57 protein-coding genes and 2 pseudogenes (2 of these 59 running past the window's edge) are annotated in these 55,397 nt (G+C 60.2%); 25 read left to right on the plus strand and 34 right to left on the minus strand.

All coding sequences use genetic code 11. The features are described from left to right. Positions 1-911: the 5' portion of an alpha/beta hydrolase gene (locus tag OSC50_RS04855; RefSeq protein WP_181080120.1), read on the minus strand. The gene continues 34 nt to the left of window position 1, outside the view; 911 of the gene's 945 nt are visible here — the first part of the coding sequence; the start codon lies at positions 909-911; the stop codon falls past the left edge of the window. A gap of 203 nt (positions 912-1,114) precedes the next feature. Here OSC50_RS04855 and fadD2 point away from each other — a divergent pair, with 203 nt between their 5' ends. Together fadD2 and fadD1 are read left to right on the plus strand one after the other, a co-directional pair. After that, positions 1,115-2,803, plus strand: a complete 1,689-nt coding sequence (gene fadD2 / locus OSC50_RS04860) for a long-chain-fatty-acid--CoA ligase FadD2 (protein ID WP_181080121.1) — start codon at positions 1,115-1,117, stop codon at positions 2,801-2,803. Between the two features lie 390 nt (positions 2,804-3,193). After that, on the plus strand, positions 3,194-4,885 hold the full coding sequence (gene fadD1 / locus OSC50_RS04865) for a long-chain-fatty-acid--CoA ligase FadD1 (protein WP_181080122.1): 1,692 nt from the start codon (positions 3,194-3,196) through the stop codon (positions 4,883-4,885). A 58-nt stretch (positions 4,886-4,943) separates the two neighbouring features. On the opposite strand, the gene OSC50_RS04870 is transcribed toward fadD1, so the two are convergent. Next, on the minus strand, positions 4,944-5,321 hold the full coding sequence (locus OSC50_RS04870) for a hypothetical protein (RefSeq protein WP_181080123.1): 378 nt from the start codon (positions 5,319-5,321) through the stop codon (positions 4,944-4,946). A gap of 199 nt (positions 5,322-5,520) precedes the next feature. Between OSC50_RS04870 and OSC50_RS04875 the strand changes: the two genes are divergently transcribed. The 3 genes from OSC50_RS04875 to def all read left to right on the plus strand — a co-directional run bounded on the left by OSC50_RS04875 (position 5,521) and on the right by def (position 7,382). Beyond that, complete coding sequence (locus tag OSC50_RS04875; protein WP_266246499.1) at positions 5,521-5,706, plus strand: CsbD family protein; 186 nt, start codon at positions 5,521-5,523, stop codon at positions 5,704-5,706. A 182-nt stretch (positions 5,707-5,888) separates the two neighbouring features. Then, positions 5,889-6,839 (plus strand): YihY/virulence factor BrkB family protein, encoded by a 951-nt coding sequence (locus OSC50_RS04880; RefSeq protein WP_253509092.1) that lies wholly within the window; start codon positions 5,889-5,891, stop codon positions 6,837-6,839. Between the two features lie 3 nt (positions 6,840-6,842). Beyond that, positions 6,843-7,382, plus strand: coding sequence for a peptide deformylase (gene def / locus OSC50_RS04885; protein WP_181080126.1), 540 nt, complete (start codon positions 6,843-6,845; stop codon positions 7,380-7,382). Positions 7,383-7,585: 203 nt separating this feature from the next. Here def and OSC50_RS04890 read toward each other — a convergent pair whose 3' ends face one another. The 6 genes from OSC50_RS04890 to gntR all read right to left on the minus strand — a co-directional run bounded on the left by OSC50_RS04890 (position 7,586) and on the right by gntR (position 12,856). After that, positions 7,586-8,023 (minus strand): GNAT family N-acetyltransferase, encoded by a 438-nt coding sequence (locus OSC50_RS04890; RefSeq protein WP_266247511.1) that lies wholly within the window; start codon positions 8,021-8,023, stop codon positions 7,586-7,588. Between the two features lie 337 nt (positions 8,024-8,360). Further along, the gene (locus OSC50_RS04895) at positions 8,361-8,855 is read right to left on the minus strand and encodes a hypothetical protein (protein WP_181080127.1); all 495 of its coding nucleotides are present in this window, start codon (positions 8,853-8,855) and stop codon (positions 8,361-8,363) included. Positions 8,856-8,985: 130 nt separating this feature from the next. Continuing rightward, the gene (locus tag OSC50_RS04900; protein WP_253509089.1) at positions 8,986-10,401 is read right to left on the minus strand and encodes an MFS transporter; all 1,416 of its coding nucleotides are present in this window, start codon (positions 10,399-10,401) and stop codon (positions 8,986-8,988) included. Positions 10,402-10,541: 140 nt separating this feature from the next. Next, positions 10,542-11,174: a glutathione S-transferase family protein gene (locus OSC50_RS04905; protein ID WP_266246498.1), complete on the minus strand. Its 633-nt coding sequence runs from the start codon at positions 11,172-11,174 to the stop codon at positions 10,542-10,544. 102 nt (positions 11,175-11,276) lie between these two features. Beyond that, a complete protein-coding gene (locus tag OSC50_RS04910; RefSeq protein WP_253509085.1) occupies positions 11,277-11,510 on the minus strand; it encodes a DUF6124 family protein in 234 nt (77 codons plus the stop codon). Between the two features lie 314 nt (positions 11,511-11,824). Then, positions 11,825-12,856, minus strand: coding sequence for an HTH-type transcriptional regulator GntR (gntR, locus tag OSC50_RS04915; protein WP_181080171.1), 1,032 nt, complete (start codon positions 12,854-12,856; stop codon positions 11,825-11,827). 213 nt (positions 12,857-13,069) lie between these two features. Between gntR and OSC50_RS04920 the strand changes: the two genes are divergently transcribed. After that, positions 13,070-13,603: a gluconokinase gene (locus OSC50_RS04920; RefSeq protein ID WP_181080131.1), complete on the plus strand. Its 534-nt coding sequence runs from the start codon at positions 13,070-13,072 to the stop codon at positions 13,601-13,603. An 83-nt stretch (positions 13,604-13,686) separates the two neighbouring features. Continuing rightward, on the plus strand, positions 13,687-15,039 hold the full coding sequence (locus OSC50_RS04925) for a GntP family permease (RefSeq protein WP_181080132.1): 1,353 nt from the start codon (positions 13,687-13,689) through the stop codon (positions 15,037-15,039). A 96-nt stretch (positions 15,040-15,135) separates the two neighbouring features. On the opposite strand, the gene alaC is transcribed toward OSC50_RS04925, so the two are convergent. After that, complete coding sequence (gene alaC / locus OSC50_RS04930) at positions 15,136-16,347, minus strand: alanine transaminase (RefSeq protein WP_181080133.1); 1,212 nt, start codon at positions 16,345-16,347, stop codon at positions 15,136-15,138. A 196-nt stretch (positions 16,348-16,543) separates the two neighbouring features. Between alaC and OSC50_RS04935 the strand changes: the two genes are divergently transcribed. Then, on the plus strand, positions 16,544-17,026 hold the full coding sequence (locus tag OSC50_RS04935; RefSeq protein ID WP_266246497.1) for a GyrI-like domain-containing protein: 483 nt from the start codon (positions 16,544-16,546) through the stop codon (positions 17,024-17,026). A gap of 61 nt (positions 17,027-17,087) precedes the next feature. On the opposite strand, the gene OSC50_RS04940 is transcribed toward OSC50_RS04935, so the two are convergent. Together OSC50_RS04940 and OSC50_RS04945 are read right to left on the minus strand one after the other, a co-directional pair. Then, on the minus strand, positions 17,088-17,585 hold the full coding sequence (locus tag OSC50_RS04940) for a GNAT family N-acetyltransferase (RefSeq protein WP_266246496.1): 498 nt from the start codon (positions 17,583-17,585) through the stop codon (positions 17,088-17,090). A gap of 98 nt (positions 17,586-17,683) precedes the next feature. Continuing rightward, the gene (locus OSC50_RS04945) at positions 17,684-18,538 is read right to left on the minus strand and encodes a LysR family transcriptional regulator (protein WP_266246495.1); all 855 of its coding nucleotides are present in this window, start codon (positions 18,536-18,538) and stop codon (positions 17,684-17,686) included. Between the two features lie 87 nt (positions 18,539-18,625). Between OSC50_RS04945 and OSC50_RS04950 the strand changes: the two genes are divergently transcribed. After that, positions 18,626-19,138, plus strand: coding sequence for a multidrug/biocide efflux PACE transporter (locus OSC50_RS04950; protein WP_181080137.1), 513 nt, complete (start codon positions 18,626-18,628; stop codon positions 19,136-19,138). Here the strand turns inward: OSC50_RS04950 and OSC50_RS04955 are convergent. Further along, entirely contained in the window at positions 19,037-19,795 is a 759-nt protein-coding gene (locus OSC50_RS04955) for an SDR family NAD(P)-dependent oxidoreductase (protein ID WP_266246494.1), read from the minus strand. The genes OSC50_RS04950 and OSC50_RS04955 overlap by 102 nt on opposite strands. 108 nt (positions 19,796-19,903) lie before the next feature. Between OSC50_RS04955 and OSC50_RS04960 the strand changes: the two genes are divergently transcribed. Next, the gene (locus OSC50_RS04960; protein ID WP_266246492.1) at positions 19,904-20,806 is read left to right on the plus strand and encodes a LysR family transcriptional regulator; all 903 of its coding nucleotides are present in this window, start codon (positions 19,904-19,906) and stop codon (positions 20,804-20,806) included. 10 nt (positions 20,807-20,816) lie between these two features. On the opposite strand, the gene OSC50_RS04965 is transcribed toward OSC50_RS04960, so the two are convergent. Together OSC50_RS04965 and OSC50_RS04970 are read right to left on the minus strand one after the other, a co-directional pair. After that, positions 20,817-22,433: an inorganic phosphate transporter gene (locus OSC50_RS04965; protein ID WP_266246491.1), complete on the minus strand. Its 1,617-nt coding sequence runs from the start codon at positions 22,431-22,433 to the stop codon at positions 20,817-20,819. 131 nt (positions 22,434-22,564) lie between these two features. After that, positions 22,565-23,587 carry a transporter gene (locus OSC50_RS04970; RefSeq protein ID WP_181080141.1) on the minus strand — a complete coding sequence of 341 codons (1,023 nt, stop codon included), beginning with the start codon at positions 23,585-23,587 and terminating at the stop codon, positions 22,565-22,567. 820 nt (positions 23,588-24,407) lie between these two features. Here OSC50_RS04970 and OSC50_RS26115 point away from each other — a divergent pair. Continuing rightward, positions 24,408-24,518: pseudogene (locus tag OSC50_RS26115) on the plus strand (hypothetical protein); the annotation flags it as partial. Between the two features lie 228 nt (positions 24,519-24,746). After that, entirely contained in the window at positions 24,747-25,451 is a 705-nt protein-coding gene (locus OSC50_RS26120; protein ID WP_414704489.1) for a methyl-accepting chemotaxis protein, read from the plus strand. A gap of 45 nt (positions 25,452-25,496) precedes the next feature. On the opposite strand, the gene OSC50_RS04980 is transcribed toward OSC50_RS26120, so the two are convergent. Next, a complete protein-coding gene (locus OSC50_RS04980; protein ID WP_253509068.1) occupies positions 25,497-25,802 on the minus strand; it encodes a PepSY domain-containing protein in 306 nt (101 codons plus the stop codon). A gap of 79 nt (positions 25,803-25,881) precedes the next feature. Further along, positions 25,882-27,009 (minus strand): glycerophosphodiester phosphodiesterase, encoded by a 1,128-nt coding sequence (locus tag OSC50_RS04985; RefSeq protein WP_181080144.1) that lies wholly within the window; start codon positions 27,007-27,009, stop codon positions 25,882-25,884. Positions 27,010-27,240: 231 nt separating this feature from the next. Here OSC50_RS04985 and OSC50_RS04990 point away from each other — a divergent pair, with 231 nt between their 5' ends. Beyond that, entirely contained in the window at positions 27,241-27,579 is a 339-nt protein-coding gene (locus OSC50_RS04990) for a DUF2025 family protein (protein ID WP_266246486.1), read from the plus strand. Here OSC50_RS04990 and OSC50_RS04995 read toward each other — a convergent pair. Beyond that, complete coding sequence (locus OSC50_RS04995; protein WP_266246484.1) at positions 27,576-27,890, minus strand: antibiotic biosynthesis monooxygenase family protein; 315 nt, start codon at positions 27,888-27,890, stop codon at positions 27,576-27,578. The two genes, OSC50_RS04990 and OSC50_RS04995, sit on opposite strands and share 4 nt — an antisense overlap. Further along, the gene (locus OSC50_RS05000) at positions 27,887-28,594 is read right to left on the minus strand and encodes a CTP synthase C-terminal region-related (seleno)protein (RefSeq protein ID WP_266246483.1); all 708 of its coding nucleotides are present in this window, start codon (positions 28,592-28,594) and stop codon (positions 27,887-27,889) included. Before OSC50_RS05000 ends, OSC50_RS04995 begins: the two co-directional genes overlap by 4 nt. 80 nt (positions 28,595-28,674) lie before the next feature. On the opposite strand from OSC50_RS05000, the gene OSC50_RS05005 reads away from it, so the two are divergent. Then, positions 28,675-29,559: a LysR family transcriptional regulator gene (locus tag OSC50_RS05005; RefSeq protein WP_266246481.1), complete on the plus strand. Its 885-nt coding sequence runs from the start codon at positions 28,675-28,677 to the stop codon at positions 29,557-29,559. Here the strand turns inward: OSC50_RS05005 and OSC50_RS05010 are convergent. The 4 genes from OSC50_RS05010 to OSC50_RS05025 form a co-directional block, all read right to left on the minus strand. Next, entirely contained in the window at positions 29,556-30,074 is a 519-nt protein-coding gene (locus OSC50_RS05010) for a DUF1003 domain-containing protein (protein ID WP_181080148.1), read from the minus strand. The two genes, OSC50_RS05005 and OSC50_RS05010, sit on opposite strands and share 4 nt — an antisense overlap. Before the next feature lie 85 nt (positions 30,075-30,159). After that, entirely contained in the window at positions 30,160-31,479 is a 1,320-nt protein-coding gene (locus tag OSC50_RS05015) for a methyl-accepting chemotaxis protein (RefSeq protein WP_266246479.1), read from the minus strand. A 263-nt stretch (positions 31,480-31,742) separates the two neighbouring features. Beyond that, positions 31,743-32,801, minus strand: coding sequence for a diguanylate cyclase (locus OSC50_RS05020; protein WP_181080150.1), 1,059 nt, complete (start codon positions 32,799-32,801; stop codon positions 31,743-31,745). A gap of 189 nt (positions 32,802-32,990) precedes the next feature. Then, positions 32,991-33,617: a TetR/AcrR family transcriptional regulator gene (locus tag OSC50_RS05025; protein ID WP_266246477.1), complete on the minus strand. Its 627-nt coding sequence runs from the start codon at positions 33,615-33,617 to the stop codon at positions 32,991-32,993. Between the two features lie 124 nt (positions 33,618-33,741). Between OSC50_RS05025 and OSC50_RS05030 the strand changes: the two genes are divergently transcribed. From OSC50_RS05030 to OSC50_RS05040, 3 genes are all read left to right on the plus strand, one after another. Further along, complete coding sequence (locus tag OSC50_RS05030) at positions 33,742-34,791, plus strand: MBL fold metallo-hydrolase (protein ID WP_181080152.1); 1,050 nt, start codon at positions 33,742-33,744, stop codon at positions 34,789-34,791. A 131-nt stretch (positions 34,792-34,922) separates the two neighbouring features. Next, entirely contained in the window at positions 34,923-35,639 is a 717-nt protein-coding gene (locus OSC50_RS05035) for an amidase family protein (protein WP_266246475.1), read from the plus strand. 118 nt (positions 35,640-35,757) lie between these two features. Next, positions 35,758-37,263, plus strand: a complete 1,506-nt coding sequence (locus OSC50_RS05040; RefSeq protein WP_266246473.1) for an amidase family protein — start codon at positions 35,758-35,760, stop codon at positions 37,261-37,263. A 30-nt stretch (positions 37,264-37,293) separates the two neighbouring features. Here the strand turns inward: OSC50_RS05040 and OSC50_RS05045 are convergent, their stop codons facing one another. From OSC50_RS05045 to argH, 7 genes are all read right to left on the minus strand, one after another. Continuing rightward, positions 37,294-37,674 carry a helix-turn-helix domain-containing protein gene (locus OSC50_RS05045; RefSeq protein WP_181080155.1) on the minus strand — a complete coding sequence of 127 codons (381 nt, stop codon included), beginning with the start codon at positions 37,672-37,674 and terminating at the stop codon, positions 37,294-37,296. Between the two features lie 147 nt (positions 37,675-37,821). After that, complete coding sequence (locus OSC50_RS05050) at positions 37,822-38,775, minus strand: hypothetical protein (RefSeq protein WP_253509050.1); 954 nt, start codon at positions 38,773-38,775, stop codon at positions 37,822-37,824. 54 nt (positions 38,776-38,829) lie between these two features. Further along, positions 38,830-39,999 carry an MFS transporter gene (locus OSC50_RS05055; protein WP_181080157.1) on the minus strand — a complete coding sequence of 390 codons (1,170 nt, stop codon included), beginning with the start codon at positions 39,997-39,999 and terminating at the stop codon, positions 38,830-38,832. Positions 40,000-40,088: 89 nt separating this feature from the next. Further along, positions 40,089-40,910 carry an ABC transporter substrate-binding protein gene (locus OSC50_RS05060; protein WP_181080158.1) on the minus strand — a complete coding sequence of 274 codons (822 nt, stop codon included), beginning with the start codon at positions 40,908-40,910 and terminating at the stop codon, positions 40,089-40,091. A 25-nt stretch (positions 40,911-40,935) separates the two neighbouring features. Further along, positions 40,936-41,700, minus strand: a complete 765-nt coding sequence (locus tag OSC50_RS05065; RefSeq protein WP_181080159.1) for an amino acid ABC transporter ATP-binding protein — start codon at positions 41,698-41,700, stop codon at positions 40,936-40,938. A 24-nt stretch (positions 41,701-41,724) separates the two neighbouring features. Beyond that, positions 41,725-42,603, minus strand: a complete 879-nt coding sequence (locus tag OSC50_RS05070; protein ID WP_181080160.1) for an amino acid ABC transporter permease — start codon at positions 42,601-42,603, stop codon at positions 41,725-41,727. 138 nt (positions 42,604-42,741) lie between these two features. Further along, positions 42,742-44,169 carry an argininosuccinate lyase gene (gene argH, locus OSC50_RS05075; protein WP_253509048.1) on the minus strand — a complete coding sequence of 476 codons (1,428 nt, stop codon included), beginning with the start codon at positions 44,167-44,169 and terminating at the stop codon, positions 42,742-42,744. Positions 44,170-44,362: 193 nt separating this feature from the next. Here argH and OSC50_RS05080 point away from each other — a divergent pair, with 193 nt between their 5' ends. Genes OSC50_RS05080 through vapC form a run of 3 tightly spaced genes read left to right on the plus strand, consistent with a single transcriptional unit; the run spans position 44,363 to position 46,333 of the window. Beyond that, the gene (locus tag OSC50_RS05080; protein WP_253509046.1) at positions 44,363-45,322 is read left to right on the plus strand and encodes a LysR family transcriptional regulator; all 960 of its coding nucleotides are present in this window, start codon (positions 44,363-44,365) and stop codon (positions 45,320-45,322) included. Positions 45,323-45,363: 41 nt separating this feature from the next. Then, the gene (vapB, locus tag OSC50_RS26020) at positions 45,364-45,936 is read left to right on the plus strand and encodes a type II toxin-antitoxin system VapB family antitoxin (protein WP_286670856.1); all 573 of its coding nucleotides are present in this window, start codon (positions 45,364-45,366) and stop codon (positions 45,934-45,936) included. After that, positions 45,929-46,333 (plus strand): type II toxin-antitoxin system tRNA(fMet)-specific endonuclease VapC, encoded by a 405-nt coding sequence (gene vapC / locus OSC50_RS05090; protein WP_181080163.1) that lies wholly within the window; start codon positions 45,929-45,931, stop codon positions 46,331-46,333. Before vapB ends, vapC begins: the two co-directional genes overlap by 8 nt. Before the next feature lie 27 nt (positions 46,334-46,360). Here the strand turns inward: vapC and OSC50_RS05095 are convergent, their stop codons facing one another. The 5 genes and pseudogenes from OSC50_RS05095 to OSC50_RS05115 all read right to left on the minus strand — a co-directional run bounded on the left by OSC50_RS05095 (position 46,361) and on the right by OSC50_RS05115 (position 49,977). Then, positions 46,361-47,008: an HAD-IB family hydrolase gene (locus OSC50_RS05095; RefSeq protein ID WP_253509042.1), complete on the minus strand. Its 648-nt coding sequence runs from the start codon at positions 47,006-47,008 to the stop codon at positions 46,361-46,363. Positions 47,009-47,080: 72 nt separating this feature from the next. Beyond that, positions 47,081-47,252 (minus strand): annotated as a pseudogene (locus OSC50_RS05100) (HNH endonuclease); the annotation flags it as partial. A gap of 39 nt (positions 47,253-47,291) precedes the next feature. Then, a complete protein-coding gene (locus OSC50_RS05105; RefSeq protein ID WP_253509040.1) occupies positions 47,292-47,801 on the minus strand; it encodes a hypothetical protein in 510 nt (169 codons plus the stop codon). A gap of 74 nt (positions 47,802-47,875) precedes the next feature. Further along, positions 47,876-49,126 (minus strand): ribonucleotide-diphosphate reductase subunit beta, encoded by a 1,251-nt coding sequence (locus tag OSC50_RS05110; protein WP_253509038.1) that lies wholly within the window; start codon positions 49,124-49,126, stop codon positions 47,876-47,878. Between the two features lie 581 nt (positions 49,127-49,707). Continuing rightward, positions 49,708-49,977, minus strand: a complete 270-nt coding sequence (locus OSC50_RS05115) for a DUF2790 domain-containing protein (RefSeq protein WP_181081214.1) — start codon at positions 49,975-49,977, stop codon at positions 49,708-49,710. A 400-nt stretch (positions 49,978-50,377) separates the two neighbouring features. Here OSC50_RS05115 and acs point away from each other — a divergent pair, with 400 nt between their 5' ends. From acs to OSC50_RS05140, 5 genes are all read left to right on the plus strand, one after another. Then, positions 50,378-52,333, plus strand: coding sequence for an acetate--CoA ligase (gene acs, locus OSC50_RS05120; RefSeq protein ID WP_181081213.1), 1,956 nt, complete (start codon positions 50,378-50,380; stop codon positions 52,331-52,333). A 613-nt stretch (positions 52,334-52,946) separates the two neighbouring features. Next, positions 52,947-53,732 carry an ABC transporter substrate-binding protein gene (locus tag OSC50_RS05125; protein ID WP_181081212.1) on the plus strand — a complete coding sequence of 262 codons (786 nt, stop codon included), beginning with the start codon at positions 52,947-52,949 and terminating at the stop codon, positions 53,730-53,732. A gap of 91 nt (positions 53,733-53,823) precedes the next feature. Further along, entirely contained in the window at positions 53,824-54,513 is a 690-nt protein-coding gene (locus tag OSC50_RS05130) for an ABC transporter permease (protein ID WP_003193627.1), read from the plus strand. Beyond that, on the plus strand, positions 54,510-55,208 hold the full coding sequence (locus OSC50_RS05135) for an ABC transporter permease (protein ID WP_181081211.1): 699 nt from the start codon (positions 54,510-54,512) through the stop codon (positions 55,206-55,208). The genes OSC50_RS05130 and OSC50_RS05135 overlap by 4 nt, the downstream gene beginning before the upstream one ends. A gap of 1 nt (position 55,209) precedes the next feature. Beyond that, a protein-coding gene (locus OSC50_RS05140) for a succinylglutamate desuccinylase/aspartoacylase family protein (RefSeq protein WP_253509036.1) crosses the window boundary here: on the plus strand, positions 55,210-55,397 show its 5' portion. Its footprint extends 925 nt past the window's final position; only the first 188 of its 1,113 coding nucleotides appear in the window; it begins with the start codon at positions 55,210-55,212; its stop codon lies beyond the right edge, outside the window.

Raw genomic sequence — 55,397 nt, forward strand, 5'->3', positions numbered from 1 at the left:
GCGTGGTCCAGCCATGTCAGTACATCCGCCGTGACTTGCGAACGATTGGTTTCGTTGAACACTTCATGACGCGCCTGCGGGTAAATAGTCAGCTGCAGGTGCTGGCAGCCGGCCGCTTGCAGGGCCTGGGCCAGGTGGGTGAGACGCTTGCCCTCACTGACCGGATCACATTCGCCGCCCATTACCAGAATCGGCAGGCCCGGATCGATCTGCCGCAGGTTGGACGCTTTGCTGATCTGCTGCAAGCCGCCGAGCAGGTCCACCCACAATTGGTTGGTGCAGCGAAAGCCACAGAGTGGATCGTTGATGTACTTATCCACCTCGTCCGGGTCGCGGCTGAGCCAGTCGAAAGCTGTGCGATTGGGTTTGAATGCTTTGTTGAATGAGCCGAACGACAGAAAGTCAATCAGCGCGCTGCGACCGCGCACGCCTTGGCGCAGGCGTTCGGCGCGAGCGATCAGGCGGGCGGCGCGGTACAGCGCCACCGGCTGGAAATTCGACCCGCTGAGAATCGCCCCATGCAGGCTGGCGCTGTGGTGCAGCAGGTACGCCTGGGCGATGTAGCTGCCCATGCTATGCCCCAGCAGCACGATCGGCAGCCCCGGATGCTGTTGGCCGATGTGCTGGTTGAGGCTGGCCAGATCGCCCACCACTTTGCTCCAACCGTCGCGCTCGGCGAACAACCCCAGAGTACCTTCATCGGCGGTCCGGCCATGACCGCGCTGGTCCGGCGCGTACACGCCGTAGCCCGCGTCGCACAGCGCCTGGGCCAGCCGCGCATAGCGCCCGCTGTGCTCAGCCATGCCATGGGACACCATCACCACGGCCTTGATCGGAGCCTGCGGCATCCATTGATTCACGTAGAGACGAGTGTGATCGTTGGCGGTCAGCCAGAAGGTGGACGGGTTCATGGCGATTCCTTTGCTCCGGGTCGTTGCAGTGTATCGCTGATCGGGTGAGGGGCGGGGTATCTGCCTGCGCATCAGCGGCAAGATTCATACAATCAATGACACAGTTCAGTGTATTTGCCTGTTTGGCCATAGCTGCTAACGTCCCCAAAGCTCCGCTTTCTATAAAGGCGGCCGGACACATGCGGGCAAGGGGAATAAGAATAATGCAACCTGATTTCTGGAATGACAAACGTGCGGCGGGCGTTCCCAATGACATCGACCTCACCACCTACAAGTCGGTGATCGAAGTGTTCGAGCGGTCCTGCAAGGCGTTCGCCGACCGTCCGGCATTCAGCAACATGGGCATCACCCTCACGTACGCCGAGCTTGAACGCCAGAGCGCGGCGTTCGCCGGCTACCTGCAGCATCACACCGACCTCAAGCCCGGCGAGCGCATCGCGGTGCAGATGCCCAACGTGCTGCATTACCCGATTGCCGTGTTCGGCGCGCTGCGCGCCGGGCTGATCGTGGTCAACACCAACCCGCTGTACACCCCGCGTGAGATGCGCCACCAGTTCAAGGATGCCGGCGTGCGCGCGCTGGTCTACCTCAACCTGTTCGGTTCACGGGTGCAGGAGGTGTGCGCGGACACCGAGATCGACTACCTGATCGAAGCGAAAATGGGCGACTTCCTGCCCGCGGTCAAAGGCTGGCTGGTCAACACCGTCGTCGACAAGGTCAAGAAGATGGTCCCGGCCTACCACCTGCCGCGCGCCGTGTCGTTCAAGCGCGCGCTGCGCATGGGGGCGGGCCTGGGCGTGACCCGCCACCCGGTGACCCTGGATGACATCGCCGTGTTGCAATACACAGGCGGCACCACCGGCCTGGCCAAGGGCGCGATGCTGACCCACGGCAATCTGGTCGCCAATATGCAGCAGGCGCGGGCGTGCATGTCCCAGGTCAGCGACAACGGTCAGCCGCTGGTGCGCGAAGGGCAGGAGGTGATGATTGCGCCGCTGCCGCTGTACCACATCTATGCCTTCACCGCGAACTGCATGTGCATGATGGTGACCGGCAACCACAACGTGCTGATCACCAACCCCCGCGACATCGGTGGGTTTATCAAGGAGTTGAAAAAATGGCGGTTCTCCTGCCTGCTGGGGTTGAACACCCTGTTTGTGGCGCTGATGGACCACCCGGACTTCAAGACCCTGGATTTCTCCCACCTCAAGATCACCAATTCCGGCGGTACTGCCCTGGTCAAGGCCACCGCCGAGCGCTGGAAGGCCCTGACCGGCTGCACCATCGGCGAAGGCTACGGCCTGACCGAAACCTCGCCGGTGGCCAGCACCAATCCTTACGGCAGCCAGTCGCGGCTGGGCACCGTGGGCATGCCGGTGCCGGGTACGGCGATGAAAGTGATCGATGACGAAGGCCACGAATTGCCCCTGGGGGAGCGCGGCGAATTGTGCATCAAGGGCCCGCAGGTGATGAAAGGCTACTGGCAACAGCCGGCGGCAACCGCCGAAACCCTGGATGCCGAGGGCTGGCTGAAAACCGGGGATATCGCGGTGATCGACAGCGACGGTTTTGTGAGCATCGTCGACCGCAAGAAAGACCTGATCATCGTGTCCGGTTTCAACGTATACCCCAACGAAATCGAAGACGTGGTAATGGCCCACCCGGCGGTGGCCAGTTGTGCGGTGATCGGCGTGCCGGACGAGCGCACCGGGGAAGCGGTAAAGCTGTTCGTGGTAGCGCGTTCTCAGGGCGTTAGCCTTGAAGAACTGAAGGCCTACTGCAAGGCCAACTTCACCGGCTACAAAGTGCCCAAGCACATCGTCTTGCGTGAGTCGTTGCCGATGACGCCGGTGGGCAAGATCCTGCGCAGGGAGCTGCGCGAGATCGCCTGACCGCGAAGTGAAATGCAATCAAAATGTGCAAGGGGGCTTGCCCCCGATGGCGGTGGAACAGTCAGCATTTGTATCGACTGATCCACTGCCATCGGGAGCAGGCCCCCTCTCACATTCGTCTGTGTTTAACCTGTCAAGCCCTGTTCTAGAGCCTTTTCAGGTCGTATAGAATTTTTGCTCTAAAAATGACTATTGGATATTCTTGAGTCATGTTTATGACTGTAGGGGCCTCTTTTGGCTCTAGTCGGCCCTCGGCAAAGCTGCTACTCTCGGCGCGCTTTGTGACCTCTCGGCCTGCTTGAACGCGCCGGACTCACCTAAAAAAACATACACCAATAATAATCGCATCAAATGCGATGATGAATTCGCGTCGCTGAGGAGTGGGCTTCCATGAACGAAGACTTTTGGAAGGATAAGTACCCCGCCGGGATTGCTGCAGACATCAATCCAGACGAGTATCCAAATATTCAGGCGGTACTGAAACAGTCCTGCCAGCGCTTCGCCAACAAACCGGCTTTCAGCAACCTGGGCAAGACAATCACCTACGGTGAATTGTACGAACTGTCCGGCGCCTTTGCCGCTTACCTGCAACAGCATACCGACTTGAAGCCAGGCGATCGAATCGCCGTGCAACTGCCCAACGTCCTGCAATACCCGGTCGCTGTGTTCGGTGCCATCCGCGCCGGCCTGATCGTGGTCAACACCAACCCGCTGTACACCGCGCGGGAAATGGAACACCAGTTCAACGATTCCGGCGCCAAAGCGCTGGTGTGCCTGGCCAACATGGCTCACCTGGCGGAAAAGGTCGTGCCCAAGACCGCCGTCAAGCATGTGATCGTCACCGAAGTCGCCGACCTGCTACCGCCGCTCAAGCGCCTGCTGATCAACAGCGTCATCAAGTACGTGAAAAAGATGGTCCCGGCGTATCACTTGCCCCAGGCCGTCAAGTTCAACGACGTGCTCGCCAAAGGCCGTGGCCAACCGGTCAGCGACGCCAGTCCGCTCAGCAGCGATGTGGCCGTGCTGCAATACACCGGCGGCACCACCGGCGTGGCCAAGGGCGCGATGCTGACCCACCGCAACCTGGTGGCCAACATGCTGCAGTGCAAGGCGCTGATGGGCTCAAACCTCAATGAAGGTTGCGAGATCCTGATCACGCCGCTGCCGCTGTACCACATCTACGCGTTCACCTTTCACTGCATGGCGATGATGCTGATCGGCAACCACAACATCCTTATCAGCAACCCGCGCGACCTGCCGGCGATGGTCAAGGAACTGTCGAAGTGGAAGTTCAGTGGCTTTGTCGGCCTGAACACGTTGTTCGTGGCGCTGTGCAACAACGAGGCTTTCCGCAAGCTGGACTTCTCCGCACTGAAAGTCACCCTGTCGGGCGGCATGGCCCTGCAATTGGCGGCGGCCGAGCGCTGGAAAGCCGTGACCGGTTGCGGCATCTGTGAGGGTTACGGCATGACCGAGACCAGCCCGGTGGCCACAGTCAACCCGATCCAGCATATCCAGATCGGCACCATCGGCATTCCGGTGCCCTCGACGGTGTGCAAGGTCATTGCCGACGACGGCACCGAGCTGGCGCTGGGCGAAACCGGCGAATTGTGCGTCAAGGGCCCGCAAGTGATGAAGGGCTACTGGCAGCGCCAGGACGCCACCGACGAGATGCTCGACAGCGAAGGCTGGCTCAAGACCGGCGACATCGCGATCATCCAGCCCGATGGCTATATGCGCATTGTCGACCGCAAGAAGGACATGATCCTGGTCTCCGGCTTCAATGTGTACCCCAACGAGCTGGAAGACGTGCTGGCCGGCCTGCCGGGCGTGTTGCAATGCGCGGCCATCGGTGTGCCGGACGAGAAATCCGGTGAGCACATCAAGCTGTTTATCGTGGTCAAGCCGGGCGCGACCCTGACCAAAGAGCAGGTCATGGAGCACATGCGCGCTAACGTTACCGGCTATAAGGTGCCCAAGGCCGTGGAATTCCGCGATGCCTTGCCGACTACCAACGTAGGCAAGATCCTGCGTCGCGAGTTGCGCGACGAAGAGCTGAAGAAGCTCGGGCTTAAAAAGTAATGCAATTCAAATGTGGGAGGGGGCCAAGCCACCTCCCACATTTTTTTGACTGCGGCTCTTACAGAGCGAACTGCGCGAAGCTCACACCTGCACCCGCCGGACGCACGTCCTTCAAGAACGAGTCCTTGTCCGCGCTCAGCTCCAAGGTGATCTCCGGCTTGCGCTTGCCCGCATTACGCACCACCAACCCTTCGAGTTTTTCACGCAGAAACGCCGTCGGCACCTTCAGGTGCAGCAACTGGTCGGATTCGGCGTTATGCATCAACAAGTGAATCCACTCGTACTGACCCACCGCAATCCGCGCCACCGGCAGATCGAACCACCAGATATTGCGTTTACGGTCCAGGTCGGTGAAATGGCAATTGTTGACGCCGAGTACGGCACCGCCCAATTCCTGGTTTCTGCGGGCAATGGCCTGTGCTTTATTGAGTTTCATAACCTTCCTACGGGATCTGTTATTCAGCGTAATAGCCTGAATGTGCCGCGCATTCTCGTGGGTTGGCCGCAAAACATAAAGCCCAACCTGTGCGCGACGATCAAATGCACGTTGAAATAATTGAAACTCTGCCGAACGGCCCCCGGTCAATCTTTAGGTAATGACCAAAAACCCTTGATTGTTCTTTCGGAGAAATACCATGGGCAGCACAGCGGATAAGGCAAAAGGTTTGGCCAACGAAGTGGTTGGTAACGTCAAGCAAGGTGTCGGCAAAGCGACCGATAACGACAAACTGCGTGCTGAAGGTGTGGTTCAAGAGAAGAAAGGCGAAGCCCAGCAGGCTGTCGGCAAGACCAAGGATGCCGTCAAAAAAGCCACTAAGTAATGCTGGCTTGGGCGGGTGCAAACCCGTCGTCCTGCGGCCATCCACGGATGGCCGTTTTTATGTCCTGCGCTGCAACTAAACTTTGGAAATTGTTTCAAAGTCGCCAGATGGGCTACTTTGAGGTAGAAAACGGCTCTTGAGTCGCCCACGATCTTTTCCTCTTTGCGGCGAAAGGAGACGCTATGATTTTTCCCGTACTTGATGGCCTCAAGCTGCACACCGTGCTGTTTCGCACCATCAAGGAATTCGTCGATGACGAAATGCCCACCTACGCGTCGGCGCTGGCTTACCAGATGCTGTTCTCGCTGTTTCCATTCCTGCTGTTTTTGATCGCCCTGATCGGTTTCCTGCACCTGCCGGACTTCTTCAGCTGGCTGCGCCTGCAATCGGAGCTGGTGCTGCCGCCCCAGGCGCTGGAGCAGGTCAACCCGGTGATCGACCAGCTGCAGCAATCCAAAGGTGGCCTGCTCTCGGTAGGTATCGTGATTGCACTGTGGACGGCCTCGGCCGGTGTTCGCCTGATGATGAGCGCGATGAACGCGGCCTACGACGTGGTCGAAGGTCGGCCGATCTGGAAGCGTTTTCCGCTGTCGATTTTTTATACCATCGGTATCGCCGGCATGCTGCTGGCCGCTGCCGCGCTGATGGTGCTCGGCCCTCAAGTGATGGAGTGGCTGGCGGGGCAGATCGGTATGCAGGAGTTCGTGGTGACCCTGTGGACCATCCTGCGCTGGCCGCTGATCGTGATCCTGCTGATGTTTGCCGTGGCGTTGATGTACTACGTGATGCCCGATGTCGAGCAGAAGTTTCGCTTTATCACGCCGGGCTCGGTGCTGGCGGTGGTGGTGTGGATCGTCGCCTCCCTGGGTTTTGGCTATTACGTCAAGACCTTCGCCGACTACAACGCCATGTATGGCAGCATCGGTGCGATCATTGTGTTGCTGCTGTACTTTTATATTTCCGCCGCGGTGCTGCTGCTGGGCGCGGAGATGAACGCCGTGATCGAACACATGTCAGCCGAAGGCAAGGAACCCGGGGCGAAGGATTTCGACGAGCCGCCGGCCTTGGAAAAACAGCACGTGTCCGGCCTTGGCCGTGACCACTCCATCAAGCCCACTACTGACGAAGTCTGATCGATGATCCGTGAAATCCTGAAAATGGGCGACGAACGCCTGCTGCGCATCGCCCCTCCGGTTCCGCCGGAGATGTTCGACAGCCCCGAGCTGTGGCAATTGATCGATGACATGTTCCAGACCATGGAACACGTAGGAGGTGTGGGCCTGGCCGCCCCGCAGATCGGCGTCGACCTGCAACTGGTGATCTTTGGCTTCGAGAGCAGCGAACGCTACCCGGACGCGCCACCCGTGCCCCAGACCATCCTGATCAACCCGTTGATCACGCCGCTCAGCCCGGTGCTCGAAGAGGGGTTTGAAGGCTGCCTGTCGGTGCCTGGCCTGCGTGGCGCGGTGAACCGCTACCAGCAGATCCGCTATGAAGGTTTCGACCCCAAGGGCGAGCCTATCGTGCGCTTTGCCGATGGTTTCCATGCGCGGGTGGTGCAACACGAATGCGACCATCTGATCGGCCGCTTATACCCGTCGCGCATCACCGACTTCAGCAAGTTCGGTTTCATCGACGTGATGTTCCCGGAGCTGGATCCCACTACGGCCGATTAAACAAAGAAATGCCGATCAGAATGTGGGAAGGAGCTTGCCCAGTAGCCTTAGTTAGCTGCACATAATCCAAGCCTGCTCACCACAGGGGATCGGCGCACAAAGTGGTTGTGGTGAGCGGGCTTGCCCCGCGCCGGGCCGCGAAGCGGCCCTCTCTCCAGACACAGCGGTGTGCCAGACAAAAAACATGGGCCATTCCCTGCCTGTCACCGGCTATCCGAGGGCGACCTCACTCCCGATTCCAAGCCCATCGCGATCATCGGTTTGTTGCGCTTGTAACGCACCAGCCGCTCGCTGAGGGACTGCGGCAATCGCGTGTCCTGGGTAAAGCCCATCCGCTGATACAACCGCTCCAAGTCAGGATGGCACAACAACCATACCGTGCCCTCGGCTGACGCGACTGCCTCACGGATCAACCGCGCCGCCAAACCCTGGCCGCGATAATCCGGCGCCACAAATACGCCCGTCAGCCACTGCCCGCCCACTACGGGGGTCAGGCACAACCCGGCGACAATGTCGCCATCGCGCGCCACCCATAAACGCCCGCCCTTGAGCGCCTTCATCGATGAGTCGTGGCGGCGGTAAAATTTGTTCAGCAGCGGCCACAGGGGCGCTGGCAGTGGCTCAATGGACAACTCGGGCATGGTATTCAAGCAGGCGTCGTGAGGGGGCCAGGATTATAAGCGCCTTCTGCCGGGCAATAGGTGGTATACCCAATGCTGCATCCCTTCACAGCGGAGTACGCAACATGGCCAAAGGTATGGATTCAAAGAAAGCCGCGAAGAAAAAACCGGCAAAGACCGCCGATGAAAAACGCGCAGACAAGAAAGCCAAGAAATCCGAAACAGGTCTGTTCGGGCACTGATCCGCAAACGCCTGTTCGCTCAAGGGCGAGCAGGCTTGCGAAGTCGTTCGATGGCACGATCATCCGGGAATGGCCGCAGCGTTCGTGAGTGCTTAAAAACCTCGCGGCCAGTGACGTCAGATGGCCGCCAAGGTCTCTTTCAGCGCTTGCGCCTGAGGCGCAGCCGTCTTCGCCGCTACTTGCTGTTCCTGCTGCTGCTTCAAGCGTTCAGCCACCTGCTTGGAAATCGCGTCCTGCTTTTCCTGCGACATGTTCTGCACATCCGCCTCGGTCAGCCCCTGTTCCTTGAGCAATTGCTCACGGATACGTTCGGCCGGAGATTTGCTCATGTACTCAGTGAACTCCGCGCGTGCGCCGGACGTAGCGTTGGTGGCCGGCACATCGCTGGTGGTACTGGTCTGCAATTGCACACGGGTTTTGGCGAAGGCTTCATCGATACGATCGGTGGCCTTGTCCAGTTCCTTTTGCGCGGCCGGTACGGTCACGGCTTGTTGCGCCGCTTGCAAAGCGCCGCTGTACAGTGCGCTGGCGGCGGCGTTGGCGGGGTCCATGTCGGGGCGCTTGATCTGTTGAACGGTCGACACGGCTTGGGTGTTGTTGTTTACCAGCATGATCGTCACCTGTGAAATGTTCGTTGCCACAGCTGGAGCAAATAGCATGCCGAGTGCCGGCACCCCGGTTTTGTTGGGGCGGCGCGCCGTCGGCGGCAAAACTTATCCCACCGACGGCCAACCGTTGCCGTCAATGGGCGATATGTTCCAGGGCCAGGTTGCGCGTGCGTGGCCCGAACCAACTGATGGTGATCATCACGATCAACATGCTGCTGGCGATAAACGCCAGTACACCGGGCGTGCCCAAGTGCTCGAGAATGAACCCGATCAACAGACTGCTGAACACTGTCGACAAGCGGCTGAACGAATAACAGAACCCCACCGCGCGCGCGCGAATATTGGTTGGGAACAGTTCGCTCTGGTACGAGTGATAACTGAAGCTCAGCCAGGCATTGCAGAACGTGATCATCACCCCGCAGAACACCAGCCCCACCGCCGTGGTCTGTAGCGCGAACAGGCTGCCGAAGATTACCGCGCCCATGGCCGAGCCGACGATCTGCCACTTGTTCTCAAAGCGGTTGGCCACCTTCACGAACAGCAACGGCCCCAGCGGATAGGCGAGGGTGATGATAAACGCGTACAGCAAACTGTGGGTCACACTCACGCCCTGGCCCGACAGCAACGCCGGCAACCAATTGCCAAAGCCGAAAAAACCGATGGCCTGGAACACATGGAACACGATCAGCATCAACGCCCGGCGTCGGTACGGCGGCTGCCAGATATCGGCAAAACGCCCGCTGCCCTGCACGCTGACGGCCTCTGGCTCGGGCTCGTCCAGCGGTTTGCCGTGATCCTGGCGGCAGTGCTTCTCCAGGTTGTCCATGATCTGCCCGGCCTCGTCGAAGCGGCCTTGTTGCGCGAGCCAACGCGGTGATTCCGGCAAACGCTTGCGCAGTTGCCAGATAAACAGTGCAAACACCGCACTGGTCAGCACCACCCAACGCCAACCGGCGATCCCGAATGGCGCCTGGGGCACCAGCCACCACGACATCAGCGCCACGGCGGGCACCGACAGAAACTGGATAAAAAACGCGAAGGCAAACGCTGAGCTGCGCATGCGCTTGGGCACCAGTTCCGAGAGGTAGGCGTCGATCGTCACCAGCTCGATGCCCAGGCCGATGCCCACCAGAAAACGCATGCCGATAATGCCCAGGGCGGAGGTCTGGATGCCCATCAACACCGTGGCCACCGTGTACCAGATCAGCGCAAAGGTGAAGATCGCCCGGCGCCCGAAGCGGTCGGCAATCGGACTGAGCAGGCTGGCGCCGAGGAACAGGCCCAGAAAGGTCGCGGAGGCGAACGCGGCCTGGTCGGAGAAACCGAACACACCCTCGCTGCCGGTGTGGAAAATTCCATCGCTGATCAGACCTGGGCTGATGTAGGCAGTCTGGAACAGGTCATACAACTCAAAAAAACCACCGATCGACAGCAGCGCCACCAGGCGCCAGACGGTGGCGACGGCGGGCAGGCGGTCGATGCGCGCGCTGATATGGGCAGCGCGCAACGGGTCGATGCCGTCGGTGGCTGAGGCGGTGAGGGTCGACATGGTTGAGATTCCAGGGGCAGTGACCTGGAATCTTAGCCGGCTAACGGAAACTGCTGCTTGTTAAGTTGCAGGTGGCGCCGAGCACATTTGGCGATTAATTGCGCATAAGGCGCATGGCTTAAGGTTTTATGGCGTGACGATCAATTATGACCATCAAGGGCGAATGCCTTGAAGCCCGCATGCTGGCTGAGCCTGTCGTAATAGGCCGCCACCGCGGGAAAGGGCGGATGCTCCATCGGCGTCATGCGCCAGCGGTGCACCGACAGGCCGATAAGGATGTCGGCCAGGGTAAATTCATCACCGGCGACGTAGGCCTGCGTCTTGGTCAACTGTTGTTCGAGGATGGCCATCTTGTCGTTCCAGCCTTGCACACCGGCCTGGATGCGTTGCGGGTCCTGATAGTCCGGGTTTTTGCGCACCAAGGCATGGAACGCGTAGCCCCAGGACGGGTTCAGCTCGGTAGCCTGCCAATCCATCCACTGCTCCACCCGAGCCCTTGGCGCGGGCTCGGCGGGCAGCAGGTCATGCCGTTGGTATAGGCCGACCAGATAGCGGCAAATGGTATTGGATTCCCACAGCACGCCGTGGTCATCGATCAGCACCGGCACCTGGGCGTTGGGGTTCAGGGCCAGGAACTCGGCGGATTGAGTGGGTGTGTAGCCGATGCCCCAATCTTCACGCACGTAGTCGATGCCCAGTTCCTGGCAGGTCCAGAGCACTTTGCGCACGTTGATGGACGACGCGCGGCCCAAGATTTTCAGTGAGTGTCCCATGGTGCTTCCCTGGCGATGGAGAGAGGGACAATCTAGCAGGGGCGACAAGCGACGGCGATATCTCTAAGTGTGCACGGAAAAAAATGTGCGAAGGGGAGGGGCTCAACAGCGTGGGGCGTGCAGGTCCGCGGCCTTGCCGACCAGCAGTACGCTCAGCTCACTTAATTGATGAATGGCCAAGGCGACATCACGGTGTTTACCGGATAGGTCATTGGACAAATCAAGCAGCAAGGTGCTGACGGAACAGACGGTTTCGTAACTGTTGATCAACAGGGTTTCGATGGAGACATCGGGGATGACGGTGAAAAGCGTATGCGTGGGATGTGGGCTTTGCATGTTTAAGTACCTGATTTGGGCTGATACCTCATCGCTACTAAACGAGGGTGGCAGCTGTACGCAGGTTAGTAGACCGGTATCCCACACAAACCCGGCGCACCCGAAGGCGCCCTGCGCACAGCCACCATCAAGCATCGATAGGCTCATGCATCTTGTGTTGGGAGGCTCGGGCTACTAAACCCGATCACCGAGAATTCAGCGACCGGCAAACCTTAAAGATCGCCTCCCAGGCACACAAGCCGGCGGATTCTGACGTAAGCGTAGGCAAGCGGGCAAGGCGCTTACCGTAATGTCAGCCGCTTCCTACACCGGTCCTACGTGCTCTCCCGCACCCGCAACTCAAACCCCATATCCACCACCGGCTTGGCGATCTTGTTACCCGCCATGATCGTCAACAAATGCTCCGCCGCACGCCGGCCAATCGCTTCGCGCGGAGTGCTGATGCTGCTCAGGCGCGGCACCATGAAGGAGGAGGACGGCAAGTCGTTGAAACCCAGCACCGCCACTTGTTCGGGCACCTTGATGTTATGGCGCAGAGCTTCCAGCAATGCGCCCTGGGCCAAGTCGTCATTGCCGAAGAAAATCGCATCCACATCCGGATGGCTGGCCAGCAACTGCAGAAACAACTCGCCGCCCAGGCCCACGGAAGAGGGGCGCGGCGTCAGCAGTTCCAAGGCGGGGTCGTAGAGGCCGGCCTGTTGCAGCGCCCGGCGAAAGCCTTCGCCGCGCAGTAGGGTGCGTTGGTCCAGTTGCGCGCCGATGTACGCCAGGCGCTTGCGCCCACGGGCGATCAAGTGCGCCGCCGCCGTTTCACCGGCGACCAGTTGCGAGAAACCCACGCAGTTCACGCCGGCGTTGGGGTCCAGGTCCATCATGTAGACGCAGGGTACGTTGCTGGTCTCGACCATCCGTCGGGCGCTTTCGGTGCGGTCGAAGCCGGTCAGCAGCAGGCCTCGCGGCTGGTAGGCCATGTAATTGCGCAGCAGGTTTTCTTCTTCATCGCGCGAGTAGTGGGAGTTGCCGATCAACACTTCGAAGCCCTTGGGCCGCAGTACCTGATGAATGGCTTCGAGGGTTTCGATGAACAGCAGGTTGGACAGCGAAGGCACCAGCACCACCACCGAATGGCTCTGGGCCGAGGCCAATGCGCGGGCGGCAGGGTTGACCACGTAATTGAGTTCGGCGGCGGCGTGCCGGACTTTTTCCGCCAACTCCGTGGCCACGGTGCTGATGCCGCGCAGGGCGCGTGAGGCGGTGATAGGGCTGACGCCGGCCAGGCGGGCGACTTCGTTCAGGGTGGGGCGTCCCGTCGTGCGGGTATTTTTATCGTTCTTGGAGGTCATCAGGCGGCTTGCCAAACAAAAATCGAGGCACTAAGGTAGCGCTGTCTCCAAAAGGCTGCAAATACTTGAACGTTGGGTTGCCTGATCCTGTTCAAACCATTGGAGCGGATGCACGCGTCACTCCATAAAAAAAGACAAGACGGCGCGGGAAAAGCCTGTTTTTGCACTAGCCTTACAGCGTGCAAGGGTAGCGCTATCTGCGTCCTGAGGTGTTTCATGAGTCAACCAGTTACCGCCTTGGTCATCATGGGTGTTGCCGGCTGCGGCAAGACCAGTGTCAGCGAGGCCCTGTGCCGCCTTAACGGCGCCACCGCCATTGAAGGCGACAGCTTTCACCCCGCCGCCAACATCGAAAAGATGAGCGCAGGCCACCCCCTCAACGACGACGACCGCGCCGGCTGGCTCGACATCCTCTGCGATGAGCTGCGCCGCTCGCTCAAGGCCGGCCAACACCCGGTGCTCACCTGCTCGGCCCTCAAGAAAAAATACCGCGACCACCTGCGCGAAGCCGCGCCGGGCCTGGGGTTCGTGTTTCTGGAACTGACCCGTGAAGTGGCCGCCGACCGCGTGTCCCACCGCCCTGGGCACTTTATGCCGGCCAGCCTCATCGACAGCCAGTTCGCCACCCTCGAATCGCCCAAAGGCGAGCCGCTGACCCTGGCCCTCAACGCCAGCCGCGACAACGTCGAGCAACTCGCCGAGCAGACCAACGCCTGGTGGCTGGAACACGGTTTTGAACCATCCAAATAATTGTTTGCCGGACAAGATAGCGCTATCCCCGGCAACTCATTCAATACCCGCTTTAATAACAACAACAAACAGGAGAGACCCCCATGTTTGGCATGTCCCACGAGTCGTATCTGCTGCTTGATGCAGTGGTCACTATTATCGGGCTGATCGTCTTGATCACCCGTTTCAAGGTTCACCCGTTTATCGCGTTGATCATTGCGGCAGGTTTTCTCGGCCTGACCTCGGGCATGCCCGTGGACAAGATCATCAAGGCGTTCCAGGACGGTTTCGGCGGCGTGCTCGGCTTTGTCGGCATCATCCTCGCCCTGGGCACGATGCTCGGCAAGATGATGGCCGAATCCGGCGGCGCCGATCAGATCGCCCAGACCCTGATCCGCGCCTTCGGCAAGGAAAAGGTCCAGTGGGCCATGATGTTCGCCGCGTTTCTGGTGGGTATCCCACTGTTCTTCGAAATCGGCTTTGTGCTGCTGATCCCGCTGGTGTTTATCGTCGCGCGCCGCACCGGTGTGTCGCTGATCAAAATCGGCATTCCGTTGCTCGCCGGCCTGTCGGCGGTGCACGGCCTGGTGCCGCCGCACCCGGGCCCGCTGCTGGCCATCGGTGTGTTTGGCGCGGACATCGGCAAGACCATCCTGTACGGCCTGATCGTCGCACTGCCGACCGCCATCATCGCCGGCCCTATCTTCGGTACGTTCATCGCCAAGTACATTCCGGGCAACCCGTCCCAGGAACTGGTGGATCAACTGGCCCGCGAGCCGGAAAGCAAAGACCTGCCGAGCTTCAGCATTACCCTGATCACCGTGCTGTTGCCGGTGTTCCTGATGCTGCTCAAAACCTTCGCTGACATCGGCCTGCCGGACGGCCACATCGTGCGCAACTGGATGGATATGATCGGTCATCCGATCTCCGCCCTGCTGCTGGCGTTGCTGCTGTCGTTGTACACCTTTGGCAGCCGCCAGGGCATTCACTCCAAGCAGATCCTCAAACTGCTCGACGCCAGCCTTGCGCCGACCGCCGCGATCATCCTGATCATCGGTGCCGGTGGTGGCTTCAAGCAGATGCTGGTCACCAGCGGTGTAGGTGACGTGATCGGCCATATGGCCGTGACCGCGCAGATCAACCCGATTCTGCTGGCGTGGCTGGTGGCGGCGGTGATTCGCGTGGCCACCGGTTCGGCCACTGTGGCGACCATTACCGGCGCGGGCATCGTGGTGCCGGTGGTGGGCATGATTCCGGGGGTGAACCGCGAGCTGCTGGTGCTGGCGACGGGGGCGGGGTCGTTGATCCTGTCTCACGTCAACGATGCGGGGTTCTGGCTGGTCAAGCAGTACTTCAACATGACCGTGGCCGAGACCTTCAAGACCTGGACGGCGATGGAAACCATCCTGTCCGTGGTGGCGTTGATCTTCATCATGTTGCTGTCGTTGGTGGTCTAACAGGCACACCACAAGGCAAGGGTGAAAACCCAATCAAATGTGGGAGGGGGCAAGCCCCCTTCCACATTTTTAACTGCATTTTTGCAACACAAATGGCTAGGCTTTCTGGACCAGCCCATCCGCGCGGAACATCCCGCGAATCCCACGCACCGCCTGGCGAATGCGGTCCTGGTTCTCGATCAGCGCAAAGCGCACATGATCATCCCCATACTCGCCAAAGCCGATTCCCGGTGACACGCACACCTTGGCTTCCAGCAGCAGCTTCTTGGCAAACTCCAGCGAACCCATGGCGGCATACGCCTGCGGGATCTTCGCCCAGACGTACATCGACGCCTTCGGATTCTCGACCATCCAACCCAACTCATGCAGGCCCTTGACCAGCACATTGCGGCGTTGGCGGTATTGCTCGGCGATGTCTTTTACGCATTGCTGGTCGCCCTCCAATGCTGCAATCGCCGCCACCTGCAACGGTGTGAACGTGCCGTAGTCGTGGTAGCTCTTGATCCGTGCCAGGGCGTTGACCAGTTCCGGGTTGCCCACCATAAAGCCGATACGCCAGCCGGCCATGTTGTAGCTCTTGGACAGGGTGAAAAATTCCACCGCAATGTCCTTGGCGCCGGGCACCTGCATGATCGACGGGGCTTTCCAGCCGTCGTAGACGATATCGGCGTAGGCCAGGTCGTGGATCACCAGCACGTCATATTGCTTGGCCAGCGCAATCACACGTTCGAAGAAATCCAGCTCCACGCACTGCGCGGTGGGGTTGGACGGGAAACCGAGAATCATCATTTTCGGCTTGGGGATCGAACCGCGGATCGCCCGTTCCAGCTCGGCGAAGAAGTCCACGCCAGGCACCAGCGGCACCGAGCGCACCTGGGCGCCGGCAATCACGGCACCGTAGATGTGAATCGGGTAGCTGGGGTTGGGCACCAGCACGGTGTCGCCCTGGTCCAGGGTGGCCAGCATCAAGTGCGCCAGGCCTTCCTTGGAACCGATGGTCACGATGGCTTCGGTCTCGGGGTCGATATCCACTGCATAACGGTCCTTGTACCAGCGCGAGATCGCCCGGCGCAGGCGCGGTATGCCTTTGGAGGTGGAGTAACCGTGGGTGTCTTCACGCTGGGCCACTTGCACAAGTTTTTCAACGATGTGCGGCGGCGTGGCGCCGTCGGGGTTGCCCATGCTCAAGTCGATGATATCTTCGCCGCGCCGACGCGCAGCCATCTTCAGCTCGGCAGTGATATTGAACACGTAAGGGGGGAGTCGATCGATGCGCGCAAAGCGGCGCGGCGAACCTTGTTCGGCCATTGTTGCCTCGAGAGTACGTAAGCGCCCGGAACCGTCCGAGCGACGTCGGCCACTGCGGTGGCCTGCGGGGCAGACAATACGGTCGGTGATGGCCAGCTGTCCATATGCGTGGGAAAATTTTCTGCTTGGAGCAACGCATGGATATGCCCCTATACTCGACGCGGGTTTGTTCCCTCATAAGAAGGAGACTGTTCGTATGGATCAGCACAGAAAACAACCGTTGGCGCCGCGCATGGAAGCAGGCAAGGCCTTGGTGATCGCCGGTGTAAAAGGGCGTTATTCGAAGGCCACCATCGGCGATATCCCGCGGCTGTGGGAGTTGTTCGACAGTTGCATCAAGGACATCAAAAAACGTGTCGGCGGGTTCACCTACGGGGTGTGCCATAACCCCCACGACGGCGAATTCGATTACATGGCCGGCGTGGAAGTCCCGACCAAAAGCGAGGTGCCACGCAACTTTGACGTGATCGAAATTCCACCGCTCAACTATGCCGTGTTCCCGCATCACGGCCCGGTTCAGGCGTTGGAACAGACCTATGAACGCATCATGTTCGAATGGTTGCCGCACTCGGGCTACAAGGTGATGGGGGCGGATTTCGAGCGCTACAGCGCGGATTTTGATGCGCGCAAAGGCACGGGAACGGTGGAAATCTGGTTACCGATCGGAGAGCGGGGCTGAACCGGCAACCAATGTCGCGTAAACATGACATGGACCTCTGAACGTCATGTTTACGTGACTGTTATTGCTTCGGATGAAGTGCCCGGCTCAACCTGCGCTCGTAGCCAACCCGCCCCTTATAGGCCTCGCCGCTGTCCACCCACCCAAGCCCCAGATACAAGCCCATCGCCGCCACATTGTCCGTGTCCACCGACAACTCCAAGCCCTTGATCTGCGGCCATGCCTCCAGCGCCACCGCCGGCAACGCCTGCAGACACGCCTTGCCGAACCCGCGACCCTGTTGCCGGCGATCCACCTGCAAGGCATGCAGCGTAGCGCTGTGTTCATCGGCCCAATGGGGCAGGCACGGTGGGCGTTTGAGCAGGAGGAAGGCGACGGGGAAATCGTCGGCCAGCAGCGCAAAGCCTTTGACGCCGGGGCTGGGTTTAGCCAACAGGCTATTGAGCGCGCAATACATATCGCCGCAAAACGGCAACTGCTCAGGGTGAACTTCGATGGCGCTGACGTGCTGTTGTTGCATGGCAGTCAGCGCCGCGTAGTCGACGAGGCGGGTGTGCATCGAGGGTGTCCGAACGGCTGCAAGTAGGGGCGCAGTCTATCGGGTTTGGTGCAGCGACATTATTTTTCAACCGCGCCGTCCCACTTTAGTCGTCCCGATCATTCCAGCATTTTGCCCAACAACCAGCTCCCCGCCGGCCCCGGTGGATGATGCCGCGACCACAACGCATCCACCGCCACCGAGCGCGGCCAGCCGCGTGCTTTCAGCTCCACCAATTGGCCGCCGCCAAACCGTTCCACCAGCCAGCGCGGAATTGGCGCCCAGCCGAAACCCAATTGGGCCATCTCCAGCAGCATCAGGTAACTGGGGGCCGACCAGACGCGGCCGTTGGCGCGGGTTTCATTCGGGTTGATGATGCTGGCCAGACGCAGTTCGCGATGCTGTTGCAGGGCGTGCGCGGTGAGAGTGCCGAGGCGCGCCAGGGGATGTTTGGGGGACACGAACAGGGCAATTTCCGTGCGTTCTTCCACGGGCGCGCGCGTCAGGTCCGGTGGGTACACGTCCTGCTGTTCAATAAACGCGATCTGCGCGCGACCACTTTGCACCAGCGCGATCAGGTCCTCGCACTCGGCGATCAGGCATTCCAGCTCAAGGTCCGGGTAGCGTTGTTCGAATGCACTGAGGGCGACCTCGAAACGGTCGGACTGGTAGGTGTCCGACATCGCGATGCTCAGCTTAGGCTCCAGCCCCTGGGCCAGCTGGCTCGCCGCCAACTCAAGCCGGCTGCTGGCCTCCAGCACCTGCTCGGCGCGTTGCAGCAGCACATGGCCGGCGGGGGTGAGGGTCGGCTTGCGACTGCTGCGGTCAAACAGCACCACATCCAGGTCGATCTCCAGGCTCGCCACCGCCGCGCTGACGGTGGACTGGCTCTTGCCGAGCTTGCGCGCCGCCGCTGAAAACGAGCCTTGGGTAGCCGCCTGCACAAACGCCTGCAGCACTTCATGTGAGGCCATGACTATCGCCTTGATCGATGGTTATTGGTTATGAAGTATCGATTCAAAGGGTAATGATGGCAACCTTCCTCACTGTGGAGCCGGGTCATGAGCCCTAGCAAATCCCTTACCGAACGCGTGTGCCAGGCCATCGGTTTCGAAGCCCTGGCGTTGTTGATCTGTACGCCGTTGCTGGCCTGGATCATGGACAAGCCCGCCCTGGAAATGGGCATGGTCACCCTGGCGATCAGCGTGATGGCGCTGACATGGAACGTGATCTTCAACGGCCTGTTCGACCGCCTCAAAGTGCGCCTGCAGTTAGCCAACAACCCATGGACCCGCGTGCTCCATGCGTTGCTGTTCGAAGGCGGGCTGATCCTGGTATGCGTGCCGTTGATCGCGGCGTGGCTCAAGATCAGCCTGTTGCAGGCGTTCATCCTCGACATCGGTGTACTGCTGTTTTTTCTGCCGTACACCTACGTGTATCACTGGGGGTATGACGTGCTGCGCGAAAAACTCCTACAAAAACATACCGCCCGACGCCTCGATACGCTGCCCGGTGATCCAGTGGCTGCCGTCGGCGAGCAGGCTGGCGATCGCGCCACCGATATCGTCCGGTAAACCGGCGCGGCCCAGGGCGGTATTGCTGGCGACCATCGCGTTGAGGTCGGCGTTGTCGCGCACGGCGCCGCCACCGAAGTCGGTCTCAATCGCACCGGGGGCGAGGATGTTGACGCTGATGCCACGCCCGCCCAGCTCCTTGGCCTGGTAGCGGGTCAGCACTTCCATCGCGCCTTTCATCGCCGCGTAGGCTGCGTAGCCTGGCAAGCTGAAGCGCGCCAGGCCGCTGGAGACGTTGAGGATGCGACCACCGTCGCGGATCACCGGCAGCAGTTTCTGGGTCAGGAAAAACGGGCCCTTGAATTGGATCGCCAGCAGTTGGTCGAACTGCGCTTCGGTGGTCTCGGCGAAGCTGGCGTGAATGCCGATACCGGCATTGTTGATCAGAAAGTCGAAGCGATCCTGTGCGAAAACATCCTTGAGCACGCCAGCCACATCGCCGACGAAATCACCGAACGTCGCGCTCTGGCTCACATCCAGCTTCAGCATTGCGGCACGACCGCCCAATTGTTCGATCTGCATCAGCAGTGCCTGGGCTTCGTCGGCCTTGCTGTGGTAAGTGCCGATGATATCGACGCCCTGTGCGGCAAGGTGCAGCGCGGCGCTCTTGCCCAGGCCACGGCTGGCACCGGTGATAAGTGCGATTTTACGGGTCATGGTGCAGTCCTCTTCGGATGTGAATGTGGGACGGAGTGTATTTGTCCGTCTGTAACGTGATAAACAGAACGAAACCGGAATCACTGGCCGGATAAGGCGAACAATCCCATGAATAAACTTGAGTTGCTGCGCACCTTCGTACGCGTCACCGAGCTGTCGAGTTTTACCCAGGCCGGCGAGAGCCTGGGCCTGCCGCGTTCTACCGTGTCCGAGCATGTGCAGGCGCTGGAGGAACTGCTCGGCGCACGCTTGCTGCAACGCACTACGCGCAAGGTGCAAGCCACCCAGGACGGTCGCGTGTTGTACGAGCGCAGCAAGGATTTGCTGGCCCATATGGAGGAACTCGAGGGGCTGTTTCGCCAGGACGAAGCTCAGTTGGCCGGGCGGATACGCGTGGACATGCCCAACGCCCTGGCGCGGGAGTTGATTCTGCCGCGCCTGCCATCGTTCATGGACGCACACCCGCTGATCGAGCTGGAGATCAGCGCCACCGACCGCCAGGTCGACCTGCTCGCCGAAGGGTTCGACTGCGTGTTGCGCATCGGCGCGCAGCCGGATCAGACGGTGGTAGCCCGCTCGCTGTGCAGCCTGCCGATGATCAATTGTGTCAGCGCCAGCTACCTGCAGCGTTTTGGCGTGCCACACACCTTGGCCGACCTCGCCGACCATCACTTGGTGCATTACGTACGCCCGCTGGGATCACGTTCGGCGGGGTTCGAGTATCTGCAGGGCAATAAGGTGCAACGGCTTCCCATGAAGGGGCGGGTGACGGTCAACAGCACCGATGCGTACAAATCGGCTTGCCTGGGCGGCTTCGGGATTATCCAGGTGCCGACCCTGGGCATGGCCGACGAATTGGCTCGCGGTGAACTGGTGGCGATCCTGCCGGACTACCCGCCACCGCCGTTGGATGTGGCCCTGCTCTACGCCGGGCAACGGCATTTGCCCATGCGGGTGCGGGTGTTCATGGACTGGTTGGCCGCCATGGTGCAACCCCACCCGGATGTTTGATCAAGGTGCGTCAGAACAGGTTGGTGAACAGCCAGTACAGGCTGCCCGACAGAAGAATCGCCGCCGGCAACGTCAGCACCCAGGCCATCAGCAAATTGCGGATGGTCTTCATCTGCAAGCCACCGCCGTTGGCCACCATGGTGCCCGCCACGCCGGATGACAACACATGGGTAGTCGAGACCGGCAACCCATACATATCCGCCGCGCCGATGGTCAGCATCGCCACGGTTTCCGCCGCGGCGCCCTGGGCGTAGGTCATGTGGGTCTTGCCGATTTTCTCGCCTACCGTCACCACAATGCGCTTCCAGCCGACCATGGTGCCGAGGCCCAGGGCAATGGCCACGGCGATTTTCACCCACAGCGGGATAAAGCGCGTGGCATCGTCGATCTGCTGTTTGAACAGTTGCAGTTTGCCTTGGGTGTCAGCGTCGAAGTTGCCGACCTTGCCCTTGTCCATCAGGCGAATGGTTTCGCTGGTCAGGTACATATCATTGCGCACGTTGCCGACCGCTTCGGCGGGAACCCTGGCCAGGGAGCCGTAGCCTTTGACTTCATCGCCAATGTGGCCGGCGAGGGCGGCAAGGGCCGGCACCAGTTCCGGAGTGGCTTCCTTGGTGCGCACATACACCGACAGAATCGCGCGCGGGTCGCCTGGCGCGGCCTGCGGCGCGCTTTTGACCAGCGCGGCCTGGGTCACTTCGGCCACCGCCGCAAATTGCAACGATTGTTCGGCGGGCATGGTGCGGTTCAGGGCATAAGCCATCGGCAGGGTGCCGACCAGAATTAGCATGATCAGGCCCATGCCTTTCTGGCCGTCGTTGGAACCGTGGGCGAACGACACGCCGGTGCAGGTAGCGATCAGCATGCCGCGAATCCACCACGGCGGCGGGGTGTCGCCCTTGGGGGCTTTATACAGCGCGCGGTTTTTCACGAAGGCGCGCAGGGCCAGCAACAGCAAAGCGGCAAACACAAAGCCGATCAGGGGCGACAACAGCAACGCATAACCGATCTTGGTCGCCTGGCTCCAATCCACCCCGCTGGTGCCGTCGCGCCCATGCATCAAGGCGTTCGCCACGCCCACGCCGATAATCGAACCGATCAGGGTGTGGGATGACGACGCAGGCAACCCCAGCCACCAGGTGCCGAGGTTCCACAGAATCGCGGCGATCAGCAGCGCGAAAATCATGGCAAAGCCGGCCTTGGAGCCGACCTGCAGAATCAACTCCACCGGCAACAGGGCGATGATGCCGAACGCCACCGCGCCGCTGGAAAGCAGCACGCCGATAAAATTGAAAAAGCCCGACCATACCACCGCGAAGTGCGGCGGCAGCGAATTGGTGTAAATCACCGTGGCCACAGCGTTGGCGGTGTCATGGAACCCGTTGACGAACTCGAAGCCCAGGGCGATCAACAGTGCCACGCCCAGCAACAGGAATGGCGTCCAGGTGGTGACCTGTGCGCCCATCTCGTGCATGTCGTGCATCAGGCTGTAGGCGGTGAATAACAGGCCCATGGCAAGCACGGCGAAGAAAATGATCACCGTGACCAGGCCGGGTTTCTTGTCGAGCCGGGGTTTGGGGCCTGCCAGGGGGGCGGACGTGGAAGCAGTCAGGGAAGGGGTGGCCATGCCGGAGCATCCAGAGTGAGGAGGATGTCGCCCATGATCATTGCAGAATGTTACAGAGATGCTGCGGCACGTCAGTGTTTAGGTGATTGAAGGCGCCGTCGGTCCGCTCGTGCAGCCAGGGCAGGGCGCACTCAGTAGTCCTTGCGCTTGCGGAATGCCCAGCGTCCGGCAATCAAGGTAAACGTCGCCACCAGCGCCACCAGAATCCAGAACCCCTCCGGATCCTGGGAAAGCGGCACGCCGCCGACGTTCATGCCGAAGAAACCGGCGATGATGTTGATCGGCAGCGCCAGCACCGTCACTACGGTGAGGGTGAACAACGTGCGGTTGCTCTGCTCGTTGAGGTTGGCGGCGATCTCTTCCTGCAACAGCTTGATGCGTTCGCCCAGGGCCGTCAGGTCGTTGATGATCAGCGCGAACTCCTCGGTGGACTTGCGCAGCTCTTTGACGTCTTCCTTCTGCAACCACTGCGGCGGACGGTTGAGCAGCCGCAGCAGCGAGCCCGGTTCCAGCGCCAGCAAGCGTTGCAGGCGCACCAGCACCCGGCGCATGGCGCCCAGTTCGGCGCGGTTGGTGGACACGCGCGAGGAAAGCAACTGGTCTTCGATATGGTCCACGCTGATGCTGGTCTTGCGCACGATCTGCGTCAGCACCTCGCCCTGATCGCGCAGCAAATGCACGAGCAATTCCAGCGGCGAACGAAAGCGCTCACCGCCTTTGACCGACGAACGCAATTTATCCACCGAGTGCAGCGGTTGCAGGCGCGCACTGATCAACAGCCGGCTACGCGCACACACCCACAGCGTGGAAATATCCGAGGAGACCATGCTGCTGAAGTTGAATACCACATCGTTGACCACCGCCAGCAAGGCTGCGTCGACGTGTTCGATGCGCGTGGAGCGCGAGCCTTCATGCAGCGCTTCGAAGAACTCTTCGGGCAGCTGCAGGTGAGCCTTCATCCAACGCTCGCAGGCCGCGTGGGCCAGGTTCAGGTGCAGCCATAGGAATTCTTCCGAGTCGGCCGGTTGCTGCAGTGCTTGCAAGGCCGTGGCTGAGTCGATCTGCTCGCCTTTTTCACCTGGGCGAAAACGAAAACCGTAGAGCAAGCCAAACAGGTCAGAGTCCTGGTGGCTGTGGTCGATGCTGTGGTTCATGGAGGCTCGCAGAGAAAGCGTCTGTAGGACTTTTCACAGGTTCGCGTGGGCGAATCATTGCAGGGAGATTTGACAGTTTTGTGACGGCTCGGAGGGGCTGACCACCGGTCAGCTACGCTCAAGAAGCGTCTGGAACGGTCGATCCAACGTGTAAGCACCACTGTCGAAAGGGTTGGCGGGATGACAGGGATGTGGCTGTGCGTGCGCCTTTCTTCCTGTATCGAGGCTTTCCCCGATGAACGTTTTACGAGCTTCACTGAGAGCGCAGATTCTGTCGCTGCTCGGCGGGAGTCTGTTGGCGATGCTGTTGATCGCCCTGGCTTGTTTCAACTTCTTGTCCAATGGTGTGCAGAGCTATCGCAGCTTGATCGATGGCCCGTTGCACACCTCCCAACTGATCGATGAAGCCAACCTGCAATTCAAAGTGCAGGTGCAGGAATGGAAAAACGTTCTGCTGCGCGGCAAACAGCCTCAGGACCTGGAAAAATACTGGGGCCAGTTCGAGGCACGACAACACGATGTGCAAGGCATTCTGGCGCGGCTGGTCACCCAGACCGACAGCGATCCGGCGTTGAGCCGACGCATTGAAACCCTGCGCCAGGAACATCAGCAACTCGGCGTGGCCTACCAGAAAGGCCGCGACGCCTACGTGGCTTCCGGTGGCGACCCGGTGGCCGGCGACACGGCTGTCAAAGGCGTGGACCGCGCCGCCAGTGAGCAGATGAGCGCCTTGGTCAACGACCTGCGAGAGCAAGGCAACCAGAAATCCCTGGCCATCAGTGCCTATGCCGAGCGCACCGTAGTGGTGGGCCTGGGCATCATGCTGCTGTCCGGTGTGCTGATCGGTTTGTTCAGTCTGTGGTTGATCAACCGTAACCTGATCCAGCCAATACGTGGCCTGATCGACTACGTGACGCAATTGAGCCGTGGGCGTTTTGCCGAGCGAGTCGCCAGCCGGCGCCAGGATGAACTGGGTCATCTGGCCGCCGCCGCCAATACGTTGCGCGACTTCCTGGCCGAGACGTTCAGCCGCTTGCAACGCAGTGCCACCGACCTGGTCAGTGCCAGTGGCGAGCTGAATTCGATTGCCGGTCAGATGGCCTCGGGCACCCACGATCAATTTACCCGCACCGATCAGGTGGCCACGGCCATGACTGAAATGTCGGCCACCGCCCAGGAAGTTGCACGTCATGCCGCCGACGCATCCCGCGCCGCCGATGAGGCCGACCGCTCTGCGCGTGAAGGCGGCGACGTGATGCAAGTCACCATTGCCACCATCGGCCAGATGCGCACTGAAATCCTCAACACCGGCACCATCATTCGTCGCTTGGAAAACGACAGCGTGCGCATCGGCAAAGTACTGGAAGTGATTCGTGGGATTGCCGAGCAGACCAACCTGCTGGCGCTCAACGCCGCCATCGAGGCGGCACGTGCAGGGGAGGCGGGACGCGGTTTTGCGGTGGTCGCCGACGAAGTACGCAGCCTGGCGCAACGCACCGCGGCGTCGATCATCGAGATCAACGGGATCATCCAGGCGGTACAAACCGGCGCGGTGGATGCGGCCGAGGCGATTGTGAGCGGGCAGTCATGCAGCGACGACAGTGTGGAAAAAGTCACTCAGGCCGGTGCCATGCTCGCGCACATCACGCAGGCGGTGGAGGCGATTCGTGACATGAACCGTCAGATCGCCACCGCAGCCGAAGAGCAGACCTCGGTGGCCGAGGACATCTCGCGCAATATCACGCAGATCACAACGGTCGCTACCGCCAACCTGGACAACGTGCGACGCACCGAAGCGGCGAGCCAGAACCTGCGAGGGCTATCCGGGGAGCTCAATGAAGTGACGGCGCGACTGGGCGGTTGATCGCGCATAAAAAAGCGCCACCCTCGCGGGTGGCGCAATCGTTGATCAGGAGTCCTGCTTGTCTTCGAGTACGGCGCCGGTCTTGGCGTCGAGGGTCACATCCCACTTTTTGCCGGCGGTGTCGGTCATTTCGACCTCGTAAGCCAGTACGCCGTTTTTGTGGTCCAGCTCGGTGTCGGTGATGCTGGCGCCGGCATGCTTGGCCACGGCGGCGGCGTTGAGTTTTTCGAATGGCATTACCGCGCCGGACTTGAGCAGGCCTTCAATGTGGTCCGGGCGAACATCCGCCTGGGCCAGGCCGGCAGTCAGGGTCAGAGCGGTGGCGGCGAACAGGGCAGTCAAAGTTTTCATGGGGTGTGTCCTTCTCGGTTGAGCTGTTTAAGTGGCGCCAGATTAACCGGCGCAACTTAACTCACCCTTAAAGGCGGGCTCAGAACTTATTGTCCCTGAGCAAGTCCTGCACACTCGACGACGGCCAGCGTTTGTAGAACTTGAGCAGTTCGGCGGCGCGGTTGGTGAAGATGCCGTCGACGCCGGCCTTCATCACTTTCTCGAAGTCCACCGGCTCATCCACGGTGTACACGTGCACCAGCAGGCCTTTGTCGTGGGTCAGCTTGTTCATCTCAGGTTTCACCAGGTCCGAATAGCTCTGGTCGCCGAGGTTGGTCAACTGGGCCGACGGGCCGGTGCCGATGGCGCCAAGGCGCTTGGCCTCGTCCACCCACTTTTCGAATTCGGCGGCGTCCTTGGGTTCTTGCTTGGCGTAGTACGCGGCCTTGGTCGGCTCGCCGGATTCGGCGAAGGTCTGCTTGGATTTAGGCTCGATGCTGCCTTCGCCCACCCACAGCAGCAGAATCTTCGGCGTGTTCGGCATTTCCTTCTGCAGCTCTTTGAGGCTCGCGGTTTCGAAGGTTTGCAGCACCACGCGGCCCTTGCCCTGGCCAACCCCGGTGTTGCTTTTGCCCAGCTTGGAGCCGGCGGAACTCAACCAGCCTTTATCCAGCAGTTTGTTTTTCAGGTCGGCTTCGATGCCGGGGAATTGCTTGGGTTCTTTGGTTTCGATGTACAGGCCGGGTTTGTGCTGCGGGTTGCCTTCAGCAATCTTGATGATGTCGTCCAGGCTGAGGATTTTCAGGCCGACGAAACCGGGGCGCGCGCGGTCCGGGTAGGCGGCGTTGAACCAGCTGCCGGCGTCGAGGGTTTGCAGTTCCTTCCAAGTGAATTCGTTGGCCGGCGCGTCCTTGCGCTCGGGAAACTTGGTGGCCACATCGGTGGTGCGTTGCAGATTGTTGTCGTGCAGGGCGAACAGCACGCCGTCCTTGCTGCGCTGCAGGTCCAGTTCCAAGTAGTCGGCGCCCAGGTCACGCGCAACCTTGTAAGCGGCGGCGGTGGACTCGGGGGCATCGTAGGAGGCGCCACGGTGAGCGATCACAGCGGGGTAGGGAATGCCTTCGTTGGTTGCCAATTCAGCCGGGCTGATCGGTTCGGCGGCCTGTGCATGGCCCAGGCCGAGCATCAGGGCGAGCAGCAAGGCGCTCTTAGTGAACGTGGCAGGCATAGGCGAAGTCCTTTCTTGGAGGTAGCTTTGAGAAGGGCTCCTTTTTAACAATTGATTGCGAAAGGCGCTATCACCAAACCGACATTAACGTGTGCACCCATCGATTTTCTGCCTTTTTCAGCAGGCATTGCAGTACTCTTGCCCGCAGCTGCCCCGTCAGAGGACAGCAATTTCTGCCACGCGTGTAAACCATCTTTCCAGTCCCTGTGGGACTTTTCAGTGAGGTTTAGCATGCGCATCACTTCCGAGCTTATCTGCCAGGCCGCCGACCAACTCAACGGTTTCGTCGGCCTCAACCGCAAGACCGACCAATACATCGTGCGTTTCAGCGAAGACTCGTTCGGCATGGACGTGGCCGATGACGGCATCATTCCCTGCGCCGAATTTGTCTGGCTGCCGGCCCCGGGGCAAACCATGACCCTGTCCCGCGAGCGCATCCAGTTGCTGCTTGATCAGAATATCGACGATCGCATCCACATCACCGAACCGCTGCGGGTGTACATGCGCCGGGTGGAAATCCCGCAGATCAGTGCCTTGCGCAGTCTGGTGCAGGCACACGCTCGCGCCTAAAAGGCATAGTCGCGCTCCACCTTGCACACTCGTGTGTGAAACGCCGAATACCAGGTGGAGCGCCCTCGCTCACGCACCTCCCGGTGTTCGGCGTGGTGTTTCCAGGCCAGGATTGCCGCTTCGCTGGCCCAATACGACACGGTGATCCCCAGGCCGTGCTCCCGCGCCGACTCTACCCCGAGAAACCCCGGCTGTTCGCGCGCCAGTTCGAGCATGCGCGCGGCGGCCTGGCCGTAGCCTTGATCGTCTGCGGCGAGCAGCGAGGTGAAAATCACTGCGTAGTAAGGCGTCGCCGGGGTGCTGGCGATCATGCCGACACCGCCTGGCAGGCCTTGAGCAACGCCAGTACCAACGGCGCGGGGGTGCCTTTGAGCGCGGCGCGCTCCGGTTGGAAGAGGGTGGCGACGAAGAACGGGTGGTCGAGCAACTCCACCGCGCGCAGATCCCCGGTCGAATCATGCCCGGAGGCGATCAGTGCCCCTGCGAGCAATGCATCGGCGAAGGTCGGGTTTACCCCGTAGCGGCAGCGATAGCCTTCTTCGATCTGCAACTGGCCGTAGGCTTCGGCGATCCGCGTGTAGGGCGCTAAACCCACGGGATCGGTGGCTTCCACCAGCGAGCACGTTAACGGCGCGATCACTGCGCGGGCGGCATTGGGCGCCAGCTCGCCGTGCTCGGCATCGGCCCAGCCCAGCACGTTGCGGGCATACTCAAGCACCGCATGTTGAAAACCGCCGCAGGTGCCGAGGAAAGGGCGCCGTTGTTCGCGGGCAAACCGAATGGCGCACAACGCGCCTGCGGTGTCGCGGTAGGGGCTGGCGGGCACGCACCAGAAACCATCGAAGCCGTGCAGTTCGGTGGCGGGCGTCACGGTGTCGGTGGCCAGCCATTGCGCGTGAACCTGCACGCCAAGGGTGTCCGCGGCCTGTTGCAACGCGATGGGAATCGCCTGGTGCGCAAGCACATCGGGGTTGTAGTCGCCGATCAGGGCAAGGTGCAGGTGAGGGTGTTTCATTGGGTGCATCCCATGGCTTGTGGTGTCCTGGCGTGCACTATAGATTGGCGCTCACGCAATCAATATTGGCGTTTACGCATATGCTCAATGCAGCCACGCACTATCAGCTCGACTATGCCGACCTCTCTCTGATCCTCGCCTTGGTGCGCGGCGGCACCCTGGCGCGGGCGGCGGCATTGCTGCGGGTGGATGTTTCCACGGTATTTCGCGCGGTGCGTCGGCTGGAGGCGGCATTGGGCCAGACCCTGTTTGAAAAGAGCCGCGCCGGCTACCTGCCCAGCGGCCTGGCCGCTACCCTGGCGCAACAGGCCGAACGCGCGGAGCAGGCGCTGGAAGCGGCGCGGATTGGCGTGGAGCAAGGTGGCGAAGTGATCAGCGGCACGGTGCGCCTGACGTGTACCGACTTGGTATTACAGGGCCTGCTGCTGCCGGCGCTGGCGCAGTTCATGCCGGACTATCCGGCGCTGGCCCTGGAACTGAGCACTTCCAATGACTTCGCCAACCTCAGTCGACGCGATGCCGATGTTGCCCTGCGGTTAACGCGCACGCCGCCGGAGCATCTCGTCGGACGTTGCCTGGGCAGCGTGTCGTATCAAGTCTGCGCCAGTAGCGATTATGCCGCCCGCCACGCAGGCCGAGTGTTGGCGGAACTGGCCTGGATCGCGCCGGATGATTTTCTGCCCGATCACCCCACCGTCGTCTGGCGTCGCGAGCACTTGCCGGGTGTGCGTCCCGGTTATCGCTGCAACAGCATGTTGTCGGTCACCGAACTGGTGCGGGCGGGGCTGGGCGTCGCGGCGCTGCCGAGTTTTCTGCTCGATCACACCCTGCAAGCCCTGGGCCCGCCACTGGCTGCGCATGACACGGCACTATGGTTGCTCACGCGCCCCGATTGCAGGGCCTTGCGCTCGGTGGTGACGCTGTTCGATGAACTGGGTCGACATGTGCGCTTGCCGCAGGGTTAAGTCTTGCGCACAAAGTGTTGATGCATTTCGCACGTCAGGCTGTCGATGTGCTCCGACAGCTGCTTGGTGATTTCCGTCAGCCGGGTGTTCTGTTCCAACAATTCCAGCAACTGCCTGTTGGTCTGCGCGGCTTGGGCCTGGCGCTCGCTGTTGGCGACGGCCAAGGCTTCGCGGTGTTGGGCATCGGCGTCGGACTGCGCTTTGTCGCGCGCAGCCTGACGGGTCTGGGCCAGCAATATCAGTGGAGCGGCATAGGCTGATTGCAGGCTGAAAGCCAGGTTGAGCAGGATGAAAGGGTACACGTCGAAATGCGTGACACCGCTGACGTTGAGCGCCACCCAGAGGATCACGATCAGGGTTTGCGCGCCAAGAAAGGCGGGCGTGCCGAAGAAGCGCGCGAACGCTTCGGCCTTCAGCGCAAACGTGTCGTTACCGAAGGTGGGGGCCAGGTGGGCATGGCGCCGGTGGAAACGCAGGTGGTCGACGGCGGCGGTTTCGGGTTTGTCTGGGGTCATGGCGGGCTCGGGTCATCAACGTTAAGACAGTGACTCACTATAGGCCTGGCCGGCTGTCTGATGCATGAATAACCCGAGCCTGCGCTCAGCGTGCGCCCCGCTCGTTGGCGAACGCGCTCACCGCCTGCACCGCCTCGCCGGTGCCTTCGCGGATCTGCACAATCACCGCGCCGGCGCGGTTGGCCAGTTCCACGCCCAGGGCGGCGCGGTCGCGCGTGCCGTCCATGCTGGTGATGGCCTGGCGGGTTTCGGCCTGGATGAGTGCGATCATGCTGGAAATTTCCGACGTCGAGCCGCTGGTGCGCGCGGCCAATTGCCGAACTTCATCGGCCACCACGGCGAATCCGCGTCCTTGCTCACCGGCGCGCGCGGCCTCGATGGCAGCGTTAAGCGCCAGCAGGTTGGTCTGATCGGCGATCGCGCGGATGGTGTTGACGATGGTGGTGATCTGCTCCGAACGCTCGCCCAGTTTGGCAATCAAGTGCGATGAACTGTCGATGTCGGCGGCAATGTCGCGCATGCCGCTGGCACTTTGCTGAATCACCTCGGCGCCTTTCTCGGCGATGTCCCGGGTGGTCATGGAGATGTGATAGGCCTGCGCGGCGCTGGCGGCGTCGGCCGCGTGCTGCTGTACCCTGGCGGTCACGTCGGAGGCGAACTTGACGATTTTGCACAGGCGCCCGCCGGCGTCGTACACCGGGTTGTAGCTGGCTTCCAGCCACACCGGGTTGCCGTGTTTGTCCACCCGTTCAAATTGACCGTTGAACAATTCGCCTTGGTTAAGGCGTCTCCAGAACTCGCTGTAGGCCTGGCTGCCGGCCGTGGCTGGGGTGCAGAACAGGCGGTGATGCTGGCCCTGGACCTGCGCCAGGCTGTAACCCATGCGTTGCAGGAAGTTGGCGTTGGCGGTGATCACGGTGCCGTCCAGGTTGAACTCGATCACCGCCATGGCCCGGCCGATGGCTTCCAGTTTGCCGTGGGTTTCGCTTTCGCTTTGCAGGCGTGCGGTGACATCCATGGCGTACTTCACCACTTTGATTACACGCCCGCTGTCATCGCATATCGGGTTGTAACTGGCTTGCAGCCACACCGAATGGCCGTCGCCGGCCACCCGTTCGAACGTGCCCGACTGGAAGCGTCCGCTGCGCAGGTCCGTCCAGAACTGCGCGTAATCGGCGCTGCGCGCGAACGCGGGCGTGCAAAACATCCGGTGGGACTGGCCGATCACTTGGTCGGCGCGGTAGCGCAATGTCTTGAGAAAGTTGTCATTGGCCCGCAGCACCTGACCTTGGGGGTCGAACTCAATCACTGCCATCGAACGCTCGATGGCGTTCAGCAGGTGGGTTTGCTGGGCAAGGGTGTGCTGCAGGGCGTCGATGGTTTTCTTATGGGCGTTGAATAGCATGGTCGTGTGCTCAGGCAAGCAAGCGTCTGGGGGGTTCCATGGATATGCGCCTGCCGCCGTAGGGCCTGTGCCGTACGGTTGACGTGCTCATTGCCAGCCTCCGTGTGCTGGCAGGGTGGGTGTAACAAAGGGTTCAGAGTGATCAGCCTGCCCGGAAGTTCGCCCGTGGGCGGGACCATTTTTGGGTTGACGACCAGTGAAGGCATTATGCTATCGACGGGGCGGTGCACGAAGATTTCAGACGAGATGTCATTGCGCCACTTTCAGGCGGTACACGCGAGCCGGTGGTCACTGACGCCGACCCGGTTGCGCCCGGTGTGTTTGGCGGCGTACAACGCGCGGTCCGCCGCATTCAGCCAGGCAGCCGCATCGGCGAACTCGGGCTGGAAGTCCGCCACGCCGATGCTCAGGCTCACCCGTAGCTCGGGAATATGCGCGTTACGATAGTCGCTGAACGTTTCGCGCAAGTGCTCCATCAGGTGCACGGCTTTATTCAGCGACATCTGCGGCAAAATCACACAAAACTCATCGCCGCCGTACCGGCCGGCCAGGTCGTTGTCGCGCAGGTTGCGCCGCAGTTCCAGGCTCAGTTGACGCAGCACAGCGTCGCCCACGATGTGGCCATGGGTGTCATTGATCTGTTTGAAATGATCGATATCGATCAGCGCGATGGTGGCGTGGCTTTGCTGCTGCTGGCATTTATGGAACTTGAGGTTCAGCAGGTCTTTCCACGAACCGTGGTTGAGCAGCCCGGTGAGGCTGTCGATACGGCTCAGCGCACTGAGGGTACGCTTGTGTTCCGAGAGTTTGATCGCCAGTTGATAGCAGACCATGCCGATGGCCATGGGGTAGAGCGTCAACATCGGCAGGCTGGCGTAGACCTCCACCAGCCTGACATCGGGGTTAAACCGCAGCCCGAAAATCAATCCGGCCACCCCTGCACCGAGCAGTTGGGCAAGCAACCCGCGCAGCAGCAAGTGCGTGCCACCTGCGGCCACGCTGTTCATGGCGATCATCGATAGCAACGTTACGCTGATCAACGGCGTGAACTGGAGCGTCGTGGCCCAGAACCCGCCCAGCACCGCGTCGTACATCAGGTTGCGTCGTTCGGCGTTGTAGGGGAATTTGGCGCGGGTCGCCAGTTGAAACGCTAGATGTGGCCAGGCAAATCCACTGGCCAGCAATAGCGCCCATACCCATCCGGGCATGCCCAGCGGGTAGAGCGCGGCGGTCACGCTGATGCAGCACATGGCCGCGCCGATGATCCTTGGCTTGTAGAGACGCCTGGCAAATGACAGCCCTTTGCCTTGTCGGTTTTCCATAAATACCTGGGTGAGTTCTTTTTTTGCGGAGGTGACGGCACTTGATCGGGCATGACCGTTGATCGGGGAAACCCTGTGAATATTGTCAGGGATTCCCGTAGGAATAATCAGTGTCCTTCCAGGCCATTTGCGCAAAAAAGACGGCGAATGCGTCAAAAGCGACCAGGAATGTCGCTCCGGCAACAGGCATTACTGCGGGCGGGGCGGGTTGATTTCATAGCCGGCCAGGAACAGGTCAATGGCCGACTCGATAACGCTGGCCTGGGTGGCCGTGTCGAGGGTGGGTTGGCCCAGCGTAATCTGCGGCCAGAACGCAAACGCCTTGAGCAGGCTCTGGATCTGGTGGGCCGCGAAGGCCGGGTCGGTGCAGGACAGACGCCCGTCCTGCTGCGCCGCGCGCACCCATTGCGTGAAGCCTTCTTCGCGTTGGCTCAGGCGCGTGACCATATCTTGAGCCCGTTCCGGTGAATGAATGGTGGCGGCGATGGCGACGCGGGCCAGGTCGAGGAAGTTGGCGTCCGACATCATCTTCATCTTGGCTTCCAGCAAACCGCGCAGTTGTTCGCGCAGCGGGCGGTCGCTGGCGTAGATCACGTCGAGCTGCGCCACGGTGCTGGCCCAGAGTTGATGGAGTATCTCGGCGAACAACTCTTCCTTGCTGGGAAAGTGGTTGTACACCGTGCGTTTGGACACCCCGGCCGTGGCGGCGATCTTATCCATGCTGGTAACTTCGAAGCCGTTAGCCCGAAATTCGCTGATGGCCGCGCTCACGATGGCTTCGCGTTTGCGGTCGGTAAGGCGTTTAGGGGCAGTCATGGATAACGTTCGGCTCTTCGAGGGGAAATTACACTCGGTAGTTTACTTGCTCTCGCTTTTGTTGCAATCTTGAAACTACACTGTGCAGTGTAATTTATGAGCGGACCGCAGGAGTCACTCTGTCATGCCCACGATTTCATCCCGTGTCGACCCTTCCACCCCGCGCGCCAAGCAGGGCAAACGACATTTCAATAATGAGGCGCCGGTGCAGCACGCCGGGTTTGGCAAAACGTTGCGCATTTTCTGGAACATGCTGTTCAACAAACCCCGCACCACGCGCCCCGTAGGAGCCATTCCGGTCGAGCCTTTAACGCGCCAGCAGTTACTGGACGCACCCGACCACAGTGTGTTTCGCCTCGGCCATTCCACCGTCCTGCTCAAGCTGCGTGGCAAGTTCTGGGTGACCGACCCGGTCTTCGCAGAGCGCGCCTCGCCATTCGGTTGGGCCGGCCCCAAGCGTTTCCACCAGCCGCCGATCAGCCTTGAAGACCTGCCCGACCTGGAGGCGGTGATTCTTTCCCACAACCACTACGACCATCTGGACCGCAATGCGGTGGTCCGGTTGGCCGCCAAGACCCGCTGTTTTCTGGCGCCGCTGGGCGTGGGCGACCTGCTGATCAAATGGGGCGTGGATGCCGACAAGGTTCGTCAATTGGAGTGGTGGGAGGGGACCGAGGTGGGCGGCATTCGTTTTGTCGCGACGCCCGCCCAGCATTTTTCCGGGCGAGGCCTGTTCGACGCCAACCAGACGCTGTGGTGTTCCTGGGTGATGATCGACGGCGCGCGACGGATTTTTTTCAGCGGCGACACCGGGTACTTCGACGGCTTCAAACGCATTGGCGATCACTACGGTCCGTTTGACCTGACCCTCATGGAAACCGGCGCCTACAACGTTGACTGGCCGCATGTGCACATGCAGCCGGAGCAGACCCTGCAGGCGCATATCGATCTCAAAGGGCGTTGGCTGTTGCCGATCCACAACGGTACTTTCGACCTGGCGTTTCATGCCTGGCACGAACCGTTTGACCGCATCATGGCGCTGGCGTGGGAACGCAACGTGGCGATTACCACGCCGCCAATGGGCCGGGCGTTCAGCTTGAACCAGCCGGAACGCGGGCATGCATGGTGGCTGGACGTGGAGCCCCAGGGCCTTGAGGAGCGGCTGGTGAGCTGATGCGCCAGGTGCCTGGAAAAGGAGTTTTCAAAGTGTTTCACCCCTGCGACACGTAAGCGTGAGAGGTGCGATGATCCCGGCAAATTCACAGTCCGGGGCAGGTTTTGATGGAAGAAGATTGTAGGAAAATTTTGCGACCTTGCGCGCCTGGCGCCCTGGAACCTTACCCGTCGTCCTGTCCGGCCAGCCTGTCGTCGGCGCCCGTGGGCAATCGCCCTGAGAAGCAGGCCACTCAAGGCAGCATTGCCTTCGCGACCGCGCCCCAGCCAGGCATTCCTGCCCCCAGGCAAGATGTGCCGGGGCCGATGATGAAGACCGTGCGAGACCCGGCGTTATCGCTTATTGCGTTGAGTGGCATCGAGCCTTCGGGTCCCGTGATGGTGGAAGTACCGCTGGTGCAAAACGACAGTACGTTTGCACCCTGCCAGGCATTGGCGCGCAGGCGCATAGGCGTTGCCGACCGCTATACCCATGGCGATGCGCACGAACCGATCGAACATCGAGCGACGTTCACCCATGCGCTGGACAGGCTGAGCCGCGCCGGTGCGCAACTTGTGCCTGTGCCTGCCCGGCAGGCCGATGCCAGTCTGCGATTCGATCTGCATACCCACAATGAAATCGATGCGTTGGTGAGTGAATACCGACTCGATGCCCTGGTGTCGGACAGCCGCAGCAGTGCGTTCCATGACGCGTGCTGGGGCGGTTACGCCAGGCTGGGCGAGCCGCTTGAGGACGGCGCGACGCTGTGGTTCTACGTGGCGCGGTGGTCCAGGGATTCGCTGCCCGCGCTGGTACAGGCTTATCGCAGTGCTGGTCAGGGCCAGCCGCACGCCTACTCGCCGCGTTGAACAATCGCACGCAGTGAAGTGCTTGCATCACGCAGCCTGGGAAGAGGGGAGTTTTTAGACTGGCGCACGGATCAACGGTGATCCTTCGTCGTTTCTTACCCTTCCTGGGAGGTGGTTTATGTTTGGCATGGGTTACGGTGTGAGTGCGGTGGTTAAACACGCTGTGCAACTGATGGGATTGAACGCGCCTGCGCCGGTATCAAGGCCCGTTCCGCCGGGAACCGAATACGCGAGTGTTCGTGAACTTGGAGAGCAGATGGCCCGGCCGGGCGGGCTGACGTCGGTCGAGCTGGTCAGTTACCTGCAGCAGCGAATTCGAACACTCGACCCCGCCTTGAGCGCCGTCATCGAACTCAACCCGCAAGCATTGGACATCGCCCGCGAGCTTGATTGCGAGCGCGCCAACGGCAGAGTGCGCGGGCCACTGCATGGCATCCCCGTGTTGCTCAAAGACAACATCGAGACCGCGGACACCCAGCAAACCAGCGCCGGCGCCTTTGCCCTGGTGGGCGCCCCGGCCGCCCAAGATGCATTTATCGTCGAACGCCTGCGCCAGCAGGGCGCGGTGATCCTGGGGAAAACCAACCTGACTGAGCTGGCAGGCTTTCGCGGTGGCCCCGACGGCATGAGCCGCCGGGGCGGCCAAACTCGCAACCCTCACGATGCCGACGCGCCCGTAGGCGGCTCGAGTTCAGGCTCGGCGGTGGCGGTCGCGGCCGGCCTGGCACCATTGGCGGTCGGCACCGAAACCAATGGTTCGATCGTCGTACCGGCCGCGTTCAACGGTGTGGTGGGGCTCAAGCCCAGCGTGGGCGTATTGAGCCGCAGCGGTATCATCCCGGCCAGCCACCGACAGGACACGCCAGGGCCCATGGCCCGCACGGTATTTGACAGCGCACTATTGCTCAACGCCTTGTCGGGCAGTGACCCCCACGACGCAGCGACTACTCAGGCACCCACAGGGATCGACTACACCGCATTGCTCACGCCCGGCGCGTTGCAGGGTAAACGTATCGGGTATCCCGCAACGTTTTCCGCCGACGGCGAAAGCCTGCCGGTGGACAACAGCCCGCAGTTTGCGCAAACGCTTGAAGTGCTCCGCACCCAGGGGGCACAGCTTGTGCCGGTCAACATTCGCCTGGCGGATGCCTCGCGTTATGACGAGTTACTGCTTGCCGATGTAAAGGACGAACTCAATGGCTATCTGGCCAAGCGCGACGGGTTGCCGGTGAAGTCTGTGTCTGAGTTGATCCGTTTCAACGAGCAGCGCGACGGCACCGACACGGACCACCAGCCGGTACTCAAGGACGTCGAAGCCTCCACCCTGAGCGCCGAAGAACGCGCGCCGTTATGGGATGCGCTCATCCAGGCCTTTCGCGGCACGGTGGACGAGTTGATCGATCAGCAATCCCTGGACGCCCTGGTCTCGGATTTCGAAACCAACAGTTACTTCGCAGTCGCCGCGTCCGGCTACCCTGGCATCAGCGTACCGTCGGGCAAGGATGCAAATGGTGCACCCACCAGTGCCTACTTCTTCGGTGCACGCTGGTCGGAGCCGACGCTGCTGGCCGTGGCGCATGGGTATGAGCAGGCGGCAAAAGTGCCTGCCAGGCCTGGGTTGTGACTACGCACTGTTCCAACCCCTGGCCTGCTGTCAGGCCCCATTGGGTTGCGGCGCCGACCCGTCGAGGGCCGCCGTCGTCGAGCCCATCAGGCGCGAAATGACGCTTTGCGCCGCGGGCTCGGTGGGTGAGGTGCCAAACCGGCGCGTACGCATTCCCCACCCCGGCGCAAACCCCGGAAAAAACACCAGCCCTTCAGCCTCCAGCCGAAACGCCAGGGCCAGGCGGGTGTCATCGTCCACCTCTCCCAGGCTTTCGAATTGTTGAAGCGCACTCACCGGCACCCCGGCCTGGCGGGCCAGCTCTTCGCGGCTCCAGCCGAGCATGGCGCGCGCCTGCACGCTGTGTTTAGCGGTGAATTGGTGAAGCACGATCTGCTGGTCTACAGAAGAGCTCATTGCCAGAGAGGACATGGGATTTCTCCAGGGTTCGACGAGTGAGGGGTTACTATACTGTGTTTTTGTACAGTTGTTTTGACCGCTCATCCCCTCGAAGTTTTCCCCTTGCCGCGTCGATGCCGATAACCGGGTGCACGACACAGATCGCTCGCCAGCAGTGGGTTACAGCTCTTCGGCCCCCGGCACCTCGCGAACGATCAAGTGGTCCAGGTTTTCGATATTCGCGCTGAACACCCCGAACGTCTGTTCGGGGTTTTTCTTGCTGGGCACCTGCTTGAGTTCCGGCGTCACTCCATAGAAAAAACAATACAACGCCCGCTCGCTGGCGACCGCCGCCTTGATCTGCTCCAGAAATGCCTTGCGCTTGCGGTAGTTGTCGATGAGCTTTTTGCTCAGGTAGACATTCACCGAATAGGGCTTCTTGTCGAGCCACACCTTCTTTTCGAAATCGATGCGAAAGCTGTTGGTGTAGTCCTTGATCTCTTTGATTTTGCCCCAGTAGATCAGGCCCTTGTTGTCCTGCAGGTATTCGATCTTTTTGAAAAAGGTCCAGTAGGTCGCGGTGTGCTCGCCGATCTTCAACGGCATGCTCTTCAGCTTGTCCTTGTCGTCGATATTCGACACGTAGCACTCCACCGGGTGGGCGAATACGCTGGTTTTATCCGGCGTAGCGTCGCTGCCGCTGACGGACGTACCGATGCGTGTCGGGGGTGTTTTCGTCGGATCTTGTGGGGGCTGTCCCTCAGTATTCACGGTCGAGGCTTTACGCGGGTAAGTGCGCCGCGTCAGTACGAATTCCGATGGGAAATTATCCTCGCGGTCGTCCTCGTTTTCGCCGTCCGTACCTTTGTGCGTACTCGCGTAGCGGCAGCCGTCGATGTGCTGGGTGCCGGTCTTGTTCTTGAAATGCGGCGTGCGCTGGTAGTTGACGTTTTTCGCATTGAAGGTGCTCAGTGTGTTGCTCGCCTTGAAGGCGGCACGGCACGCGTCGTTGGGGCAGAGGAAGCTGTCGGTGTCGGAGTCGAAATCGGCGGTTTCGTCGAAATTCAGCTCTCGTACATCATAGATCGACAGCTTCTCGTCGAGACTCAGGCAGTAGGCCGTGTCGAATTTCATGGGGCTCGGGTCCGTGAGAAAGTTCGCTATTAATAGCCGTATCCCGAGTAAATATCAGCAAGAACCTGCAACGCGACGCCCACTCAGGAAGCACAAGGTACCCCCCAGTGCGGTCAGCGCACCCAGCGCATAGAACATGCTGGTCGGTGCCGCATTGATCAACAGATAGCCACAGATCACCGGGCTCATCGCCCCGCCGAAGGCCGCCAGGTTCTGCGCTCCGTAGTAACTGCCGCGCAAGGCGTCGGGGGCGATGGTGTCGATAAACAGGAACTCGGACGGGTAGATGATCATCTCGCCCAGGGTGAACACGAACATCGCCACGCACCAGCCCAGCAGGCCGTCGGCCAGGCTGAAGCCGATCAGCCCGGCGATGAACAGCGCGGTGCCCAGCATGATCCAGTAACGCAATTGTTCGCGCTTGAGAAAGCGGCCGATCTGGTACTGCATCAGGATTACCGTGATGGCGTTGCACGCCAGCACGGCGGACAGAATCTTCAGCGCCTGCTCGGGCTTGTAGGCCACCAGCAGAAACTGCGACAGATAAAGCGTGTAGCGCCCGTGGACAATGGTGCTCAACAGGCTGCCGCTGGTGAACAGGATCAGCGTGCGGTCATTGCGCAAGGTACGCAGGGTGCTGAAAAAACTCAGCGGCCTGACGCTGTCGTCGCGCTGGGTGGGTGCAATGCCGATCATCAGGAACACACTGCCCAAAGCAATTGCACTGGCAATCAGGAACGGCGCCAGTTGCATATGCCCGGCAATCACCACGCCCACCATCGGGCCGGTGGCGTAGCCGACGTTGGTCAGGGTGTAGCGCAGGGAAAACACCTTGGCGCGCTCGCCCACCGGCAGGTTCTCGCTGATGATCGCCTTGGAACCGATCAAAAACAGCGCCGACGCAGCTTCGGTGATCACCAGGGTCAAGGTGGTGAGGTAGAGGTTGCTGGCAAAGGTCAGCAATAGAAACCCGATGGAGCTGGAGAGCATCGCCAGGATCAACAGCTTGCGCTTTTCCAGACGGTCGATGATGTAGCCGCCGTAGAGGCCCAGCAGGGTGGCGATAAACACCGCAACCCCCATCAGCAGGCCGATGTCCTGCTGATTCAAGCCCAGGCGCGTGCTCAACAGCAGCGCCAGCAACGGGCTGGTCATGGCGCGGCTGACCACAATGGTCACCGAGCAGATCATCAGGCGGCGGATTACCAGGGAGTAGGTGGCCACGGTGGGGGCGAGCGTCCTAGTGAGTACTTGATGACAACACAGGGCAAATGTAGGAGGAGGCAAGCCCCTCCTACATTTTTTAGACCGAGTTATTGGCCGGCATTAATGGTGATCTTCTCGACCGCCCCTTGCTCCAGGTCCCACTTTTTCAGGATCTTGCCGTAGGTGCCATCATCGATCATGCCCTGCAACGTCTCACTGATCGCCGTCACCAGCTCAGTGTTGCTCTTCTCGATGCCCAGCCCGGTGAACTGCTTGGAAATCGCCTGACCCACCGGCTTGTACTTACCCTTGTCCAACGACATCAGATAAGGAAGGGTCTCGCTGCCCTGCATCGCCGCATCCAGGCGGTTCTGCTGCAACTGCGCCCGCGCGTCCGCCGAGCCTTCGGTGCCGATCACCACAATGGCCGGCTTACCCGCCGCTTCGCAGTGTTCCTTGCTCCACGCGGTAATTTCCGACGGCCAGGTGGTACGGCGGCTGGTGCCGACTTTTTTACCGCACAGGTCAGTCAATTCCTTGATCTCTTCACGCTTGGCCAGGGTGTACAGCTGTGGGCCGCTGGTGAAGTAATCGATGAACGTCACCGATTTCTGACGCTCGGCGGTGTCGCTCATACCCGACAGCACGATATCCACGCGTTTGGTGGTCAGGCCGCTGAGCATTTGCTCGAAGCCGGTTTCCTGCCACTTGATCTTCACGCCCAGGCGCTCGGCCAGGGCGTTGCCCAGGTCGAAGTCAAAACCGGTGAGCTGGTTGGTGGCCGGGTCCTTGAAGTCCATCGGCGGGTAGTTCGGCACGATGGCCGCGCTGATTTCGCCTTTATCCTTGATGGCCGCCGGCAACGCTGCGAACACTGCGGAGGAGGCCATCAGGCCGGCGAGCAGGGTGGGGAGGAACATGTTTTTCATGGGGGCGTTCTCGTTAGTTTTTTAGTTAAGTGCGAACGGCAGAAATAAAGCTTTGGGTACGCGGGTTTTGTGGGCTTATTAGAATGTCTTCGGGGCTGCCGGCTTCCACAATCTGGCCTGCGTCCATAAACACCATGCGGTTGGACACTTCACGGGCAAAGCCCAATTCATGGGTGACCACGATCATGGTCATGCCGGTGGTGGCCAAATCGCGCATCACCGACAGCACTTCGCCGACCAGCTCCGGGTCGAGGGCTGACGTAGGTTCGTCAAACAGCATCAGCTTGGGGCGCATTGCCAACGCGCGGGCAATCGCCACACGCTGTTGCTGGCCGCCGGACAATTCCACCGGATAGGCATTGCGCTTGTCCGCCAGGCCGACGCGGGCCAGCAATTCCAAGGCATCCTCGGTGGCTTCCTTGGGCGAGCGCTTGAGCACCTGGCACGGGCCTTCGATGATGTTCTGCAACACCGTCATGTGCGGGAACAGGTTGAAGCGCTGGAACACCATGCCAGTGGCCAGGCGCTGGCGGGCGATCTGCACTTCGTTCATCTCATGCAGCTTGTTGCCGACGACCCGATAACCCACCAGTTCGCCGTCGACCCACAGGCCGCCCTTGTCGATTTTTTCCAGCTGGTTGACGCAGCGCAGCAGCGTGCTTTTACCCGAGCCGGACGGGCCGATGATGCACATGACTTCGCCTTGCTCGACCTCGATATTGATGTCGCGCAGCGCGTGAAATTGGTCGTAGTACTTGTTCAGGTTGACGGCCTTGACGATGCTTCTCATGGGGCAAATCTCCTCAACCCAGGCTTACGAGCGCTTGCCGGCGCCGCGGGCAAAACGACGCTCCAGGCGGCTTTGGCCAAATGAAAGAACGGTCACCACCGCCAGGTACCAGATACCGGCCACCATCAGCAGCTCCATCACCCGGGCGTTGGCGTAGTAGATGTTCTGCGCGTTGTGCAGCAGCTCCGAGTACTGAATCACGCTGGCCAAGCTGGTCATTTTCACCATGCTGATGAACTCGTTGCCTACTGGCGGAATGATCACGCGCATGGCCTGCGGCAGAATGATCCTACGCAGCGCCTGCAGGCTCGGCATGCCGATGGACTTGGCGGCTTCGTACTGGCCGGTGTCCACCGACAGCAAGCCGGCGCGCACCACCTCGGCGGTGTAGGCGCCCTGGTTGATGCTCAGGCCGAGCAGGGCGGCCACGAAGGGTGTCATCAGGTCGACGGTGTCGATGCTGAACAGGCCGGGAATCGCGATCACCGGGAAGATCAACGCCAGGTTGAACCACAGCAGCAACTGCAGAATCAGCGGCGTGCCGCGAAACAGCCAGGTGTAGGTGATGGCCACGTAACGCAGGATCGGGTTGGCCGACATGCGCATGATCGCCGTGATCACCCCGATCACCACGCCCAGCGCCATCGCCAGGATCGACATGATGATGGTATTGGCCAAGCCCCACAGGATCGCTTCAGACGTCAGAAACTGGCCGATGTAGGACCATTCGATCTGGCCGTTGGCGAACGCGCGCAACAACGCGGCCATTACGATCACGATCAACGTGGCAAAAAACATGCGCCCGTAATAACGCCGCGGCACGTGCTCGTACTGCGTGATATCGAACTGGTTTTCGGACAGCTTGCGCTCTATTTCCAAGCGCTCGGCCGGAGTTTGGTTCATGGTGATTCTCCAAAAAATACGTGTTGCCTGATCGTTCCCACGCTCTGCGTGGGAATGCATCCCGTGACGCTCTGCGTCACTCTTGCGCACGGCTCGGTGGGAGGCGGAGCATGTCCACGCGGAGCGCAGGAACGATCTTCAAATTCTGAAACCGGTATAGGTGTCGGCCCATTGCTGCTGAGCCGCCAGTGCAATCTTCAACCGCCCAATCTGCTCCCTAACCCGCTCCGGCGCCGTCCCACCCCAGCCACTGCGCGCCGCAATCGCCGCTTCCAATGTCAGGCAGTCCCGCACCTCGGGCGTCAACCTTGCATCCACCTCCGCCAACATCGCCGGCGAGGCTTCCCACAACTCGATCTCATGCTTCTCACAGGCCTGCACCAAAGCGCCGGTAATCTCGTGGGCCTCCTTGAACGGCACGCCACGGGTAGCCAGCCAATCCGCCACCTCAGTCGCCAAGGTAAAGCCCATCGGGGCCTGGCGCCGCAACTCCTCCACCTGGACTTTCATGGTCGCGACCATCCCGGCCATGGCCGGCAGCACCAGCAGCAAGGTGTCCACGCTGTCCAATACACTGTGCTTGTCTTCACTCAAATCGCGGTTGTAGGAGAGTGGCAACGACTTGAGCGTGGACATCAACCCGGTCAGGTTGCCGATCAAACGTCCGGCTTTGCCCCGTGCCAATTCGGCAATGTCCGGGTTCTTTTTCTGCGGCATGATCGAGCTGCCGGTGGCGTAGGCATCGTCCAACACGACCCAACGAAACTGGCGCGACGACCACAGGCAAAACTCCTCCGACAGCCGCGAAATATTCACCCCGAGCATGCCTGCCACAAACAGGAACTCCGCCACATGGTCACGGCTGGCGACAGCGTCGATGGAGTTTTCGCACGGCCCGGTGTAGCCCATTTCCTTAGCCGAATGCTCCGGCTGCCGCGCAATCGCCGAGCCCGCCATCGCGGCGGCGCCCAATGGCGACAACGCCGTACGTGCATCCCAATCCACCAGGCGCTGTACATCGCGCAACATCGACTGTGCGTGAGCCAGCAAGTGATGGGCGAACACGATGGGTTGCGCCTGCTGCAAATGGGTAAAACCGGGGCAGATGCTCTCGACATGTTGCTCGGCCTGCGCCACCAACGCCTGCTGCAAACCCAGCACCTCGGTGGTGATGGTGCGCGCATGGTCGCGCAGGAACAGGCGCAAATCGTTGGCGGTTTGATCATTGCGCGAACGCCCGGCGCGCAACTTGCCGCCCAGGGCGCCCAGGCGTTCGGTCAATACGCGTTCGATAAAGGTGTGCACGTCCTCGTCATCCTGGGTCGGATGCAGGCGGCCGGCGGCGAAGTCATCGCCGATACGGTCCAGGGCCTCGAGGGTACGCAAGGTCTCCGACTCGTCCAGTAAACCGGCGCGCTGCAACTCACGGGCATGGGCACGGGAGCCGGCCAGGTCGTAGGGCGTCAGGCGGAAATAGCGCTCAGGGCAGCGCGACAACGCGGCCAACGCAGCAGACGGGCCGGTCTTGAAACGCGCGCCCCAAAGGCGATCGGTGGGCTGAGACATAGATGTTCCTCACGCTTGTTTTTAGAAGAGTCGGAGGCAGTAACAATCAAATTTCAATCGGGTTGAATCGACGTCTGACGCGCCGTATTCAAGGTTGCCAAGGGCGGATGTTTATGTTCATTATCGCCGCCTGGCTATGTTCAAGGATTGGGTTGAAGCCTGTTGAATATGGCACTAGAGGTCAACGCGTATTATGGAAACTCCACTTTCCACTTCTGGAAACCTGCCGCCCAAACCCGGCGCACGACCGCCCCTGCAACTCAGTGGTTTGGACTTCAAACTGCTGCGGGTATTTATGGCCGTGGTCGAGGCCGGCGGCTTCAGTGCTGCGCAAAACGAGCTGAATGTGGGCCTGGCGGCCATCAGCAAACAGATCTCCGATCTGGAAATTCGTATCGGCATGCGCCTGTGTACGCGCGGCCGGGAAGGCTTCGGGCTGACCGAAGAAGGCAAGTTGGTGTATCAAGCGTCCATCGAGTTATTTACCTCGGTGGACAGTTTCAGAGACAAGCTTAGTTCGGCGCAAAATGAACTCATTGGCGACCTTAGTGTGGGCGTTATTGATAACACTGTGTCCGACGTTAATTCCCCGCTGATTACCGCACTGGGCAACTTACATAGCCAATCGCCAAAAGTTAGATTACGCCTGCACGCCTCGCAACTGGATGAAGTTGAACGCGGCGTGGTGGAAGGGCGCTTGATTGTCGGCATCGTCCCCGTCTACCAGCGCCGCGAAGAATTTGACTACTTCCCGCTCTACGAAGAAAAGGCCCACGCCTACTGCGCCGTAGGGCACCCGCTCTTCACCGCGAACGACATAACGCCCGAGGTGCTGCGCCAATACGAAGTGGTCAACCATCGGTATGCGATCCATCGCGACAAGACTAATTTCGTCAACTACGACAGCCAATCCGCCTCAGCCTCCCAGGTTGAAGCGGTCGCCATCCTGGTGCTGACCGGCCGCTTCATCGGTTTCCTGCCCGAACACTACGCCGCACCGCTGGTAAGGGAAGGACGCCTGCGCGCACTGTGCCCGGAGCACGTTCACCTGAGCACCGCCTTCAACCTGATCCTGCGCCACAACGCGCCGAGAAGTCCGCTGGTAAAAGCTTTTGCCACCGCCCTGGGCGTAAACCTCAAAGCCACCACATAAACCACTCGCCGAACACAGATCAACGGGCTGGAAAAGGTCAAATGTGGGAGGTGTCGAGCTTTAGCGAGGCTGCGATGGGATCGATTCGGTTTCCCTGTCGAACTTCTCCACTCGCATCGCCTTTTCCTCCAGGCCGTTATCGTTTTCGACGCGAACGGTGGATTTGTTATCAAATTCAGGGGCGCGTTGGCGTTTTATGGCTGCAGGAAGTAGCTGGCGGCTATGAGCAAGAGCGGTTCGAACGCTTGATCCTAGCTCCCCATGCCTATGGGCTAAGGATGGGCGTCCGTCGGATGACTGCTATAGAGCTTTGCAATAGAGCATCCACGAACTATCATTCTTCCCAGTCTTCCCTACCCAAAGAGGTGTTCTCTATGTCTTCTGGAACGATCTTCACTAACAATCGAACGCAAAATATTCGTATCCCTGCTGACATGCGCTTTCCTGCGGGGGTGAAAACTGTCGAGGTCCGCGCTGTGGGACGCGAGCTGATCATTTCGCCGGTTGAAAACACTTGGGACAGCTTTTTCCTTGCAGGCCAATCGGTATCTGATGATTTTATGGAAGAGCGCGCCGATCAAACCCAGCAAGAGCGAGAGTCTTTTGATGATTAAGTACATGCTTGACACCAACATCGTGATCTACATCATCAAGCGTCGGCCCATCGAAATACTGGAAAAATTCAACGCGAACGTAGGGCGTATGGTGATTTCTTCAATTACCCTCGCAGAGCTGATGCATGGAGCAGAAAAGAGTCAGCTCGTTGAGAAAAATACGCGAGCCGTGGAAGACTTTTCTTCCCGCCTCGACGTCCTTAACTACGATGACAAGGCCGCCTTTCACTACGGCTCGATTCGTTCGGATCTGGAGAAAAAGCGCACGCCTATCGGTGTAAATGATCTCCATATCGCCGGGCACGCTAGAAGCGCAGGCTTGGTCTTGGTGACTAACAATGAATGTGAGTTCAAGCGCGTGAATGGCTTGATTGTGGAGAACTGGGTAGCGGCTTAAAGCGTTCCCTGAAAACCACCACCCGAATCACCGCTGCAACCGAGCCCGCTTTTTCTTCTTCGCATGAAAATGCCGAAAATGCGCATCCTGCGCCGCCGCCAGCAACTCCCGATCCCCACGTGTATCGCCCCAGGCCCGCAGCCGATACTCACCCAAATCGCCATACACCGCTTCGAGCCGCAGCACCTTATTCTCACACCGGCAGTTATTCCCGGTGAGCTTGCCGGTCAACACCCCGTCGACCACCTCAAGCTCCGTGCCAATCAACTTGATCCCCAGCCGATCGGCAAACGGCTGCAACACCAACGCCGGCGACGCCGAGCACAGCGTCACCACCGCCCCCGAGCCCAATTCCTGCTCCACCGACAAAACCCCCGCCGGGCGCATCAACCGCGCCCAATTGCGCTGGCAATACTCCTCGGCCTTGCGCTGCACCCACGTCTTCTCCACCCCGGTCATAAAGGTGCGGATCAACTGCGCCTTCAACTCATCCCGGCTGATCTGCCGCACCAAAAAGCGCAGCCCAGGCACCGCCAGCTTGACCATCCGGCCATAAAACTCGCCGGTGCCAAAGGCAAACTTGAGGAAGGGCACGAAACTGTCGTGGTGGGTCAGGGTGCCGTCGAAGTCAAAGACGGAGAGTACTTTGGCGTCTACGGGGCCGGCTTCGAGCATGTCTGGGTTCACGGGGTGGCCTCGGTCCTATCTAGTATTTTTTAAGCGTGCATCAGGTGTGACAGCAGGAGTCTACTCCCGTGCCAATCTTCCGACCTTGGCGTAAAGCCCTTCGGTGAAAGCCTCTCGATCACTCGACCGGTGACAACGCTGATGGCAATTGGGGCACAAGGCTACAGCATTGGTGATGCGATCCGAACCCTTCTGGAGGCAGGTGTTTGTGCTGATGTACTTCAAGAAGTGGCGGGCACTCCAAATAATAAGTCTGCCGCCACCTAGGCCTCTATAGATGCGCCATTCGATCTAGTCGATCAGAGGCTTGACGCAGCGCGATCTTCTGGTCACAAAAGCGCTCGCGCAAAGCGCGAAGTCTTTTTTTCTGTTGTTCTAAAGGGAATCTTGCAGGGTCGTCGAGTATTTCCTTGGCGCTCAATTGAATGATCCTGATGTTGTCCAGAACCAGGTCTACGGAGGCTTTCGCTTTTAGGTAGTCCCTTTGGGCCTGGTGTTGTGCTTTCAGAACAATACCGCTGGCGATGAGGCTGCCGCCTGCTGCTGCGATGGTGTAACTGACAAACGATGAGGCGAGTTTCAGATGGGTGAAAAATTTAGAAACTGTACCGTTTTGGGAGCCCAGATCCAGGCCATATGCGATGTACCCACCACCCAGTGCCAATAGGAAACCAATTAGGTAAAGGGCAAATGGTTGTCTGTAGACTCTTCCCGAAAGAATGCTCCAGGCACCAAGAGCGAGTAGGGCGATACTGATAAGTGTGAAGACAAGCATTTCCATGCTGTAGGTCCGATCCTGAATTTTTATCAAAAAAAAGAGCTGCCGTGAGCAGCTCTTTTACTGTTACTTGTTAATCAATCCCAGCTCAGCGCGCCGCCGGTCTGGTACTCGATCACGCGGGTTTCAAAGAAATTCTTCTCTTTCTTCAAGTCCATGATCTCGCTCATCCACGGGAACGGGTTAGTCGTGCCTGGGTACTCTTCCTTCAAGCCAATCTGCGACAGACGGCGGTTAGCGATGAACTTGAGGTAATCCTCCATCATCGCCGCGTTCATGCCGAGAACACCGCGCGGCATCGTGTCGCGCGCGTATTCGATCTCCAGCTGCGTCCCCTGCAGGATCATCTGGGTCGCTTCTTCCTTCATCTCGGCATCCCACAAATGCGGGTTTTCGATTTTGATCTGGTTGATCACGTCGATACCGAAGTTCAGGTGCATCGACTCATCGCGCAGGATGTACTGGAACTGTTCCGCCACGCCGGTCATTTTGTTGCGGCGGCCCATGGACAAAATCTGGGTGAAGCCGCAGTAGAAGAAGATGCCTTCCAGTACGCAGTAGTAGGCGACCAGGTTACGCAGCAGCTCCTTGTCGGTGTCGACGGTGCCGGTTTCGAACTTCGGATCGGAGATCGAGCGGGTGTACTTCAGGCCCCAGGCTGCCTTTTTGGCGACCGATGGAATCTCGTGGTACATGTTGAAGATCTCGCCTTCATCCATGGCCAACGATTCGATGCAGTACTGGTAGGCGTGGGTGTGGATCGCTTCTTCGAAGGCCTGGCGCAGGATGTACTGGCGGCACTCCGGGTTGGTGATCAGGCGGTACACGGCCAGCACCAGGTTGTTGGCGACCAGGGAGTCGGCGGTGGAGAAGAAGCCCAGGTTGCGCATGACGATGCGGCGTTCGTCGTCGGTAAGGCCTTCGGGGTTTTTCCACAGGGCGATGTCGGCGGTCATGTTGACCTCTTGCGGCATCCAGTGGTTGGCGCAGCCGTCGAGGTACTTTTGCCAGGCCCAGTCGTACTTGAAGGGCACGAGTTGGTTGAGGTCGGCGCGGCAGTTGATCATGCGCTTTTCGTCGACGGCGACGCGGGCGGAGGCGCCTTCGAGTTCGGCGAGGCCTTCGGCGACGTCGAGTTTGTCCAGGGCGGCCTTGGCGCGCACGATGGCGGCGGAGTCACTGGCGGTGACGGCGCGGGCTTCGATGGCGGCGGCGGCGCCGGCACCGTCGAGGCGGTCCATGTTGGCTTCGGTGGCGTGGCCGGCGTTGGCGCCTTTGGTGGCTACTTCGCCTTCATCTTCTTTGTCGAATTCGTCCCAGCTCAGCATGACGTGTCGTCTCCTGCGTGAGGGCTCCAAGGTGCCCGTGTGAAACCGGATGGTTGGGTGTTCACACGGCTCTCGGGCCGCGGTGGATCTTAAGGAATCGTTTCTTGCAACAGCTCGCGCAGGCATTAAACGGAAATTGCGTAACGGGTGCTCTGCGTGAGGCTTGAGGGGCGGAGCAACAGGTGCAAGCTCCGGCGGTGGCCTCAGGTCTGGCTCTTCGTCCCTGTGTAAAGGGATATTGCAGGCCCGATTTACCCGCGCATTATAGGGAAAAATTCGGCTTTGTGTTGCGACGGATGGTCTCGGATCAGAGACAAAAAGGCGGCTATTTGAGCCAGAGTGAGGGTTTGCGGGGGGTTGATGGGGTAGGAAATTTTTGACGGGCGGTGGGCTATTTATTGTGGGGGGTAGGGTAGGGCTTTTTGAAGAGAGGAAGGGAGGGGAGGGGCTGAGTGACGACCGCTATCGGGGGCAACCCCATTCCCACATGTACCGCGTGCTTTGCCAGGCGTCGGTTCTTTGCCGCAAGAACGATTTCTTGCGGCGAATAAGATCCGGGTCTGTTCCAACTAACGAAGTTGTTATCCGTTAGAGCAACCATTACCCATCACGTGATAATTAAGAATGTGACGCTGACCTTGGGAATCTTCATATTCCATTTTTACCGGTACAACTTCGCAGACTTCCGGGATGTTGCTCATGGACAACACTTTGGCTACGTCCAGCTTGGTGCTGTAGGTGTAGTCCTCAACAATCGGTGCATTCTGGCCGGCCAGTTCAGTCGGGGCCTCGTCGGCCAGGGCGGCGGTGGCGCACAGGCTGCTGAGGGCCATAACTAATAAAGCTTTCATTACTGTATCTACCTTCTTCAGGGCGAAAGGGGTCACGGGGCCCTTGTGAGGCCGCGTGTGTAACTTAAAAGTTGGGAAGTTCGGATTAACGTTGCCTTCGTGGGGGCTGTTACGGTGTTAATCACGGTGCCTTGGTTGGCGGAACTGATTCTAGGCCTGCGGGTTATATTCATATACCCGTGCTTTTGATAAACACTTTTGGCGGTTTTTGTAACAATCGCCGAATCAGGTTTTTTCCATCTGCGCGCAAAGCCGCGCAGGCAGCGGGCCAGAGCGGCGTAATGGCATAGCAGGGCAATTTGTAGGGTCTTGTTACTACCATCGTCGAATGGTTCTATAGGCTCACCCCGGCTACAACAGGGGCCATACAAAAACAACTATTGTCACCGAGGTAAGAAAGATGAGTGCGGCTTCCCTGTACCCCGTTCGCCCCGAAGTAGCAGCCAACACGCTGACCGACGAGGCGACCTACAAGGCCATGTACCAGCAGTCGGTGGTCAACCCCGATGGTTTCTGGCGCGAGCAAGCCAAGCGTCTCGACTGGATCAAGCCTTTCACCACGGTGAAGCAGACGTCGTTCGACGATCACCACGTCGACATCAAGTGGTTTGCCGATGGCACCCTGAACGTTTCCTACAACTGCCTGGACCGTCACCTCGCCGAGCGCGGCGACCAGGCGGCGATCATCTGGGAGGGCGATGACCCTGCCGAAAGCCGCACCATCACCTACCGCGAGCTGCACGAAGAAGTCTGCAAGTTCGCCAACGCCCTGCGTGGCCAGGACGTGCACCGTGGTGACGTGGTGACTATCTATATGCCGATGATTCCCGAGGCCGTGGTCGCCATGCTGGCGTGCGCGCGTATCGGTGCAATTCATTCGGTGGTATTCGGTGGTTTTTCGCCGGAGGCCCTGGCCGGTCGTATTATCGACTGTAAGTCGAAAGTGGTGATCACCGCCGACGAAGGTATCCGCGCCGGTAAGAAAATTCCGCTCAAGGCTAATGTCGACGATGCCCTGACCAACCCGGAAACCAGCAGCATCCAGAAGGTCATCGTGTGCAAGCGCACCAATGGCCAGATCAAGTGGAACCAGCATCGCGACATCTGGTACGAAGACCTGATGAAAGTGGCGGGCACTGTGTGCGCGCCCAAAGAGATGGGCGCCGAAGAAGCGCTGTTCATCCTCTACACCTCCGGTTCCACCGGCAAGCCAAAAGGCGTGCAGCACACCACCGGCGGCTACCTGTTGTACGCGGCCCTGACCCATGAGCGCGTGTTCGACTACCGCCCGGGCGAAATCTACTGGTGCACCGCCGACGTCGGCTGGGTCACCGGCCACACCTATATCGTTTACGGCCCGCTGGCCAATGGCGCGACCACGCTGTTGTTCGAAGGCGTGCCGAACTACCCGGACATCACCCGGGTGGCAAAGATCGTCGACAAGCACAAGGTCAATATCCTCTACACCGCACCGACCGCGATCCGCGCGATGATGGCCTCGGGCACCGCCGCCTGCGAAGGCGCCGACGGCAGCAGCCTGCGCCTGCTCGGTTCGGTGGGCGAGCCGATCAACCCGGAAGCCTGGGACTGGTACTACAAGAACGTCGGCCAGTCCCGTTGCCCGATTGTCGACACCTGGTGGCAGACCGAAACCGGCGGCAACATGATGAGCCCGCTGCCCGGCGCCCACGCGCTCAAGCCGGGCTCGGCGGCGCGGCCGTTCTTTGGTGTGGTGCCGGCGTTGGTGGATAACCTCGGCAACCTGATCGAAGGCGCCGCCGAAGGCAACCTGGTGATCCTCGATTCGTGGCCGGGCCAGGCGCGTACGCTGTACGGCGACCATGACCGTTTCGTCGACACCTACTTCAAGACCTTCCGTGGCATGTACTTCACCGGTGACGGTGCGCGTCGTGACGAGGATGGCTACTACTGGATCACCGGGCGCGTGGATGACGTGTTGAACGTGTCCGGCCACCGCATGGGCACCGCCGAGATCGAAAGCGCCATGGTCGCGCACCCTAAAGTCGCCGAAGCGGCGGTGGTGGGTGTGCCGCACGACATCAAGGGCCAGGGCATTTATGTCTACGTCACCTTGAATGGTGGCGAAGAGCCGACCGAAGCGCTGCGTCTGGAGCTGAAAAACTGGGTGCGCAAAGAGATCGGGCCGATTGCTTCGCCGGACGTGATCCAGTGGGCGCCGGGCCTGCCGAAGACGCGTTCGGGCAAAATCATGCGTCGTATCCTGCGCAAGATCGCCACGGCCGAATATGACGGGCTGGGGGATATCTCCACCCTGGCCGACCCGGGTGTGGTGGCGCATTTGATTGAAACGCACAAGACCATGAACGTCGCGTAAGGCGGGGTAGGTGGCAAACAGCCCCATTCGGCGTAGGCCGAGTGGGGCTTTTTTGTCGTTGCTTAAAACCGGTGGATATCCAAGTAGAGCGGACGCAGAGCGTCCTGGGCTGCATTCCCACGCGGAGCGTGGGAACGATCAAGGTAGAAACCAATAAATATCGGTTTTTCCCGTAGGAGGTTTCTGAATGTTACCGAGCGGTGCAAATGTGTAACCTCCTGCCCAGGCATGAGGCAAAGCGCTACGCTCATGCCGCGAAAAACCGCGTTTTAGACACCCTTTGAAATAAGATTAAACGCCAGACTTGCCGTGCTAGAAGGGTTTGCGAATAATAGGCCCGCAATTTGCAGCATCAACAGGTTTAATATCTTTTGTCTCTGCATAAATTTCAGAGGCTGTCAATGAGCTGGAACCGCTTTCTCGGTGCTTCTGTAAATTGTTGTCGCATTGAGGAAATATCGGCTTCCGGCCTGTCGTTAGAATGCCGATCACTCGCTCGTCGTCGCAGGTAGCCACCGGCGCAGGACGCAGCACCGCTATTCGGTTTTACTCAATCGCATCGTGGGCCCTGGCTCATACTGCTGTTTCTGCCCTATACCGATGGAGTCCCAAGATGAAGAAACTCGTGCTGTTGGGCGCCCTGGCGCTGTCCGTGCTGTCCATGCAGGCTTTCGCTGAAGGCAAGCCGCTGAAAATTGGTATCGAAGCAGCCTACCCTCCGTTCGCATCGAAAGCGCCGGATGGCAGCATCGTCGGTTTCGACTACGACATCGGCAACGCGCTGTGCAAGCAGATGGACGTTAAATGCACCTGGGTCGAGCAGGAATTCGACGGTCTGATCCCCGCGCTGAAAGTGCGCAAGATCGATGCGATCCTGTCGTCCATGTCCATCACCGACGACCGCAAGAAGTCCGTCGACTTCACCAACCGCTACTACCTGACCCCGGCGCGCCTGGTGTTGAAGGAAGGCACGACCGTCAGCGACAGCCTGGATGAGTTGAAAGGCAAGAAGATCGGTGTGCAGCGCGGTTCGATCCATGATCGTTTCGCCAAGGAAGTGCTGGCCCCTAAAGGCGCCACCGTGGTTCCTTACGGCACCCAGAACGAAATCTACCTGGACGTGGCCGCCGGTCGTCTGGACGGCACCGTGGCTGACGCCACCCTGCTGCAGGACGGTTTCCTGAAGACCGACGCCGGCAAAGGCTTCGCGTTTGAAGGCCCGGCATTTACCGACGTGAAATACTTCGGCGACGGCGTAGGCATCGCGGTACGCAAAGGCGACAAGGAAAACCTGGACCGCATCAACGCTGCGATCGCTGCCATCCGTGCCAACGGCGAGTACAAGAAAATCCAGGACAAGTACTTCGACTTCGATATCTACGGTGCCGACGCCAAGTAAATCGTCGCGGCTGTCTGTCCAGAATGGCGCAAGCAACAGAATTCCTGCGGTTTGCGCCATTTTTTCATCCCCCTTTTCGAGGACCTGAATCATGTTGAAAGGCTACGGGGCCGTCATCCTCGATGGCGCATGGTTGACGCTTCAGCTCGCCTTGTCGTCCATGGCCTTGGCCATTGTTCTGGGTCTGATCGGGGTCGCGTTGCGCCTGTCGCCGGTGCGCTGGTTGGCCTGGCTGGGTGACTTGTACTCCACGGTGATCCGCGGGATCCCCGACCTGGTGCTGATCCTGCTGATTTTCTACGGCGGTCAGGACCTGCTCAATCGCGTCGCGCCGCTGCTGGGCTTTGACGACTATATCGACTTGAACCCCTTGGCCGCCGGCATCGGCACCCTGGGTTTCATCTTTGGCGCCTACCTGTCGGAAACCTTCCGCGGCGCCTTCATGGCCATCCCCAAGGGCCAGGCCGAAGCCGGCCTTGCGTATGGCATGAGCAGCTTCCAGGTGTTTTTCCGGGTGATGGTGCCGCAGATGATCCGCCTGGCGATCCCCGGCTTCACCAATAACTGGCTGGTACTGACCAAGGCCACCGCGCTGATCTCGGTAGTGGGCCTGCAAGACATGATGTTCAAGGCCAAGCAGGCGGCCGACGCCACCCGCGAGCCTTTCACCTTCTTCCTCGCAGTGGCGGCGATGTACCTGGTGATCACCAGCGTGTCGTTGCTGGCCTTGCGTTACCTTGAAAAGCGCTACTCGGTAGGCGTAAGGGCGGCTGATCTATGATCTTCGACTACAACGTCATCTGGGAGGCCATGCCGCTGTACCTCGGCGGCCTGGCGACCACTCTGAAACTGCTGGCGATCTCGCTGTTCTTCGGCCTGCTCGTGGCGGTGCCCCTGGGCTTGATGCGGGTGTCCAAGCAGCCGCTGGTCAACGGCGCGGCCTGGCTCTACACCTACGTGATCCGCGGCACGCCGATGCTGGTGCAGCTGTTTCTGATCTACTACGGCCTGGCGCAATTCGAAGCGGTGCGCGAGAGCTTCCTGTGGCCGTGGCTGTCCAGCGCGACGTTCTGCGCGTGCCTGGCCTTTGCGATCAACACCAGCGCCTACACCGCCGAAATCATTGCCGGTAGCCTCAGGGCCACTCCGAATGGCGAGATCGAAGCGGCCAAGGCCATGGGCATGTCGCGCTACAAGCTGTACCGCCGCATCCTGCTGCCGTCGGCCCTGCGCCGCGCGCTGCCGCAGTACAGCAACGAAGTGATCATGATGCTGCAGACCACCAGCCTGGCCTCCATCGTCACATTGATCGACATCACCGGCGCGGCCCGTACCGTCAACGCGCAGTATTACCTGCCGTTCGAAGCGTATATCACCGCCGGCGTGTTCTACCTGTGCCTGACCTTCATCCTGGTGCGCCTGTTCAAGTTGGCCGAGCGCCGCTGGCTGAGCTACCTGGCTCCACGGAAGCACTGATATGGAACGTATCGACCACCTGTTGCCCTGGGGCCACCTGGGCTGCGAGCGCCAGCTGAGTGTGTTCCGTTTCGGCAGCGGCGAGCGCAAGGCGTATATCCAGGCCAGCCTGCACGCCGATGAGCTGCCCGGCATGCGCGCCGCCTGGGAGCTGAAAAAGCGTCTGATCGAACTGGAACGGCAAGGCGC

Origin of the sequence: Pseudomonas quebecensis, assembly GCF_026410085.1 — a bacterium.
Taxonomy (GTDB): Bacteria; Pseudomonadota; Gammaproteobacteria; order Pseudomonadales; family Pseudomonadaceae; genus Aquipseudomonas; species Aquipseudomonas quebecensis.

Excerpts from the sequence above, each read along its gene's own strand:
- fadD2 (WP_181080121.1), top strand. The coding sequence starts at position 1,115 with ATGCAACCTGATTTCTGGAATGACAAACGTGCGGCGGGCGTTCCCAAT.
- fadD1 (WP_181080122.1), top strand. The coding sequence starts at position 3,194 with ATGAACGAAGACTTTTGGAAGGATAAGTACCCCGCCGGGATTGCTGCA.
- OSC50_RS04870 (WP_181080123.1), bottom strand. The coding sequence starts at position 5,321 with ATGAAACTCAATAAAGCACAGGCCATTGCCCGCAGAAACCAGGAATTG.
- OSC50_RS04875 (WP_266246499.1), top strand. The coding sequence starts at position 5,521 with ATGGGCAGCACAGCGGATAAGGCAAAAGGTTTGGCCAACGAAGTGGTT.
- OSC50_RS04880 (WP_253509092.1), top strand. The coding sequence starts at position 5,889 with ATGATTTTTCCCGTACTTGATGGCCTCAAGCTGCACACCGTGCTGTTT.
- def (WP_181080126.1), top strand. The coding sequence starts at position 6,843 with ATGATCCGTGAAATCCTGAAAATGGGCGACGAACGCCTGCTGCGCATC.
- OSC50_RS04890 (WP_266247511.1), bottom strand. The coding sequence starts at position 8,023 with ATGCCCGAGTTGTCCATTGAGCCACTGCCAGCGCCCCTGTGGCCGCTG.
- OSC50_RS04895 (WP_181080127.1), bottom strand. The coding sequence starts at position 8,855 with ATGCTGGTAAACAACAACACCCAAGCCGTGTCGACCGTTCAACAGATC.
- OSC50_RS04900 (WP_253509089.1), bottom strand. The coding sequence starts at position 10,401 with ATGTCGACCCTCACCGCCTCAGCCACCGACGGCATCGACCCGTTGCGC.
- OSC50_RS04905 (WP_266246498.1), bottom strand. The coding sequence starts at position 11,174 with ATGGGACACTCACTGAAAATCTTGGGCCGCGCGTCGTCCATCAACGTG.
- OSC50_RS04910 (WP_253509085.1), bottom strand. The coding sequence starts at position 11,510 with ATGCAAAGCCCACATCCCACGCATACGCTTTTCACCGTCATCCCCGAT.
- OSC50_RS04920 (WP_181080131.1), top strand. The coding sequence starts at position 13,070 with ATGAGTCAACCAGTTACCGCCTTGGTCATCATGGGTGTTGCCGGCTGC.
- OSC50_RS04925 (WP_181080132.1), top strand. The coding sequence starts at position 13,687 with ATGTTTGGCATGTCCCACGAGTCGTATCTGCTGCTTGATGCAGTGGTC.
- alaC (WP_181080133.1), bottom strand. The coding sequence starts at position 16,347 with ATGGCCGAACAAGGTTCGCCGCGCCGCTTTGCGCGCATCGATCGACTC.
- OSC50_RS04935 (WP_266246497.1), top strand. The coding sequence starts at position 16,544 with ATGGATCAGCACAGAAAACAACCGTTGGCGCCGCGCATGGAAGCAGGC.
- OSC50_RS04940 (WP_266246496.1), bottom strand. The coding sequence starts at position 17,585 with ATGCACACCCGCCTCGTCGACTACGCGGCGCTGACTGCCATGCAACAA.
- OSC50_RS04945 (WP_266246495.1), bottom strand. The coding sequence starts at position 18,538 with ATGGCCTCACATGAAGTGCTGCAGGCGTTTGTGCAGGCGGCTACCCAA.
- OSC50_RS04950 (WP_181080137.1), top strand. The coding sequence starts at position 18,626 with ATGAGCCCTAGCAAATCCCTTACCGAACGCGTGTGCCAGGCCATCGGT.
- OSC50_RS04955 (WP_266246494.1), bottom strand. The coding sequence starts at position 19,795 with ATGACCCGTAAAATCGCACTTATCACCGGTGCCAGCCGTGGCCTGGGC.
- OSC50_RS04960 (WP_266246492.1), top strand. The coding sequence starts at position 19,904 with ATGAATAAACTTGAGTTGCTGCGCACCTTCGTACGCGTCACCGAGCTG.
- OSC50_RS04965 (WP_266246491.1), bottom strand. The coding sequence starts at position 22,433 with ATGGCCACCCCTTCCCTGACTGCTTCCACGTCCGCCCCCCTGGCAGGC.
- OSC50_RS04970 (WP_181080141.1), bottom strand. The coding sequence starts at position 23,587 with ATGAACCACAGCATCGACCACAGCCACCAGGACTCTGACCTGTTTGGC.
- OSC50_RS26120 (WP_414704489.1), top strand. The coding sequence starts at position 24,747 with ATGTCGGCCACCGCCCAGGAAGTTGCACGTCATGCCGCCGACGCATCC.
- OSC50_RS04980 (WP_253509068.1), bottom strand. The coding sequence starts at position 25,802 with ATGAAAACTTTGACTGCCCTGTTCGCCGCCACCGCTCTGACCCTGACT.
- OSC50_RS04985 (WP_181080144.1), bottom strand. The coding sequence starts at position 27,009 with ATGCCTGCCACGTTCACTAAGAGCGCCTTGCTGCTCGCCCTGATGCTC.
- OSC50_RS04990 (WP_266246486.1), top strand. The coding sequence starts at position 27,241 with ATGCGCATCACTTCCGAGCTTATCTGCCAGGCCGCCGACCAACTCAAC.
- OSC50_RS04995 (WP_266246484.1), bottom strand. The coding sequence starts at position 27,890 with ATGATCGCCAGCACCCCGGCGACGCCTTACTACGCAGTGATTTTCACC.
- OSC50_RS05000 (WP_266246483.1), bottom strand. The coding sequence starts at position 28,594 with ATGAAACACCCTCACCTGCACCTTGCCCTGATCGGCGACTACAACCCC.
- OSC50_RS05005 (WP_266246481.1), top strand. The coding sequence starts at position 28,675 with ATGCTCAATGCAGCCACGCACTATCAGCTCGACTATGCCGACCTCTCT.
- OSC50_RS05010 (WP_181080148.1), bottom strand. The coding sequence starts at position 30,074 with ATGACCCCAGACAAACCCGAAACCGCCGCCGTCGACCACCTGCGTTTC.
- OSC50_RS05015 (WP_266246479.1), bottom strand. The coding sequence starts at position 31,479 with ATGCTATTCAACGCCCATAAGAAAACCATCGACGCCCTGCAGCACACC.
- OSC50_RS05020 (WP_181080150.1), bottom strand. The coding sequence starts at position 32,801 with ATGGAAAACCGACAAGGCAAAGGGCTGTCATTTGCCAGGCGTCTCTAC.
- OSC50_RS05025 (WP_266246477.1), bottom strand. The coding sequence starts at position 33,617 with ATGACTGCCCCTAAACGCCTTACCGACCGCAAACGCGAAGCCATCGTG.
- OSC50_RS05030 (WP_181080152.1), top strand. The coding sequence starts at position 33,742 with ATGCCCACGATTTCATCCCGTGTCGACCCTTCCACCCCGCGCGCCAAG.
- OSC50_RS05040 (WP_266246473.1), top strand. The coding sequence starts at position 35,758 with ATGTTTGGCATGGGTTACGGTGTGAGTGCGGTGGTTAAACACGCTGTG.
- OSC50_RS05045 (WP_181080155.1), bottom strand. The coding sequence starts at position 37,674 with ATGTCCTCTCTGGCAATGAGCTCTTCTGTAGACCAGCAGATCGTGCTT.
- OSC50_RS05050 (WP_253509050.1), bottom strand. The coding sequence starts at position 38,775 with ATGAAATTCGACACGGCCTACTGCCTGAGTCTCGACGAGAAGCTGTCG.
- OSC50_RS05060 (WP_181080158.1), bottom strand. The coding sequence starts at position 40,910 with ATGAAAAACATGTTCCTCCCCACCCTGCTCGCCGGCCTGATGGCCTCC.
- OSC50_RS05065 (WP_181080159.1), bottom strand. The coding sequence starts at position 41,700 with ATGAGAAGCATCGTCAAGGCCGTCAACCTGAACAAGTACTACGACCAA.
- OSC50_RS05070 (WP_181080160.1), bottom strand. The coding sequence starts at position 42,603 with ATGAACCAAACTCCGGCCGAGCGCTTGGAAATAGAGCGCAAGCTGTCC.
- argH (WP_253509048.1), bottom strand. The coding sequence starts at position 44,169 with ATGTCTCAGCCCACCGATCGCCTTTGGGGCGCGCGTTTCAAGACCGGC.
- OSC50_RS05080 (WP_253509046.1), top strand. The coding sequence starts at position 44,363 with ATGGAAACTCCACTTTCCACTTCTGGAAACCTGCCGCCCAAACCCGGC.
- vapB (WP_286670856.1), top strand. The coding sequence starts at position 45,364 with ATGTGGGAGGTGTCGAGCTTTAGCGAGGCTGCGATGGGATCGATTCGG.
- vapC (WP_181080163.1), top strand. The coding sequence starts at position 45,929 with ATGATTAAGTACATGCTTGACACCAACATCGTGATCTACATCATCAAG.
- OSC50_RS05095 (WP_253509042.1), bottom strand. The coding sequence starts at position 47,008 with ATGCTCGAAGCCGGCCCCGTAGACGCCAAAGTACTCTCCGTCTTTGAC.
- OSC50_RS05105 (WP_253509040.1), bottom strand. The coding sequence starts at position 47,801 with ATGGAAATGCTTGTCTTCACACTTATCAGTATCGCCCTACTCGCTCTT.
- OSC50_RS05110 (WP_253509038.1), bottom strand. The coding sequence starts at position 49,126 with ATGCTGAGCTGGGACGAATTCGACAAAGAAGATGAAGGCGAAGTAGCC.
- OSC50_RS05115 (WP_181081214.1), bottom strand. The coding sequence starts at position 49,977 with ATGAAAGCTTTATTAGTTATGGCCCTCAGCAGCCTGTGCGCCACCGCC.
- acs (WP_181081213.1), top strand. The coding sequence starts at position 50,378 with ATGAGTGCGGCTTCCCTGTACCCCGTTCGCCCCGAAGTAGCAGCCAAC.
- OSC50_RS05125 (WP_181081212.1), top strand. The coding sequence starts at position 52,947 with ATGAAGAAACTCGTGCTGTTGGGCGCCCTGGCGCTGTCCGTGCTGTCC.
- OSC50_RS05130 (WP_003193627.1), top strand. The coding sequence starts at position 53,824 with ATGTTGAAAGGCTACGGGGCCGTCATCCTCGATGGCGCATGGTTGACG.
- OSC50_RS05135 (WP_181081211.1), top strand. The coding sequence starts at position 54,510 with ATGATCTTCGACTACAACGTCATCTGGGAGGCCATGCCGCTGTACCTC.